General features: G+C 70.2%; 57 protein-coding genes, 2 tRNA genes and 1 riboswitch (2 of these 60 running past the window's edge). Of the genes, 31 read left to right on the top strand and 28 right to left on the bottom strand.

What is annotated here, in order from left to right; translation table 11 throughout:
- Together DMB42_RS33995 and DMB42_RS33990 are read right to left on the bottom strand one after the other, a co-directional pair.
- A protein-coding gene (locus DMB42_RS33995; RefSeq protein WP_125641105.1) for an ABC transporter permease crosses the window boundary here: on the bottom strand, positions 1–457 show its 5' portion. Its footprint begins 380 nt before the window's first position; the window shows 457 of its 837 coding nt (coding positions 1–457); it begins with the start codon at positions 455–457; the stop codon falls past the left edge of the window.
- Positions 454–1,479, bottom strand: coding sequence for an ATP-binding cassette domain-containing protein (locus DMB42_RS33990; RefSeq protein ID WP_125641102.1), 1,026 nt, complete (start codon positions 1,477–1,479; stop codon positions 454–456). The genes DMB42_RS33995 and DMB42_RS33990 overlap by 4 nt, the downstream gene beginning before the upstream one ends.
- Before the next feature lie 75 nt (positions 1,480–1,554).
- On the opposite strand from DMB42_RS33990, the gene DMB42_RS33985 reads away from it, so the two are divergent.
- Positions 1,555–2,145 carry a shikimate kinase gene (locus DMB42_RS33985; RefSeq protein WP_125641099.1) on the top strand — a complete coding sequence of 197 codons (591 nt, stop codon included), beginning with the start codon at positions 1,555–1,557 and terminating at the stop codon, positions 2,143–2,145.
- Here the strand turns inward: DMB42_RS33985 and DMB42_RS33980 are convergent.
- A complete protein-coding gene (locus tag DMB42_RS33980; protein ID WP_125641096.1) occupies positions 2,129–2,566 on the bottom strand; it encodes a GNAT family N-acetyltransferase in 438 nt (145 codons plus the stop codon). The genes DMB42_RS33985 and DMB42_RS33980 overlap by 17 nt on opposite strands.
- A gap of 275 nt (positions 2,567–2,841) precedes the next feature.
- Here DMB42_RS33980 and DMB42_RS33975 point away from each other — a divergent pair, with 275 nt between their 5' ends.
- Together DMB42_RS33975 and DMB42_RS33970 are read left to right on the top strand one after the other, a co-directional pair.
- On the top strand, positions 2,842–3,540 hold the full coding sequence (locus DMB42_RS33975; RefSeq protein WP_125641093.1) for a PAS domain S-box protein: 699 nt from the start codon (positions 2,842–2,844) through the stop codon (positions 3,538–3,540).
- Positions 3,524–3,982 carry a hypothetical protein gene (locus DMB42_RS33970; RefSeq protein WP_125641090.1) on the top strand — a complete coding sequence of 153 codons (459 nt, stop codon included), beginning with the start codon at positions 3,524–3,526 and terminating at the stop codon, positions 3,980–3,982. Before DMB42_RS33975 ends, DMB42_RS33970 begins: the two co-directional genes overlap by 17 nt.
- A 10-nt stretch (positions 3,983–3,992) precedes the next feature.
- Here DMB42_RS33970 and DMB42_RS33965 read toward each other — a convergent pair whose 3' ends face one another.
- From DMB42_RS33965 to DMB42_RS33955, 3 genes are all read right to left on the bottom strand, one after another.
- Complete coding sequence (locus tag DMB42_RS33965; RefSeq protein WP_125641087.1) at positions 3,993–4,973, bottom strand: LLM class flavin-dependent oxidoreductase; 981 nt, start codon at positions 4,971–4,973, stop codon at positions 3,993–3,995.
- A gap of 120 nt (positions 4,974–5,093) precedes the next feature.
- Positions 5,094–6,440: a glycoside hydrolase family 6 protein gene (locus DMB42_RS33960; RefSeq protein ID WP_125641085.1), complete on the bottom strand. Its 1,347-nt coding sequence runs from the start codon at positions 6,438–6,440 to the stop codon at positions 5,094–5,096.
- A gap of 144 nt (positions 6,441–6,584) precedes the next feature.
- The gene (locus DMB42_RS33955) at positions 6,585–7,145 is read right to left on the bottom strand and encodes a TetR/AcrR family transcriptional regulator (protein WP_125641081.1); all 561 of its coding nucleotides are present in this window, start codon (positions 7,143–7,145) and stop codon (positions 6,585–6,587) included.
- Between the two features lie 99 nt (positions 7,146–7,244).
- On the opposite strand from DMB42_RS33955, the gene DMB42_RS33950 reads away from it, so the two are divergent.
- The 7 genes from DMB42_RS33950 (at position 7,245) to DMB42_RS33920 (ending at position 11,997) form a co-directional block, all read left to right on the top strand.
- Positions 7,245–9,044, top strand: a complete 1,800-nt coding sequence (locus DMB42_RS33950; protein WP_125641079.1) for an MDR family MFS transporter — start codon at positions 7,245–7,247, stop codon at positions 9,042–9,044.
- Positions 9,041–9,460 carry a hypothetical protein gene (locus DMB42_RS33945; RefSeq protein ID WP_125641076.1) on the top strand — a complete coding sequence of 140 codons (420 nt, stop codon included), beginning with the start codon at positions 9,041–9,043 and terminating at the stop codon, positions 9,458–9,460. Before DMB42_RS33950 ends, DMB42_RS33945 begins: the two co-directional genes overlap by 4 nt.
- Entirely contained in the window at positions 9,457–9,693 is a 237-nt protein-coding gene (locus DMB42_RS33940) for a hypothetical protein (RefSeq protein ID WP_125641073.1), read from the top strand. The genes DMB42_RS33945 and DMB42_RS33940 overlap by 4 nt, the downstream gene beginning before the upstream one ends.
- A 13-nt stretch (positions 9,694–9,706) precedes the next feature.
- Entirely contained in the window at positions 9,707–10,192 is a 486-nt protein-coding gene (locus DMB42_RS33935; RefSeq protein WP_125641071.1) for a universal stress protein, read from the top strand.
- Between the two features lie 29 nt (positions 10,193–10,221).
- The gene (locus DMB42_RS33930) at positions 10,222–10,956 is read left to right on the top strand and encodes a M15 family metallopeptidase (protein WP_260478110.1); all 735 of its coding nucleotides are present in this window, start codon (positions 10,222–10,224) and stop codon (positions 10,954–10,956) included.
- Between the two features lie 12 nt (positions 10,957–10,968).
- Positions 10,969–11,814 (top strand): NUDIX domain-containing protein, encoded by an 846-nt coding sequence (locus tag DMB42_RS33925; protein WP_125641068.1) that lies wholly within the window; start codon positions 10,969–10,971, stop codon positions 11,812–11,814.
- 96 nt (positions 11,815–11,910) lie between these two features.
- A tRNA-Ser gene (locus DMB42_RS33920) sits at positions 11,911–11,997 on the top strand.
- A gap of 1 nt (position 11,998) precedes the next feature.
- Here DMB42_RS33920 and DMB42_RS33915 read toward each other — a convergent pair.
- On the bottom strand, positions 11,999–14,062 hold the full coding sequence (locus DMB42_RS33915) for a MinD/ParA family protein (protein ID WP_260478109.1): 2,064 nt from the start codon (positions 14,060–14,062) through the stop codon (positions 11,999–12,001).
- A 114-nt stretch (positions 14,063–14,176) separates the two neighbouring features.
- Here DMB42_RS33915 and DMB42_RS33910 point away from each other — a divergent pair, with 114 nt between their 5' ends.
- Entirely contained in the window at positions 14,177–15,133 is a 957-nt protein-coding gene (locus DMB42_RS33910; protein WP_125641065.1) for an NAD(P)H-quinone oxidoreductase, read from the top strand.
- A 5-nt stretch (positions 15,134–15,138) separates the two neighbouring features.
- Positions 15,139–15,654, top strand: coding sequence for a bacterial proteasome activator family protein (locus DMB42_RS33905; RefSeq protein ID WP_125641062.1), 516 nt, complete (start codon positions 15,139–15,141; stop codon positions 15,652–15,654).
- Here the strand turns inward: DMB42_RS33905 and DMB42_RS33900 are convergent.
- Positions 15,645–16,424, bottom strand: coding sequence for an HAD family hydrolase (locus DMB42_RS33900; RefSeq protein ID WP_312024777.1), 780 nt, complete (start codon positions 16,422–16,424; stop codon positions 15,645–15,647). The two genes, DMB42_RS33905 and DMB42_RS33900, sit on opposite strands and share 10 nt — an antisense overlap.
- A gap of 250 nt (positions 16,425–16,674) precedes the next feature.
- Between DMB42_RS33900 and DMB42_RS33895 the strand changes: the two genes are divergently transcribed.
- Positions 16,675–16,878, top strand: coding sequence for a cold-shock protein (locus tag DMB42_RS33895; protein WP_080043977.1), 204 nt, complete (start codon positions 16,675–16,677; stop codon positions 16,876–16,878).
- An 88-nt stretch (positions 16,879–16,966) separates the two neighbouring features.
- Here the strand turns inward: DMB42_RS33895 and DMB42_RS33890 are convergent, their stop codons facing one another.
- Entirely contained in the window at positions 16,967–18,424 is a 1,458-nt protein-coding gene (locus DMB42_RS33890; protein WP_125641056.1) for a ketol-acid reductoisomerase, read from the bottom strand.
- An 84-nt stretch (positions 18,425–18,508) separates the two neighbouring features.
- Between DMB42_RS33890 and DMB42_RS33885 the strand changes: the two genes are divergently transcribed.
- Positions 18,509–19,351 (top strand): LysR substrate-binding domain-containing protein, encoded by an 843-nt coding sequence (locus tag DMB42_RS33885; RefSeq protein ID WP_125641053.1) that lies wholly within the window; start codon positions 18,509–18,511, stop codon positions 19,349–19,351.
- A 111-nt stretch (positions 19,352–19,462) separates the two neighbouring features.
- Positions 19,463–20,848, top strand: coding sequence for a hypothetical protein (locus DMB42_RS33880; RefSeq protein ID WP_185844995.1), 1,386 nt, complete (start codon positions 19,463–19,465; stop codon positions 20,846–20,848).
- On the opposite strand, the gene serS is transcribed toward DMB42_RS33880, so the two are convergent.
- The 4 genes from serS to DMB42_RS33860 all read right to left on the bottom strand — a co-directional run bounded on the left by serS (position 20,812) and on the right by DMB42_RS33860 (position 24,904).
- On the bottom strand, positions 20,812–22,074 hold the full coding sequence (serS, locus tag DMB42_RS33875) for a serine--tRNA ligase (protein WP_125641049.1): 1,263 nt from the start codon (positions 22,072–22,074) through the stop codon (positions 20,812–20,814). The genes DMB42_RS33880 and serS overlap by 37 nt on opposite strands.
- A gap of 179 nt (positions 22,075–22,253) precedes the next feature.
- Positions 22,254–23,174, bottom strand: a complete 921-nt coding sequence (gene pheA / locus DMB42_RS33870) for a prephenate dehydratase (protein WP_125641046.1) — start codon at positions 23,172–23,174, stop codon at positions 22,254–22,256.
- Between the two features lie 100 nt (positions 23,175–23,274).
- On the bottom strand, positions 23,275–23,691 hold the full coding sequence (locus tag DMB42_RS33865) for a DUF4446 family protein (RefSeq protein ID WP_260478108.1): 417 nt from the start codon (positions 23,689–23,691) through the stop codon (positions 23,275–23,277).
- 22 nt (positions 23,692–23,713) lie between these two features.
- The gene (locus DMB42_RS33860) at positions 23,714–24,904 is read right to left on the bottom strand and encodes a glycosyltransferase 87 family protein (protein WP_260478107.1); all 1,191 of its coding nucleotides are present in this window, start codon (positions 24,902–24,904) and stop codon (positions 23,714–23,716) included.
- A gap of 57 nt (positions 24,905–24,961) precedes the next feature.
- Here DMB42_RS33860 and DMB42_RS55345 point away from each other — a divergent pair, with 57 nt between their 5' ends.
- Positions 24,962–27,481 carry a hypothetical protein gene (locus DMB42_RS55345; protein WP_260478106.1) on the top strand — a complete coding sequence of 840 codons (2,520 nt, stop codon included), beginning with the start codon at positions 24,962–24,964 and terminating at the stop codon, positions 27,479–27,481.
- Here DMB42_RS55345 and mptB read toward each other — a convergent pair.
- From mptB to DMB42_RS33840, 3 genes are all read right to left on the bottom strand, one after another.
- The gene (gene mptB, locus DMB42_RS33850) at positions 27,366–28,931 is read right to left on the bottom strand and encodes a polyprenol phosphomannose-dependent alpha 1,6 mannosyltransferase MptB (RefSeq protein WP_260478105.1); all 1,566 of its coding nucleotides are present in this window, start codon (positions 28,929–28,931) and stop codon (positions 27,366–27,368) included. The two genes, DMB42_RS55345 and mptB, sit on opposite strands and share 116 nt — an antisense overlap.
- A gap of 74 nt (positions 28,932–29,005) precedes the next feature.
- Positions 29,006–29,737, bottom strand: coding sequence for a glycosyltransferase (locus tag DMB42_RS33845; RefSeq protein ID WP_125641044.1), 732 nt, complete (start codon positions 29,735–29,737; stop codon positions 29,006–29,008).
- Positions 29,734–30,081 (bottom strand): STAS domain-containing protein, encoded by a 348-nt coding sequence (locus tag DMB42_RS33840; RefSeq protein ID WP_125641041.1) that lies wholly within the window; start codon positions 30,079–30,081, stop codon positions 29,734–29,736. The genes DMB42_RS33845 and DMB42_RS33840 overlap by 4 nt, the downstream gene beginning before the upstream one ends.
- A 118-nt stretch (positions 30,082–30,199) precedes the next feature.
- On the opposite strand from DMB42_RS33840, the gene DMB42_RS33835 reads away from it, so the two are divergent.
- Positions 30,200–30,667: a hypothetical protein gene (locus tag DMB42_RS33835; RefSeq protein WP_260478104.1), complete on the top strand. Its 468-nt coding sequence runs from the start codon at positions 30,200–30,202 to the stop codon at positions 30,665–30,667.
- Between the two features lie 124 nt (positions 30,668–30,791).
- On the opposite strand, the gene DMB42_RS33830 is transcribed toward DMB42_RS33835, so the two are convergent.
- Positions 30,792–31,943, bottom strand: a complete 1,152-nt coding sequence (locus DMB42_RS33830; protein ID WP_260478103.1) for a sensor histidine kinase KdpD — start codon at positions 31,941–31,943, stop codon at positions 30,792–30,794.
- On the bottom strand, positions 31,940–32,638 hold the full coding sequence (locus tag DMB42_RS33825) for a response regulator transcription factor (RefSeq protein ID WP_125641039.1): 699 nt from the start codon (positions 32,636–32,638) through the stop codon (positions 31,940–31,942). The genes DMB42_RS33830 and DMB42_RS33825 overlap by 4 nt, the downstream gene beginning before the upstream one ends.
- Before the next feature lie 94 nt (positions 32,639–32,732).
- Here DMB42_RS33825 and DMB42_RS53550 point away from each other — a divergent pair, with 94 nt between their 5' ends.
- From DMB42_RS53550 to DMB42_RS33815, 3 genes are all read left to right on the top strand, one after another.
- A complete protein-coding gene (locus DMB42_RS53550) occupies positions 32,733–32,906 on the top strand; it encodes a hypothetical protein (protein WP_185844998.1) in 174 nt (57 codons plus the stop codon).
- Positions 32,903–33,103: a DUF6412 domain-containing protein gene (locus DMB42_RS33820; RefSeq protein WP_125641036.1), complete on the top strand. Its 201-nt coding sequence runs from the start codon at positions 32,903–32,905 to the stop codon at positions 33,101–33,103. The genes DMB42_RS53550 and DMB42_RS33820 overlap by 4 nt, the downstream gene beginning before the upstream one ends.
- Positions 33,104–33,186: 83 nt before the next feature.
- Positions 33,187–33,828: a YidC/Oxa1 family membrane protein insertase gene (locus DMB42_RS33815; protein ID WP_125641033.1), complete on the top strand. Its 642-nt coding sequence runs from the start codon at positions 33,187–33,189 to the stop codon at positions 33,826–33,828.
- On the opposite strand, the gene DMB42_RS33810 is transcribed toward DMB42_RS33815, so the two are convergent.
- Together DMB42_RS33810 and DMB42_RS33805 are read right to left on the bottom strand one after the other, a co-directional pair.
- Positions 33,825–34,259, bottom strand: a complete 435-nt coding sequence (locus tag DMB42_RS33810; protein ID WP_312024776.1) for an ATP-binding protein — start codon at positions 34,257–34,259, stop codon at positions 33,825–33,827. The genes DMB42_RS33815 and DMB42_RS33810 overlap by 4 nt on opposite strands.
- Positions 34,260–34,401: 142 nt before the next feature.
- Positions 34,402–36,270, bottom strand: a complete 1,869-nt coding sequence (locus DMB42_RS33805) for a PAS domain-containing sensor histidine kinase (RefSeq protein ID WP_125641027.1) — start codon at positions 36,268–36,270, stop codon at positions 34,402–34,404.
- A gap of 95 nt (positions 36,271–36,365) precedes the next feature.
- On the opposite strand from DMB42_RS33805, the gene DMB42_RS33800 reads away from it, so the two are divergent.
- A complete protein-coding gene (locus tag DMB42_RS33800; RefSeq protein ID WP_125641024.1) occupies positions 36,366–36,938 on the top strand; it encodes a methylated-DNA--[protein]-cysteine S-methyltransferase in 573 nt (190 codons plus the stop codon).
- Here the strand turns inward: DMB42_RS33800 and DMB42_RS33795 are convergent.
- The 4 genes from DMB42_RS33795 to DMB42_RS33780 form a co-directional block, all read right to left on the bottom strand.
- Positions 36,924–38,267 carry a cytosine permease gene (locus DMB42_RS33795; RefSeq protein WP_125641021.1) on the bottom strand — a complete coding sequence of 448 codons (1,344 nt, stop codon included), beginning with the start codon at positions 38,265–38,267 and terminating at the stop codon, positions 36,924–36,926. The two genes, DMB42_RS33800 and DMB42_RS33795, sit on opposite strands and share 15 nt — an antisense overlap.
- Positions 38,258–38,371: riboswitch (TPP riboswitch) on the bottom strand. Its footprint overlaps the gene before it by 10 nt.
- Positions 38,372–38,422: 51 nt before the next feature.
- Positions 38,423–38,746, bottom strand: a complete 324-nt coding sequence (locus DMB42_RS33790) for a rhodanese-like domain-containing protein (protein WP_125641018.1) — start codon at positions 38,744–38,746, stop codon at positions 38,423–38,425.
- Positions 38,747–38,772: 26 nt separating this feature from the next.
- Complete coding sequence (locus tag DMB42_RS33785; RefSeq protein WP_125641015.1) at positions 38,773–39,651, bottom strand: Fpg/Nei family DNA glycosylase; 879 nt, start codon at positions 39,649–39,651, stop codon at positions 38,773–38,775.
- A gap of 37 nt (positions 39,652–39,688) precedes the next feature.
- A complete protein-coding gene (locus DMB42_RS33780; protein WP_125641012.1) occupies positions 39,689–40,294 on the bottom strand; it encodes a TenA family protein in 606 nt (201 codons plus the stop codon).
- A gap of 22 nt (positions 40,295–40,316) precedes the next feature.
- Here DMB42_RS33780 and DMB42_RS33775 point away from each other — a divergent pair, with 22 nt between their 5' ends.
- Positions 40,317–40,964: a GPP34 family phosphoprotein gene (locus DMB42_RS33775; protein ID WP_125641009.1), complete on the top strand. Its 648-nt coding sequence runs from the start codon at positions 40,317–40,319 to the stop codon at positions 40,962–40,964.
- 60 nt (positions 40,965–41,024) lie between these two features.
- Here the strand turns inward: DMB42_RS33775 and DMB42_RS33770 are convergent, their stop codons facing one another.
- A complete protein-coding gene (locus DMB42_RS33770) occupies positions 41,025–42,299 on the bottom strand; it encodes an LCP family protein (protein WP_260478102.1) in 1,275 nt (424 codons plus the stop codon).
- Between the two features lie 244 nt (positions 42,300–42,543).
- On the opposite strand from DMB42_RS33770, the gene DMB42_RS33765 reads away from it, so the two are divergent.
- A complete protein-coding gene (locus DMB42_RS33765; protein ID WP_125641006.1) occupies positions 42,544–43,890 on the top strand; it encodes a hemolysin family protein in 1,347 nt (448 codons plus the stop codon).
- Positions 43,887–44,933, top strand: coding sequence for a hemolysin family protein (locus DMB42_RS33760; RefSeq protein ID WP_125641003.1), 1,047 nt, complete (start codon positions 43,887–43,889; stop codon positions 44,931–44,933). Before DMB42_RS33765 ends, DMB42_RS33760 begins: the two co-directional genes overlap by 4 nt.
- Here DMB42_RS33760 and pdhA read toward each other — a convergent pair.
- Entirely contained in the window at positions 44,903–45,982 is a 1,080-nt protein-coding gene (pdhA, locus tag DMB42_RS33755) for a pyruvate dehydrogenase (acetyl-transferring) E1 component subunit alpha (RefSeq protein ID WP_125641000.1), read from the bottom strand. The genes DMB42_RS33760 and pdhA overlap by 31 nt on opposite strands.
- Positions 45,983–46,363: 381 nt before the next feature.
- Positions 46,364–46,446 (bottom strand) — tRNA-Leu (locus DMB42_RS33750).
- 198 nt (positions 46,447–46,644) lie between these two features.
- Between DMB42_RS33750 and DMB42_RS33745 the strand changes: the two genes are divergently transcribed.
- The 7 genes from DMB42_RS33745 to pknB all read left to right on the top strand — a co-directional run bounded on the left by DMB42_RS33745 (position 46,645) and on the right by pknB (position 55,355).
- A complete protein-coding gene (locus DMB42_RS33745; protein WP_125640997.1) occupies positions 46,645–47,385 on the top strand; it encodes a DUF3662 and FHA domain-containing protein in 741 nt (246 codons plus the stop codon).
- Positions 47,386–47,402: 17 nt separating this feature from the next.
- Positions 47,403–47,873 carry an FHA domain-containing protein gene (locus tag DMB42_RS33740; protein ID WP_125640993.1) on the top strand — a complete coding sequence of 157 codons (471 nt, stop codon included), beginning with the start codon at positions 47,403–47,405 and terminating at the stop codon, positions 47,871–47,873.
- Positions 47,870–49,156 carry a Stp1/IreP family PP2C-type Ser/Thr phosphatase gene (locus tag DMB42_RS33735; protein WP_125640991.1) on the top strand — a complete coding sequence of 429 codons (1,287 nt, stop codon included), beginning with the start codon at positions 47,870–47,872 and terminating at the stop codon, positions 49,154–49,156. Before DMB42_RS33740 ends, DMB42_RS33735 begins: the two co-directional genes overlap by 4 nt.
- 48 nt (positions 49,157–49,204) lie before the next feature.
- Positions 49,205–50,575 carry an FtsW/RodA/SpoVE family cell cycle protein gene (locus tag DMB42_RS33730; protein ID WP_260478101.1) on the top strand — a complete coding sequence of 457 codons (1,371 nt, stop codon included), beginning with the start codon at positions 49,205–49,207 and terminating at the stop codon, positions 50,573–50,575.
- Entirely contained in the window at positions 50,572–52,032 is a 1,461-nt protein-coding gene (locus DMB42_RS33725) for a penicillin-binding protein 2 (protein WP_125640985.1), read from the top strand. Before DMB42_RS33730 ends, DMB42_RS33725 begins: the two co-directional genes overlap by 4 nt.
- 21 nt (positions 52,033–52,053) lie before the next feature.
- On the top strand, positions 52,054–53,424 hold the full coding sequence (locus DMB42_RS33720) for a serine/threonine-protein kinase (RefSeq protein ID WP_125640982.1): 1,371 nt from the start codon (positions 52,054–52,056) through the stop codon (positions 53,422–53,424).
- Positions 53,425–53,507: 83 nt separating this feature from the next.
- Positions 53,508–55,355: a Stk1 family PASTA domain-containing Ser/Thr kinase gene (gene pknB, locus DMB42_RS33715; RefSeq protein ID WP_125640979.1), complete on the top strand. Its 1,848-nt coding sequence runs from the start codon at positions 53,508–53,510 to the stop codon at positions 55,353–55,355.
- A 126-nt stretch (positions 55,356–55,481) separates the two neighbouring features.
- Here pknB and DMB42_RS33710 read toward each other — a convergent pair whose 3' ends face one another.
- Positions 55,482–55,941: the 3' portion of an aminodeoxychorismate/anthranilate synthase component II gene (locus tag DMB42_RS33710; protein WP_125640976.1), read on the bottom strand. It continues 113 nt past the right edge of the window; 460 of the gene's 573 nt are visible here — the last part of the coding sequence; its start codon lies off the right edge, out of view; its stop codon occupies positions 55,482–55,484.

Raw genomic sequence — 55,941 nt, 5'->3', positions numbered from 1 at the left:
TCACCAGGCCCATGCCGAAGGTCAGGGTGGCCGCGATCGTGTAACGCAGCAGGTCGGCCACCATCGGTCCGGCGAGCGGCGCGATCCGGGCGATCGGCAGCGACTTGAACCGGTCGAAGACGCCCTTCTCCATGTCCTCGCGCAGTTGCGTGCCCGTGGCCATGCACGTCGTCAGCACGGTCTGGGCGAGGATGCCGGGAATCATCAGCGGGAGGTAGCTCTGCACGTCACCGGCGATCGCGCCGCCGAAGACGAAGGCGAACATCGCGGTGAACAGGATGGGCTGGAACGCCACGTCGAAGAACTGCTCCGGGTTGCGGCGCATCTTCTTCAGCGCCCGCCAGGCCATCGACAGGGTCTGGCCGACGGTCTCCCCCATGGACACGCGCCGCCGGGCGGCCTCCACGCGGTCGGCGGCCCGGACCCTCTCGCGGGTGGGTGCGATCATGGTGCTCATCGGTTCTCCTCCGTGCCGGTCGCGTCGTCCGCGTCCGTCCCGTGGCCGGTCAGTACGAGGAACACCTCGTCCAGGCTGGGCTTGGCCACGCTCACCGAGGAGATCGACACCCCGGCGGTACGCAGCGCGATCAGTACGTCGGCGGCCAGGTCGGCCTGGTCGAGGGCGACATTGAGCCGGCCCTGCTCCGGGCTGAGCACCGGGTCGGAGCCGAGCACCCGCCGTACGATCTCCACGGCGGCCGGCACCTCGTCCGGCTCGGCGAGCAGCAGTTGCAGGGTCGAGTTGCCCACGGCGCTCTTCAGCTCGTCGGGGGTGCCCTCGGCGACCTTGCGGCCGTGGTCGATGACGGCGACGCGGTCGGCGAGCTGGTCGGCCTCGTCCAGGTATTGGGTGGTCAGCAGCAGTGTGCAGCCGTCGGCGACCAGGTCGCGGATGGCGTCCCACATCTGGCCGCGGGTGCGCGGGTCGAGGCCCGTGGTCGGCTCGTCCAGGAAGATCAGCGGTGGCCTGGTGATCAGGCTGACCGCCAGGTCGAGGCGGCGGCGCATGCCACCGGAGAACTGCGCGATCGGCTTGTCGGCCGCGTCCTCCAGGCCGAACTGGCCCAGCAGTTCCGTGCCGATGCGCCGGGCGCGCGGCTTGGCGATGCCCTGGAGACGGCTGAAGAGCCAGAGGTTCTCGCGGGCGGTCAGGTTCTCGTCCACGGAGGCGTACTGGCCGGTGACGCCGACGAGCTGGCGGATCACGTGGGGGTTGCCGGCCACGTCGACCCCGAAGATCTCGGCCCGTCCGGCGTCGATCTTCAGCAGGGTGGCCAGCATGCGGAGTGTGGTGGTCTTGCCGGCGCCGTTCGGGCCGAGCACGCCGAAGATCTCGCCGGCGCGTACGTCCAGGTCGATGCCGTCGACGGCCCGATGCGAGCCGAACGTCTTCACCAGCCCTTCCGCGCGCACGGCCAGCTCGGTGTCCCCGACCGGGGCCGGACGGCCTTCGGTGCGTCCGAGTTCTGTGATGCTCATGCCCCAACTGTCGCGGACCCCGGTTTCACGCCACCCTCGACCAGGTTTCACCGAATTGCCGAGCAGGATGGACGCATGCGCAGACCACCATGGATGATCCTCATCGGCCCCGCCGCGGCGGGCAAGACCACCTTGGGCGACGGGCTGGCCACCGCGACCGGCAGAGCCTTCGTGGACATCGACGCGCTCGGCGAGAGCTACTACGCCGAGGTGGGGTGGACCATGGACCGGCTACGCGCCCGGATCCGGGAGGTGGGCAGGGTCGCGGCCGAGCGGGAATGGGAACCGGCACGCGCCCATGCCGTGGAACGCGTGGTGGCCGACCACCCGGACGCGATCGTCTCGTTCGGGGCGGGCCACAGCCACTACACGCGCTCCGACCTGTTCGACCGCGTCCGGGCCGCCCTTCGCCCCGTCGATCACGTGGTGCTCGTGCTGCCCTCCCCTGACGAGGAGCGCTCGGTCGAGGTCCTGCGGCGACGCAGCCTCGCCGCGAAGGGCACCGACTGGATCAGCGCGGACGGGCACGACTTCCTCGCCGAGTGGGTGCGCGCCCCGGGGAATCACACCCTGGCGACGATCGTCCTGCACACCGGGGAAGAGGATCCGGAGCAGACCATCAGGCGTCTGTCGGTCAGGTGTGAGGGCGTTAGCGGTCGCCGGTGAAGCGGTAGACCGTCGAGTTTCTGGTTCGGAAGCCGAGGCGTTCGTACAGGCGGTTCGCGGCCGCGCGGTCGGGGCGGGAGGTGAGGTCGACCGTACGCGCCTCCGCCTGCCCGGCCAGGCGCAGCGCGTGCCGGGTCAGCTCGGCGGCGATCCCGCGTCCTCTGGCGGCGGCGTCGACCACCACGTCCTCGATGCGGGCCCGCATGCCGGTCGCCACCGGGAACACCACCAGGGTCAGCGTCCCGACGATCCGGCCGTCCAGGCGGGCGGTCAGCATGGTGATCGCCTCGTTCCGTACGACCCGGTCGAGCGCCGCGTGGTCCAGCGGCCCGGCGGACGCGGAAAGCTGGGGCAACAACACCTCGAAGGCGTCCACCAGCTCCTGATCGACCTCACGCACGATCTCCACCTCAACACCCATGCCCCGGAGCCTACCGACCCGGCCTCCAGGGGAGATCTCGGACAGGCACCGACAGGCGCCCAACAATTCGCACCGTTTCTGTACCGTTTCTGGCCACCGAGCCACGCCGGAGCGGCCCACGAGCACGTTAGTCTCATCGAAGGCTAACTAAATGCATTAATCTGGCCACTGTGAGTAATGGACACGTTGTCGGTACGCCCCGGCTTCGCCGTACCATCACCCGGGTCCTCCGCCGCGTCGGGAGGCGGGGCGCCTCCCTGACCTTCGTCGGCCTGGTGAGCCTGGCCATCGCCGCCTCGCTGGCGTTCGTGCCCGACGGCCAGCGCGCCACCCCCGGCTACGCCTCGCTGGCCGTCGTCGCGCCGCTGTCCGCCTGGGCCGTGGTCTGGTGCGCGCTCGGCATGCTCTGCCTGACGCAGGCGTTCATGCGTTCCGACCGGGTGGCCTTCGCCGCCGCGACCGCGCTGCTCCTGTCGTACGGGCTGATCTATTTGATCTCGACCTTCACCGGCGACAACCCGCGCGGCTGGGTCGGCGGGGCGGTCTGGCTGGCCTTCGGCGGCTGGATCGCGCTGATCGCCACCTGGCCCGAGGCCGTCGTGCTCGACCGCCTGCCGGGCAGCCGCAGACCGGCGTCCACGGCCGTCATCGTGGCCGACGCCTCGGGCACGATCCAGTCGTGGAACCCCCAGGCCGAGGCCATGTTCGGCTGGGACACCGACGAGGCGGTCGGCAGGTCGCTGACGATCCTGATGCCGCCGCGCTTCCGCACCCGCCATGCCGACGGGCTGGCCCGGGTGCTCTCCAGCGGCCGTTCCGAGTTGTCCGGCCGCATCATCCCGCTGGTCGGCCTCCATCGCGACGGCAGCGAGTTCGCGATCGGCCTGACCGTCAACGTCTGGCACAGCGACGACGGCGTCACCTACACAGGGGTGATCCGCCCGTTGGGAGGCCCTCATGTCCGGCCTGAGTGACATCCTGGTCCAGCTCGGCGTCGGCATCGTGCCGCTCGGCGTGGCCTATCTGGCCTTCCGGTCGGCGACCGACGCCAGCAAGAAGTCCCAGCAGAGCGCCCTGCTCCAGGTCGAGCACCAGGCCGAGGTCGAACGCTCCAAGGTCGACGCCGAAGCCTTCATCCGCGCCAAGACGATCTACGAGGACGCCCTGGCGCAGATGGAGAAGCAGATGAGCAGGATGCAGGGCCAGGCCAGCCAGCTCGGGGCCGAGCTGGTCACCGAGCAGTCCAGCTCGGTCGCCATGCGCGACCAGATCCGCCGGTTGCAGGCCCAGATCCGCGCCCTCGAACGCACGGTGCTCGTGCTGCGTTCGCAGCTCGTGGACGCGGGCCTGTCGCCGGCGCCGCCGTCCGACCTGACCGGGCCCCACCGGCTGGGGCCGCAGCGCTCGGCCGACTAGGGCCGGCCGGTCACAGGCCGTGGACGGCGGCCAGCAGCTCGATGGAGCGCAGCCACGCCTTCCTGTCGGGCGCGGAGGAGACCACGATCAGCTCGTCGGCGTGCGCGTGCCCGGCGAAGCGGGTGAGGTAGTCCTCCACCTCGGCCGGCGTGCCGACCGCCGAGTAGCGCATCATCTGCAGGATCTGCTGCCCGGCCGGCGATTCGAGCACCGTGTCGGCCTCCTCCGGCGTGAACGTGCGCCCGCGTCCGAGGAACCGGCTCACCCGGTAGCGCTTGGCCGTCAGCAACTGCTCCTGCGCCTCCTCGCTCGTGTCGGCGGCGATCACGTTCACCCCGGCGATCACGTACGGCTCGGCGAGCTGCGCCGACGGCCTGAACTCGCGCCGGTAGAGCGCGACCGCCTGCTCCAGCGCGTCGGGCGCGAAGTGCGAGGCGAACGCGTACGGAAGCCCGAGCGCGGCGGCGAGCTGGGCGCCGAACAGCGACGAGCCGAGGATGTAGAGCGGCACGTTCGTGCCCTTGCCGGGCGTGGCGTCGACGCCGGGGATGCGGGACTCGCCGGCCAGGTAGCCCTGCAGTTCGAGGACGTCCTCGGGGAAGGAGTCGGCGGCGCCGGGGGTGCGCCGCAGGGCGCGCATGGTCTGCTGGTCGCTGCCGGGGGCGCGGCCGAGGCCGAGGTCGATGCGTCCGGGGTGGAGGGTCTCCAGGGTGCCGAACTGCTCGGCGATGGTCAGCGGGGAGTGGTTGGGCAGCATGATGCCGCCCGCTCCGAGGCGGATCGTCCGGGTGTGGGCGGCCACATGGGCGATGAGCACGCTGGTGGCCGAGGAGGCGATGCTCGGCATGTTGTGGTGCTCGGCGTACCAGATGCGGTGGTATCCCAGCTCTTCGGCCCGCTGGGCCAGGCCCACGCTGGCGGCCAGGCTCTCGCTCGCCGTCTCTCCCTCGCCGATGTGCGCCAGGTCAAGGATGGAGAGTGGAAAAGTCATGGGGAACGAGCCCTTTCGCCTGGACGGTGGCCATCGGGCAGTGCAACCGTAGCGGGGCTCCGCTTATTTCCCCGGACGCCCCCGCGCGGGCACGCGGGGGCGAGGGATACGTGGGCGGCGTCAGGACGCGGTGCAGGCCAGCGCGGACGGGGTGCTGGTCGCGGCGTTGCCGTTGGCGAGGAAGCCGAACGTGGTCGTCGCGCCGCCGGCCAGGGCGCCGTTCCAGCTCAGGTTCGTCACGGTGGCGTTGCCGGACAGGTTGCCGTTCCAGAGCTGGGTGATCGTCTGGCCGGAGGGGAACGTCCACTGGACCTTCCAGCCTGCGGTCGGCGCCGAGCCGGTGTTCTTCACCGTGATCTCGCCCTGGAAGCCGCCCTGCCACTGGCTGGTCACCTTGTAGGCGGCCGAGCAGCCCGCGGGTCCCGTGGTCGGGGTCACCGTCGGGGTCACTGTGGGCGTGACGGTCGGGCTCACCGTCGGGGTGACGGTCGGGGTGGCGGTGGGTGAGGGCGCGGCCATGGCCAGGTCGTACGCCCGCTGCGGCACGAACTGCCCCGCCCCCGCGATGCACCCGTCGGCCTCGCCCGGCGGCTTGACCCACAGGTAGGCGTCGATCGCCGCGTCACCCGTGTTCGTGGTGCTCCAGATGCCGGTGGCCCGGCCGGCGGGGTCGCACCACTCACTGCCCGCGGGGCCGTTGCCGTTGCGGCTGGTGTCGATGACCGCCTTCAGCCCGGAGACGCCGGTCGCCGCGATGATGCTCTTGGCGTACGACACCAGGCCCGGGGTGGCGCGGTAGTTGGAGGTGTTGAGCGCGATGCCGTCGGCGCTGCCCCCGACGTCGGCGCCGTTCAGCCTGGACGCGGCCTCCGAGGCCGACAGCCAAGCGTCGTGACCGATGTCGAAGTACACCTTGACCTGCGACGACGTCGCCTTGAACTTCTTGCCCGCGTACGCCATGGACGCCTTCACCTCGGCCTGCTGGGCGGCGTTCATGCAGTTGGTCATGATGGCCAGCCCGTCGGGTTCGAGGACGACGGTCGCCGGACGTCCGCCGAGCCCGGCCGCGATCTGGTCGATCCAGGCCCGGTAGGAGGCGTGGTCGGGCGCGCCGCCCGCGCTCGCGCCGCCGCAGTCGCGGTTGGGCATGTCGTACACGACGACGATCGGGATCTTGCCGGCCGCCGCGGCGGCCCCGACGTAGGAGTCCACCTGGCCGCGCACGGTCGCGGGGTTGTAGCTGGCGAACCACCGGCCCTGCGGCACGGCGGCGATCCGGTCCCTGATCACCGGCGTACGGCTGTCGCCCGGGTTGGCGGCGACCCATTTGGCGGCGTTCGTCGTGGGGTCCACGTAGAACGCGGAGTCGGCGGCCTGGGCGGTGGACGAGGCGAGGACGACCGCCCCCGCCGCGGCCATGGCGGTGGCGGCGAGGAGCACCGCGAGCGCGGGCCTTCTGCGAGACATGAGGTTACTCCGTCCGTAGGGTGGGAGTGGGAGCGCTCCCACGGCTGTCTTGGATCGTAGGTAGCCCCTGTCCCTCACTGAAAGGCGGCCGATCGGGGGCCACGGGCTTTGCCCAGGCCACAGCCGGTCACGGGGATGAAAGTTTCACTCCGCCAGGCACGCCTCGAACACCGCCGTCAGCCGTTCGACGTCGGCGGCCGTGGGCCGCTCCGGGCCGAGGCGGCGGCGCATGGCGCCGATGCCCAGGAACACGGCCGTCGCCATCCTGGCCCGCGCCTGGACGTGTGGGCCGTCGAGCTGGGCGGCCAGCGGGTCGAGCACGGCCACGCGGAGGCGTTCGCGTACGACGTCCTGGATCTCGGGGTGGCCGGCCGAACGTTCGAGGGTGCGCAGGATCGGGCTCTCGGGGTCGTCTTGCATGCGCTCGGCCGCGTACTCGGCCAGCCGGCGCGGCAGGGTCGCGCGGTCGCCGGCGAGCATGGCCACGAACGTCGGCTCGCCTTCGAGCACCGCGCCGAAAAGCCCGGCCTTGGACCCGAAATAGCGACCGACCAGGGCGATGTTGGCCTCCGCGGCCGCGGCGATCATCCGTACGGTGACCTGCTCGTATCCGTGCTCGCCGAACAGCACGCGGGCGGCGTCGAGGATGCGTTTGCGGGTGGCCTCGCGTCCGCGCGGCCGGGCGTCCGTCGTCGGGGCGTCCATGTCCCGAACTCTACTCAGGAATAAAGCCACTTGCCGCGCGGCTAGTAAACATGCGTATACTCAACTTTGGATAAGTGCGTACGAAGGGGATGTGGTGTCTTGGTAGCCCAGGCACAGGCCGCACCTCCCGCGCGAAGGCAGTACACCCACCGCGAAATCCTCGAAGTCATGTCCGGGCTCATGCTCGCCATGCTGACGTCGATGATTTCCACGTCCGTGGTGGGTACGGCGTTGCCGACGATCGTGGGGGAACTGGGCGGCCAGGACCAGTACTCATGGGTGGCCAGCGCCACCATGCTGACGATGACGGTCTCGACACCGTTGTGGGGCAAACTGTCCGACCTGTTCGGCCGGAAACTGCTTTTCCAGACCGCTCTCGGTCTGTTCGTGGCGGCCTCACTGGTGGCCGGACTGTCCCAGAACATGGGACAGCTCATCGCGGCACGTGCCGTACAGGGCCTGGGTGTGGGTGGTTTGTCAGCCCTCGCGCAGGTGATCCTGGGCGACATCGTCTCGCCGCGTGAGCGCGGCCGGTACTCCGGTTACATGGGGGCCGTCTTCGGCATCTCCACGGTCGCCGGACCGCTGCTCGGCGGGTTCATCGTGGACACCGACTGGCTCGGCTGGCGCTGGTGCTTCTACGTCGTGGTGCCGTTCGCCATTGTCGCGTTCGCGGTGGTGCAGAAGGTGCTGCGGCTGCCCAAGGTCAAGCGGAACACCTCGATCGACATCTGGGGCGCGACGACCATCACGGCCAGCGCGGCCTCGCTGATGTTGCTGCTGACGCTGGGCGGCAACGAGTTCGAGTGGAACTCGTTCTGGACGTACTTCCTGGGCGCGTTCGCCGTGCTCATGCTGGCCCTGGCGGTGCTCGCCGAGCGTACGGCCCGCAACCCGATCCTGCCCCCGCGCTTGTTCAGGAACCGCACGTTCGTGCTCACCAGCGCGGCCTCGCTGTTCGTCGGCATGGCCATGTTCGGCGCGATGATCTACCTGCCCCAGTACCTGCAGATCGTCAAGGGCCTGAGCCCGACGAACTCCGGCCTGATGACGCTGCCCATGGTGGTGGCGCTGTTCCTCTCGGGCGTGGTCTCCGGCAAGATCGTCACGAACACCGGCAAGTGGAAGATCTTCCCGGTCATGGGCCTCCTGATCGTGGCCGTCGGCCTGTTCCTGCTGTCCAGGCTGCACGTCGACTCCGGCGAATGGCTCATCGGGTTCGACGTGGCCGTACTGGGCATCGGGCTCGGCCTGTCCATGCAGATGCTCATCCTGGCCGCCCAGAACGGCTCCGAGCTGCGCGACATGGCCTCGACCACGGCCGGCGTCTCGTTCTTCCGCTCACTCGGCGGCGCCATGGGCGTCGCGGGCTTCGGCGCGATCCTGACCAACCGGCAGGCCAGTGAGATGGCCGACCTGGTCGCCAAGGCCCACATCCACCTGCCGAGCACCGGCCAGAAGCTGGGCAGCCCCGCGGCGATCCAGCACCTGCCCGAGCCCATCAAGGGCATCATCCTGGAGTCCTTCACCCGGGCTCTGGAGACGGTGTTCCTGGTCGGCGTGCCGATCGCCCTGCTCGGGTTCATCGCGGCACTGTTCCTGAAGGAGCTCCCGCTGCGCGGCACGACGATGCCCGCCGGACCCAAGCCCCTGGGCAAGGACGACCTCGTCCTGGCCGGGCTGCTCCTGGAACTCATCGCCCAGCGCGTCGAGCGGTCGAACGGCCAGCCCTCCGCGCTGCTCTCCGCGGTCGCCAGGATGGCGCCGCCCGACGGCCGCCCCGAGCGCGAACGCGCCTGGACGGTCGCACAGAACGTGCTCCGGCCCACCTCGCGCGCCCTGATCGCGCAGGCCACGCCGGCGCAGCAAGACCTCGTATCCGGAGGAGTCTCACAATGATTCGCAAGTTCGTGGGCGCCGTAGCGGCGGCCCTCGCGGTCATGGCCGGCCTGTGGCTGATGATCGCCCCCTTCGCCCTCGGCACGCAGCCCGAGAACGCCGACTGGACCGGCCCCACCACGTCCGAGTTCTTCTCGGGCCTCGGCGTGACCGTCTTCGGTCTCGTGGGCGTCATCGGCTTCGTCCTGGCCATCCACGAGGAGCTCGTGGTCCGTGGCCTGGTGGCCGTCAAGCAGCGCGTGGAGCCGGAGCCCGAGCCCGTGCCCGCCGCGCCGCAGGCCTCCTCCGCCGAGCTCGCGAGCCTGCTCGCCCCGCTCGTGGAGGCACTGCGTGAGGACATGAACAACCCGAGCCGCGGCGGTGAGCACCGCCAGAACGGCAAGGCCACCCTGGTGGGTCTGGAGGAGTCACGATGAAGGCCAAGCTGGGCGTCTCCGCCCTCGTCCTGCTGTTCCTGAGCGGACTGTGGCTGGTCGCCGCGCCGTTCGCGGTCGGCTACCAGTCCCGGGGCGCCTCGTACGTGGACGCGACGGTCAACGACCTGTGGGTCGGTGGCGGGCTCGCCGCCGTCTCGTTCGTCGCCCTGATGATCTACGCCGCCGACTCCCTGCGCGAGCTGGCCCGCCGCGGCAAGCACGCAGACCTCTGACGCGAGTCATGCCGTGTTCAGCGGTAGCACAGACCCCGGCCGGGAGCCACTGGAGGGCCGGCTCCCGGCGGGGCAGTTCGAGATCGGCAAGGACGGCGCCGGGCTGCTGGTGGTCGGCTTCGACGGGTCGGCCCCCAGCCGCAACGCGCTCGCGTACGCGGCCGGGCTGGCCCGGCGGGACGGCGCCACACTGCTCGTCGCCTTCGTCGAGCCGATCAACAGCACCACCCTGTGGTTCTTCGCCGGCTCCCCGATCATCCCCGACTCCGCGGCCGACCTCACGGACGACCTCCGGGACGAGCTGAAGGGCGCCGGCGTGCCCTGGCAGTTCGTGAGCGTCCGCGGGGACACCGCACGCGAGCTGGAGACACTCGCCAGCTCGTACCGCGCCGACGCCATCGTGGTCGGCAGGTCGCGCTCCTCCTGGCACGCCCTGACCGGCTCGGTGGCCGTCGGCCTGGCGAAACGGGCTCGCCGTACCGTGCTGATAGTCCCCTGACCTGGCACGACGTCGCATATGGTGGCCAGATGAAACGTACAGCCGCCATGGCGTTCGTGGTGCTCGCGTCCGTTTCGTGCGCAGGGCAGAAGCCTGTCGCCTCGTCCGGCGCCACGCCCACGTCCGCGCCGTCATCCGAGGCGTCGTCCGAGGCGGCCACGCCCGAGACCTCGGCGACGCCGAGCCCGACGGCTCCGCCGCCGTTCACGGCGAAGGTCACGAAGGTGACGCGCGAGCAGTTGCCGTACTCGTGGCGGCCCGGTTGCCCGGTCTCGTACCAGGACCTCAGGCTGATCACGATGTCGTACTGGGGTTTCGACGACAAACCGCACACCGGCGAGCTGGTCGTCCGCAAGACGGTCACCGACGACATCCAGACCGTCTTCCGGAAACTGTACGACTGGCGCTGGCCCATCCGGCAGATGAAGCTCGTGGACGTCTTCAAAGGCGACGACTACGCCTCCATCGACGCCGACAACACCTCGGCATTCAACTGCCGCCGCGCGACCGGGTCGAGCAATTGGTCGAACCATGCGTACGGCCAAGCGATTGACATCAATCCACGCGAGAACCCATATGTCACCGCAAGCGGTGGGACAGCGCACCAAAATGCCAAGAGGTACACGAAGCGTCCAATGCAGGGTAAAGGTGTGGTAAACCCTGGAGACAAGGTCGTCAAGGCCTTCGCCCAAGTGGGCTGGGAGTGGGGCGGCTACTGGGCCGGCACCAAGGACCTGCAACATTTCAGTAAGGGCGGAGGCTGAGAGAATCCCCTCATGGCGGCTAAGGACGGCGACGGCTGGGCCGAATGCGGGCTCGGACACAGACATTGGGGCATCCACGGAGCATCGGGCCTGCTCCTCGTCCACCACGACCCCCTCGGCGTGCCCCACGTGCTCATGCAGAAGCGTGCGCTGTGGAGCCACCACGGCGGCACCTGGGGCCTGCCCGGCGGCGCCCGCGACAGCCACGAGGACGCCGTCGCGAGCGCGCTGCGCGAGGCCCACGAGGAGGCCACGCTCGGCGGCGACCGGTTCCGCGTACAGGGCGTCTACCTCGACGACCACGGCGGCTGGTCCTTCGAGACGGTGATCGCCGAGTCGGCCGAGCTGATGCCGGCCGAGCCCGCCAACAGCGAGAGCACCGAGCTGCGCTGGCTGCCGCTGCCCGAGGTGACCGGCCAGAAGCTGCATCCCGGGTTCGCCGCCACGTGGGAGCAGGTGCAGGGCGCCATCCGTCCCGAGACGATCGTGCTCGACGTCGCCAACATCATCGGCGCGCGTGCCGAGCACGGCTGGTGGAACGACCGGGTGGGCGCGGCCACGCGCCTGCTCACCGAGGTGGCCGAGCTCAGGCTCAGGCACCCGGTGTTGTCGCAGTGGTTCCCGCGGGTGGTCGCGGTCGTGGAGGGCGCGGCCAGGAGCACCCCCGAGATCACCGGGCTGCAGGTGGTGGCGGCCACGGGCAGCGGCGACGACGCCATCGTCGACGTCGTACGCCGGGCGAAGCCGTGGGAGCGCGTGCTCGTGGTCACGGCCGACCGGCGGCTCAGGGAACGGGTCGCCGAGCTGGGGGCCGAGACCGAGGGCCCCCGCTGGCTGCTGTCACAGCTCGACCGCTGACCCGCGGCCCAACCGTGCCCCGGAGGCGTGTGTCGAGATCCGTCGCCGCCTGAACGTGCCCCCTGTCACCACAGCCGCTATCGTGGTTTCCGCACAGGAGGGTTCGCATAGTGGACGAGTGCAGCCGCCTTGAAAGCGGCCAGGTCAGCGATGGCCTCGTGGGTTCGAATCCCACACCCTCCGCTCACTCGCGCACCCCCGCGAACCCGTCGCCCACGCTGGCGGCGAGCTGCAGGTAGGACTCCCTGGTCGCCTCCTGGAGGCGGTCGAGGTCGATCTCCGCGCCCTCCTCCAGGTGCGGGTCGTACGGCACCCGGATCACCGCGCGGCACCTGGCGGCGAAATGGGCCTCCAGCTTTCTGATGTCCACCGCCGACTTCGACCGCGGCCGGACGCTGCACAACACCACGGTCGCGTTCTTCACCAGGTCGGCGTAGTGGTGGGCCTCCAGCCAGTCGAGGGTGGCCGAGGCCGCCCTGGCGCCGTCCACGGAGGGGCTGCTGACCAGCACGATCTGGTCGGCGAGCCCGAGCACGCCGCCCATGGCGGAGTGGAGCAGGCCGGTGCCGCAGTCGGTGATGCAGATGGAGTAGAAGTTCTCCAGCACCTGCGAGACGGCCTGGTAGTCGGAGCCGCTGAACGCCTCGGAGACCGACGGGTCGCGGTCGGAGGCCAGCACCTCCAGCCGCGAGGGCGCCTGCGAGGTGAACGCCCTGATGTCCACGTACCTCTTGACCTGGTCGCGCTCGTTGAGCAGGTCGCGGACGGTGGCCGAGGTCTCCAGCACCAGTTTGTCGGACAGCGTGCCCCTGTCGGGGTTGGCGTCCACGGCGATGACGCGGTCGCCGCGCATCTGCGCGAGCGTCGCGCCGAGGCCGACCGTGGTCGTGGTCTTGCCCACGCCGCCCTTCAGACTCAGTACGGCCACGCGGTGGTGCCCGGTGGTCACGGGGGTGCGCGCCCTGGTCACCAGCTCGCGGCGGCGGCGTACCTCCGGGGCCTCGCCCGGCTTGATCCAGCCACCGGACGCCTTGTAGACCAGCCGCCGCCAGCCCTTGGCGGGCGCGTTGCGCCTGCCTCGCAGCAGCGACTCGGGGTCGAGGCTGTCAGCGGTCGGCCTGCCGGTGAGCGGCGGCCTCGGGGGCGCGGTGAACACGGGGATCGGCGCCGGACGGCGATGCCGCTCGCGCGGGGGCGGGATCTCGCGCTCGGCCGGCCGCCACTCCTGGCGGTCGCTCCACTGCGGACGCTCGTCCCGCGCGGCCTCCCCGGGCGCGGGGCCGGTCTGGAAGGGAGGGGCGATCCTCGGAGCGGTGTCGGCCTGGAAGGCGAAGTCGATCCTGGGCCCGGACTCGGGCTTGGGGTCGGACGGCAGTACGGGATCGGACGGCAGTGCGAGGTCGGACGGCGGTGCGGGCTCGGACGGCGGCGCGGGGTCGGTGTGCACGGGGTCGGGCCACTGGGGGCGGCCCCCCCGGAAGGAGCTTTCCGACCATTGCGGCCGTTCGTCCCAGCGCGGACGCTCGTCGGCCGTCTCCTCCTCCACCGTCGCCCGCTCATCCGGCTCGGGGTCCGGTTCGGTACGGGCCGGCTCGCCGAACGCCTTGGGCAGCTCGGTGATCATCGGCAACGTCTCGCCGGACGGCTGCTCGGTGGGCCGCGACCAATCGGCGAGGGACGGCCAGCCGGGCTCCTCGGCCTCCTCGGCGTCCTCCGCACTCTTCGTCGCGTCCTTCTCCGTGCCCCTCTCCGTGCCCTTCGCCGCGCTCTCGGCCGGCTCGGGCGACGTCGTGAACGGCTGCTCCGGCGGCGTGAACGACAACGAGTAGCTGTCGGTGTCGTCAGGGCGTGGCAGCGGCTTGAGCGGCGCCAGGAAGGGATCGTCGGAACGTCCCAGGCTCGCGGGCGGCACGGCGGGCTCGCCCGCGGCGCTCTCCTGCCCCGTACCGCTATCCTGCGTGCCGACCCGGTCCAGCCACTCCCCGGCCTCGCTCTCCTCCGCGGGCAGCTCCTCGGCCGCTGCGGAGCCGTACACGGAGTCGACGGCGGCGCGGAACAGCGGCGGGGTCGGTGTGTCGTGCTGGGCCGGGACGAGCGACCAGGGGTCCTTGGGGTACGGCGAGGCGACCGGCTCGTCCGCGGCCGCGATCGGGGCTCCGACGGAGACGGGGGTCTCCTCCGTCTCCTTGATCGCGTCCAGCCAGGCCAGCTGTTCCTCGAGAGATTCTTCTCGATCGTGTCTTGCCACCGTGTTCCCCCTCGGGTGGGTCTAAAGGGGCAGCAAATACTTTGCAGATTAACGCCACGCGTTCCTGCGCAGCTCGGCAACCCACAACTTCTTTGCCCCGCTACCGTGGATCGCATGCGAGCCATTGAGATCACCGCCCCAGGCGGACCCGAGGTCCTGGAGTGGCACGAGGTGCCCGATCCGTCCGTCGGGCCGGGGGACGTGCTCATCGACGTGGCCGCCTCGGCGGTGAACCGCGCCGACGTCCACCAGCGGATGGGCTTCTACGACCCGCCTCCCGGCGCGCCCCTGTACCCGGGGCTGGAGGTGTCGGGCGTGGTGGCCGCGGTGGGGGCGGACGTCGAGCAGTTCAAGGCCGGTGACGAGGTGTGCGCGCTGCTCGCGGGCGGCGGTTACGCCGAGCGCGTGGCGGTCCCCTGGCAGCAGGTCATGCCGGCGCCCGAGGGGCTGCCGCTGGCCGAGACCGCCGGGCTGCCCGAGGTGGCCTGCACGGTGTGGTCGAACGTGTTCATGATCGGCCGGCTGCGCCGCGGCGAGACGCTACTGGTGCACGGCGGGGCCAGCGGCATCGGCACGTTCGCGGTGCAGCTCGCCAAGGCGCTCGGCTCGCGGGTGGCGGCCACGGTCGGCTCGGAGGCGAAGGCCGAGCAGGTCAGGAAGCTGGGCGCGGACGAGGTCGTCAACTACCGCGAGGAGGACTTCGCCGACAGGGTGGAGGCCGACGTGATCCTCGACATCATGGGCGCCAAATACCTGGCGGACAACGTCCGGGCGCTGCGGACCGGCGGCCGGCTGGTGATCATCGGCCTCCAGGGCGGCAGGAAGGCCGAGCTCGACCTCGGTGCGCTGCTGACCAAGCGCGCGACCGTCCACGGCACCACGCTGCGCTCGCGTCCGGTCGACGAGAAGGGCGTCATCGTCCGCAGCGTCGTGGACAACGTGTGGCCGCTGGTCGAGGCGGGCGCCGTACGTCCCGTTGTGTACGCGAAGGTGCCCATGTCCCAGGCGGCCGATGCACACCGAATGTTGGATTCGGGAGAGCACGTCGGCAAGATCCTGCTAGTACGGTGAGTGTTATGAATGCTGAGGACAACAACACCCCTCACATCGTGGTGGTGGGCCCCGACTTCCAAGGTCAGGGCGATAGCGGTGACGAAGAGCGCTCGGTGACCAACCTGGTCGAGCAGCCTGCCAAGGTGATGCGGATCGGCAGCATGATCAGGCAGCTTCTTGAGGAGGTCCGCGCGGCCCCGCTCGACGAGGCCAGCCGCAAGCGTTTGAAGGAGATCCACGAGTCCTCCATCAAGGAGCTTGAGGACGGTTTGGCGCCCGAGCTGGTCGACGAGCTGGAGCGACTGTCGCTCCCGTTCACCGACGACAACGGCACCCCGCCCAGCGAGGCCGAGCTGCGCATCGCGCATGCCCAGCTCGTGGGCTGGCTGGAGGGTTTGTTCCACGGTATCCAGACCACCCTGTTCGCCCAGCAGATGGCCGCACGGGCGCAGCTGGAGCAGATGCGCAGGGCGCTGCCCGGCGTGCCGCAGGGTGACGAGGGCCATCGGCCGCCGAGCGGGTCGGGCCCCTACCTGTAAAGCCGTTCCAACACCTGAGCGACGCCGTCCTCGTCGTTGGACGCGGTCACGTGATCGACCGCCGCCAGCACGTCGGGATGGGCGTTCGCGACGGCGTACGACGTGCCTGCCCAGCTCAGCATGGGCAGGTCGTTCGGCATGTCCCCGAAGGCGATCACTTCGGTGGACTTGACCTCGTGCCTGCCGGCCAGCGTGGCCAGCGCCGTGGCCTTCGTCACGCCCTGGGCGCTCATCTCGACCAGTCCGCCATGGCTGGAATGGGTCGCGGTCACCAGATGCCCCACCAGGTCGTGCACGGTCGCGTGCAGTTCGTCGGCGTCCATGTCCGGATGCAGGGCCAGCAACTTGGCGCAGGGTCGGTCAGTCAGTGCGTCCCGGTCAATCCGGACGACTCCGGTTGCCTTGCGATCCAGCCCGCCCAGCCGGAAATCGGACTCATGCGCAAAACCACCTTCATACTCGACCGAAAATGCGAGATCGGACACGTTCGCTCGTAGCTGAGCGACGACTTCCGCGAGTACGTCGACGTCGATCAGGTGAGATTCAACTATCCGTTCGGTATGGAGATCGTAGACCAGAGCGCCGTTGGCGCAGATGGCCAGGCCACGGTGCCGTACGGCCCCCGCCACCCCGCCCATCCACCGGGGCGGACGTCCGGTCACGAAGATGAGCACGGCCCCGGATTCCTCGACTTTCGCGAAGGCCGCAGCCGTCCGGGGAGACACGGTTCCGTCGGCGCGCAGGGCGGTGCCGTCGAGGTCGGTGGCCACAAGACGCGGCGAAGGAAGGCTCTGCATAACAGGTTCCAGTTTGCCCGGTGATGCCGCCTGACAGAAATCTTCGTAGGGACGGGAACACCAACGCGCCAGAATGGTGTTAGATGTGATGGCGTTGTATTAGCTGATCCCGTAGTGAAAACCAGCATGACTTTGTCTGAGCCACCCCGGGTGCTTGCTGTACGACACACCGGGATCCACGAGGTGTGGATCCCATAGATTCACATCCTGAGGGAGAGCTTTTATGGCTCAGGGAACCGTCAAGTGGTTCAACGCCGAGAAGGGCTTCGGCTTCATCGCCCCGGACGGCGGTGCGCCGGACGTGTTCGTGCACTTCTCCGAGATCGTCGGCAACGGCTACCGCAGCCTTGAAGACGGCCAGCGGGTCGAGTTCGAGATCACGCAGGGACAGAAGGGGCCGCAGGCCTCCCAGGTCCGTGCCCTCTGACCTGTAGTTCGTAGTTCGCAAGAAGACCGGGGTCCGCATTCCAGCGGACTCCGGTCTTTTGCTTGTCAGGCATACCCGCGCGGGCTTGTCAGGCCACGTGGATGTCCACCGATGGGCGCAGGCGGGCCGCCGCCGCCAGAGCCTCGTGCACGGGGTGATCGGTGAATCCGTTCACCTCCTGGCCCGCCGGCTTGGCGGGGAAGGCGAGCTGCTCGTAGGCCGCCTGGAAACGCGGCCCCCACCGCCGCGCCCCCAGCCGCGCCGTACGCGAGCAGTTGTCCACCATGTACGCCACGTCCCGCGCGTGCATGTACGGCAGCAGCGAGTCCACGGCCTCGATCACCGACTCGTTGACGATCTCCGACCACGGGTGCCCGCGCTCGGCGAACTCGTCCACCTGCGCCATCATCGTGGCCACGAACATCCCGGCGGTGAAGGGATCGACGGGCAGCGTGCGCTCGCCGCGCCTGGCCCGGACCGCGTCCCCGGCCGCCCACATGGGCGAGCCGCCGATCCCGCTCATCGGGCGCGCGGCCAGCCGCCGTTCGGCGAGGATGACGCTGCGCAGCTCGGTTCCGTCGGCGACCTCGTCGTAGATCTCGGCGACCAGGTCGCGGGCCGGGCCGTACGCGGCGTTGTAGGCGCGGTCGAAGGTGTCGCGCCCGTCCGGGTCGAGGCGTTCGCGGACCGCGCGCAGGCCGTCGGCCGAGATGGTACGCGCGATGGGCCCGGTGATGTTCTCGCACGATCGCTCGTACGCGGTGACGGGGTCGTCCCCTTCGAGCCTGTAATGGCCGTACAGGGCCTCCACAAGGCCGTGTACGGCCCCCAGCAGGATCGCCCGCTCTCCCACGATGTCCGACATGTACTCGCGCTCCAGGGACGTCTGGAACGTGTACGGCGAGCCGAGCGCCACCGACCAGGCGAGGGCGCGGTCCACCGCCCGGCCGTCCGGGTCGGCGTGTACGGCGAAGCTGCTGTTGATGCCCGCGCCGTTGACCTCGGCGCCCTGCTCGTAGAGGCGGCGGACGGAGTCGCCCATGCCCTTGGGGCAGACCGCGATGACGCCGTGCCCGTCGGGGAACGTGCCGCCGGTGGCGCGCAGGTGGCCGAGCAGGAAGCCGTGCGACAGGCCGATCGTGGCGCCGGGCCGCAGGGCGGCGAAGATCTCCTCGTGGTGCGCGGCCAGGGCGGCGTCCGCGATGAGCAGGATGACCAGGTCGCTCTCCGCCACGACGTCGAGCCAGTCGCCGAGGGTGCCGTCCTGCTCGGTGAAGCCGTGGGCACGCGCGTCGGCGGCCGAGGCCGAGCCGGGACGCAGCCCCACGCTGACCCGGATGCCGGTGCCGGCCAGCGAGTCGCGCAGGTTGCGGCTCTGGGCGCGGGCCTGCGGCCCCCAGCCGATCACCCCGATCCTGCGCACGCCCCCGAAGGCTTCGGGCAGCAGCGGGAACAGGTGCCGGCCGCCACGCAGGATCGTCTCCGTGCCGCCGGGGACGTCCATCGTCTCGGTCTCGAACACCGCGGAGGTGAAGGAATTGCTCATAGCAGGAGTTGTAGGCTGAGCTGTGATGTTGCGGCAAGCGCAACATTCGCATCGGAGCGTTGCAAAGAATGAAAGGTGCTGGTCGTGGCCGATGATCGCGAGTTGCGGATCTTCCTCCACCTGGCCCGCACGCTGAACTTCGGCCGTACGAGCCTGGACTGCCACGTCAGCCCCGCCACGCTCACCCGCATGGTCCAGCGACTTGAGTCGCGGGTGGGCCACCGGCTGCTCGACCGCGGGCCGGGCGGGGTTTCGCTCACGGCCGAGGGACACCGCTTCCGCGAGTACGCCCTCTCCGCTCTCGGCCTGTGGGACGCCTACCGGCGCGCCGATCCCGACCCGGTGGAGCTCACGGGCCGGCTGACCGTGTTCGCCACCGTGACGGCCTGTCACGCGCTGCTGCCCGACCTGCTGGCGCCGTTCCGCCGGGCCCATCCGCAGGTCCGCGTCGACCTGCGTACGGGCGACGCCGAGGCCGCGCTGGCCAGGGTCGACGAGGGCGAGGCCGACGCCGCCGTGGCGGTCGTCCCGGCGCGGCTGCCGGAATCCCTGGCCAGCCGGACCGTGACGAGCACCGACCTGGTCTTCGTGACCGCGCGCGACCGCCGCGACGACGGGCTCGCCGGGCCGTTCGTCCTGCCCCGGCGCGGGCTGGTGCGGGAGGCCGCGGACCGGTGGTTCCGGCGGCGGGGGCCGTACGGGCTGGCGGCCGAGGCCGACGGGCACGAGGCGTTGCTGACGCTGGTCGCGCTGGGATACGGCACAGGAATCGTGCCGCGCATCGTGCTGGACGCGGGGGCCGTACGCGATCGGCTGGCGATCGTGCCCGCCGATCCGCCGCCGGCGTCCTTGTCCATCGGCCTGTGCGTGCGCCGGGCCGACCTTCGCCGGCCGCTGGTGGCCGCGCTGTGGAGTCTCACGAATTAGTGCTGTGGAGTCTCACGAATTAGTCACGGACCGTGCCGCCGTCCGAACTTCCCTCCGTTCCGCGCCGTCCACCCGTTCATGAGGTATGCGTGGTTATGTCACCCCGTGACCATGGCCGGGGTCATCGTGCTCTTGCTCAACGACCACCTGTTCAAACAGCTCTGGCCCGGCTTCCTCACCGGCAAGCTCAGTGACGTCGCCGGGCTCGTCGTGGCCCCCGCGCTGGTGGCGCTGCTCTTCCGGCGCCGCGCCGACCTGGCGGCCATCGTCCTGACCGGGCTGCTGTTCACGCTCGTGAAGACCACGGAGACGGGCGCAGAGCTCGCCTCCCAAGCCTGGGGGCTCGTGGCCGGGCCCTCGCGCGTCCTGGCCGACCCCACGGACCTGATCGCCCTGCCCGCCCTCGCCCTGGCCTGGTGGGTACGCCGGCGCAGCGCCACGACGGACTCGCGGAGGTGGCGGATCATGGTCACCGTGCCGCTCGCCGTCCTGGCGGTGACCGCCACGTCCGCGGCCGCCGAACCGCGGGCCGCCGTATCCGTCGAGGTGACCGGCACGGGAAAGATCGTCGTACACACGGCCGGCGACGGATCGGCCTCGCGCGTCTCCGACGACGGCGGTACGACCTGGACCGACGGGACGTTCACGTACTCGGGCGCGACGTCGATGGGCGCCCAGTGCGTGCCCGGACAGGCGACCCGCTGCTACCGCGTACGGCCGGACCGGCTGGGCGTGGAACAGTCCGACGACGGCGGCCGGGCCTGGCGACCGGCGTGGCCCCCGTCACCCGACGCCCACGAGCGGCTGACCAGGACGTACGACGAGAACGAGGTGGGCAGGCTGCGGTCGTACGACCTGGCGGTCCAGGCGCGGCCGGGCGGGCACGTCGTGATCGTCGCCAACGGCGTGGACGGCATCCTGATCCGGGACGTCTCGGGCGGGTGGCGCCGGCTCGGCTGGTCCGACACGCTCGGCACCGCGCCCGCCGCCGATCCCGCCGCCGCTTCCGACCAGGTGGACCTGAGCCCCGAGCACGGCATCGCGCTCTTCCTGGCCGCGTGCATGCTGCTGGGCGCCGTCGGGGCCGGGATGCGCAAGTACCAGGGCGTCTACCTGGCGTCGGCGGCGGTCGGCTCGCTGGCCATGTACGCCGCGCTGGACAGCGGATCCCGGACGGTCGCGCTCGTCGACCTCACCGCCTTCTTCGGCTGGATCGTGGCGCTGGTGGCGGGCATCGTGTGCCTGGTGCTGGCCTGCGACGCCAAGGCGAAGCCGGTGAGCGCGGCGACCGGCGTGGTCGCCGCGCCCCTGGTCTACGCGACCGTCTACACGCCCTTCTACGGCTGGTCGCTCGGCACACCGGCGACCTACGGGACCGCCGTCGTGCTCGCGATCGTGTTGACGAGCGTGATCGTGCTCGCGGGCGTCACCGTCATCGCGGTCGACGCCCGCCGCCATGCCTACTTGGCCGGCTCCAGCACGTCGAGCCCCACGTAGGGACGCAGCGCCTTGGGAACCACCACCGAGCCGTCGGCCTGCTGGTGGTTCTCCAGGATCGCCACGATCCACCGGGTGGTGGCCAGGGTGCCGTTGAGCGTGGCCAGATGCTGCGGCTTGCCGTCCTTGTCCCGAAAACGGACGGCGAGCCTGCGGGACTGGAACTGGGTGCAGTTGGAGGTCGAGGTCAGCTCGCGGTAGCGCCCCTGGGTGGGGATCCACGCCTCGCAGTCGAACTTGCGCGCCGCCGACATGCCGAGGTCGCCCGCTGCCGTGTCGATGATCCGGTAGGGGACCTCGATCTTGGACAGCATCTCCTTCTCCCAGGCCAGCAGCCGCTGGTGCTCCTCGTGCGCGTCCTCGGGACGGACGTAGGAGAACATCTCCACCTTGTCGAACTGGTGGACCCTGATGATGCCCCGGGTGTCCTTGCCGTACGAGCCGGCCTCGCGGCGGAAGCACGACGACCAGCCCGCGTAGCGCAGCGGCAGCTCGTCGGCGCTCACGATCTCGTTGGCGTGGTAGCCGGCCAGCGCCACCTCGGAGGTGCCGACCAGGTAGAGGTCGTCCTCGGGCAGGCGGTAGATCTCCTTGTCGTGGGCCACGTGGAAACCCGTGCCCTGCATGGTCTCCGGCTTGACCAGCACCGGCGTGATCATCGGCGTGAACCCGGCCTCGATCGCCTGCTGCATCGCCATGTTGAGCAGGCCGAGCTGAAGCCGGGCGCCGACGCCCTTGAGGAAGAAGAACCGCGAGCCCGACACCTTGGCGCCGCGCTCCATGTCGATCGCGCCGAGCGCCTCGCCCAGCTCCAGGTGGTCCTTCGGCTCGAAGTCGAACGCGCGCGGCTCGCCGAACGTCTCCAGCACGACGTAGTCGTCCTCGCCGCCCGCAGGGGCGCCTTCCTCGACGAGGTTGGGCACCGTCTGCATGAGCTCGTCGAGCTCGGCGGCCAGCTTCTCCGCCTCGGACTCGGCGGCCTTGACCTGGCTCGCGAGGTCCTTGGCCCGCTGGAGCAGCGCGGCCTTCTCCTCGCCCTGCGCCTTGGAGACCGACTTGCCCATGCTCTTTTGCTCAGCGCGCATCGACTCGAACGAGGTCAGCGCGGATCGGTGGCGCTCGTCGAGGTCGAGCAGCGTGTCGACGACGGAGTCGTCCTCACCGCGGGCACGCTGCGACGCCCGTAGCCGGTCGGGATCCTCACGAAGGGTACGCAGGTCAATCACAAGGAAAAGGCTACCGGCGCCCGCCCCCACCCCGCCCCCCGTATTCCTCCCGCCCCTCCGATTCCTGGGCCGTCGCAGGCGGGCACAGCCGCAACCGGGGCACTCTCACCCGCCGGTAGCGTGCGATTCCCGGGCGCGTCACAGACGCGCCCGCGCTGCCCCGGTGTCGCGTAGGTGGGTCAGACCTTGCCGGCTCTGACGCGGGCCAGCCAGTCGGCGGCATCGGCGAACTCCGTGTCGGCCGTGCCCCTCTTGAGCTGCGGCGCGACCCCGTCAGCCCGCGGATAGCTGCCGAGGAAGCGCACTTCACCGCAGATCCGGTGAAGCCCGGCGATGGCCTCGCCGACCCGCGCGTCGGCGACATGCCCCTCGAAGTCGAAGTGGAAGAAGTAGCGCCCGATCCCGTCACCCGTGGGGCGCGACTCGATGCGCGTCAGGTTGACCCCGCGCACGGAGAACTCGGTCAGCATCTCCAGAAGCGCACCCGGATGGTCATCGGCGAGGAAGACGACCAGCGTGGTGCGGTCGGACCCGGTCGCCTCCGGCAGCGGCCCCGGACGGCTCACCTTGATGAACCTGGTCACCGTGTCGGACCGGTCACCGATGTCGTCGGCCAGCCCGACCAGCCCGTAGTGCTCACCGGCGATGCGCGCGGCGATGGCCGCGTCGTACGGCGCCCCGGGCAGCGAGACCTCCTGGGCCGCGGCCGCCGTCGAAGGCGCGGCGACCACCACGGCGTCGGGCAGCTCGCGGGCGATGAAGGCGCGGCACTGCGTGATGGCCGCGGGATGCGTGTAGACCCGCTTGATGTGCACGATCTCGGTGTCGGGCCTGGCCAGCAGCGAGAACTGGACCGGGAGCAGCAGCTCGGCCGTGATCATCAACGGCTCGCCCCAGGCGAACTCGTCGAGCGTCGTGGTGATCGCGCCCTCGATGGAGTTCTCCAGCGGCACGACGGCGCCGTCGGCGTCACCGGAACGGGCGGCGTTGAGCGCCGCGCTGACCGTGGCGCAGGGCAGGCGCTCGGCGATCGGGTCGAGGAGCCTCAGGGCCTCTTCGGTGAAGGTCCCTTCCGGTCCGAGATAGGCGAGTCTGGGCATGCTTCCAGAGTATCCGCAGGTGGGCGCATCACGCCGCCTTTTCACCGACCGCGTACCGCGACCGTCCGACCACACTCCGAAGTCGCGCCAAGACCTGCGGCTATCCCTTCAGAACCCGCGACGGAACCAGCGGCCCGAGGCCCAGCCGGGCCGCCCGTACCGCCTGCTCCTCCTCCGGCGAGAGCGGCTGCTGCCCCTTGCCGCCCACCACCGGCCGCACGTACGTGCGGGTCTCACTCGTCCCGTTGATCGAGGTCAGTACGATGCCGTCGCCCAACCCGTTGATCATGGCGACCGAGAACGAGAGCCTGCCGGTCATCTCGGCGAGCGCGTCGTAGCGGCACACGGCCACGTCCCTGATGGCCTTCAGGTCACCGCCGCCCTCGCCCGCCTGCCTGGCCAGCCGCCGCAGGCAGTCGTCGACGGCGTTCCTGGCCTGCCTGAGGCCCATGTAGCCGATGAGCACGCCGCTCGCCCCGGCCACCACACCCACGACAACCCAAGCGGTAATGAACACAACACAGAGCGTAATGCCTCGGTCAGGCCAGTTGCCGCCGTTTTGGCAACCACGAGACGAGCAACCAGACCAGAACCAGCGCCCCCAGCCCGAAACCGTTCTGGACGATCTTCCCCAGCACCAGGCTCACCCCCGGGATCTGGGCGGCGATCAGCGAAACCCCCCACCAGGGGACGGGAACCACGTAGAACAGCCAAACCCCCGCGGCCACCCGCAACCTGACTGGATCGCGCCCGTCACCGACGATCGCCCCGAGCACCACGACCACCCAGGCCAGATGGTGGATCCAGGCGACGGGCGAGAGCAGCACCGCCATGAGCCCCGTGAGCGCGACCGCCGTGAGCTGGTCCTTCGCCTGGTACGCCGCCCGCGCCCCCCGGAACCCGTACCAGGCCACGGCCGCCACGACCACGGCCCAGATCACGAACGTCAGCGACTCCGGCATGTACAGCCGCAGCAGCATGCCCCGGATCGACTGGTTCGTCGTGGCCCTGTTCGCCCCCAGCCGTTCCGGATCGAGCAGCGCCGAGAACCAGAAGTCGGACGCGTCCTGCGGGATCACCACGAACGGCAGCAACGTCAGCGCCGCCGCCACGAAGGACGCCATGAAGAACGTCCGCCACTGCTTGGTGATCAGCAGATAGATCAGGAAGACGCCCGGCGTCAGCTTCACCGCCGTGGCCAGTCCGATCATGAATCCGCGTGGCCACCAGGGCCGCCGCGCCACGCAGTCCACCAGGCACAGGGTGACCAGCAGGATGTCCACCTGCCCGAACCGCACCTGGTCGCGGATCGGCATCAGGTACGTGCAGGCCACCATGAGCAGCGCGAACACCCACGGCACGTACGACCGCAACGCCTGGCGGAAGGAGAACCAGACCGTGACGGCCAGAGCCACGAAGATCCCGGCCGTCCACACCCATTGGGCGGTGCCCCAGGACATCTCGGCCAGCAGCACGGCCAGCATCGCCGCGATGGGCGGGTAGGTGAAGGGCAACAATTGGGGCGCGGGCGTGAAGAACTCGTACACCGGGCGCCCGTCGAGCAACATCTGCCCGCCGGTACGGTAGACGTCGAGGTCGACGAGCCGCTGATCGTCCGGGTTGGTCAGCCATGTGTGCACCAGGGGCGCCGCCGCCGCCGCGACGACGAGCGCCACGACCACCCACGCCCACCACTGCCGCCGGATCACCTGCACCTCGCCTCTTGTCACGATGTGGCACGTTACCGTGGCTGTTGATCGAGGGCGCAGACACTGGGGGTTCCGTACATGCCATCCGCCACGCTCGGGGCCGAGCACCGAGAGCATCACGCCCGCCCCGCGTACGCGCCCGCAACCCCCCGTCCTGGAGCCGCAGCACGCCGAGCACGTCGCCCGCACGTCACCCTGCTCCTCACCCTGCTCCTCACCCTGCTCCTCGGTCTCCTCCTCGCGACCGCCCTTCTCCCCGCCACGCCCGCCGCCGCCACGCCCGCAGCCACACCCGCCGCCACACCGGGCACGGCGTCCCGCGGCCCGGCGGGCCGGGTGGCTCTCGTCGGCGTCCCCGGTCTCCAGTGGAGCGACTTCAGCGAGTCAGGCACCCCCACCCTGTGGAAACTCGTCACCCAGGGCGGCTCCGCCTCGCTGTCCACCCGCGCCGTACCGCCCCCTGACCGTGGCATCACCTGCCCCATGGCCGGTTGGCTGACCATCTCCGCAGGCCAGCGCGCCGGAACCCCCGGCCGAGGCTGCCCCCTCCCGCAGAGCCCCCGACCGGCCGGAGAGGGCGCCACCGTCCCCGGCTGGCAGGACCTGGTGGCCTTCCAGTCCGACACCGGTTACGCCGCCCAACTGGGCACGCTCGGCCAGCTGGTGACCGACAGCGGGGGCAAGGTGGCGGCGATCGGCCCCGGCGCCGCCCTCGCCGCCGCCGACAAGACCGGAAAAGTCGCCAAATACGCCCCCACCCTCGACACCCTGAACGACCTGACCCCCTACAACCTGATCGTCTTCGAAGCCGCCGACCTCGCCACCGCCTGGGCCCGCACCCCCCTCGACGAGTACGGCATCCCGACCTCCCTCCCGGCCCCCGAACGCCAGGCCGCCGCGACCCGCGCGGACCAGCAGATCGCCGCCCTGGTCGGCGAGCTGCCGCCGAGCACCACCCTCCTGCTCGCCGGCATCTCCGACATCAGCCCCAACGCCCACCTCCACGCCGCCATCGCCACGGGCCCGTCCCCGGACGGGCAGCCGTACCCGCACGGCTACCTCACCGCCTCCTCCACCCGCCAGGACGGCCTGGTCACCATCACCGACCTCACCGCCACCGCCATCCAGGTCCTGGGCCTGACCGCCCCCCAGGGTGTCGTCGGCCGCCCCTGGCAGCCCGACGGCAACGCCCCCGCGTCGGCCGCCGGCACGGTGACGCGGCTCGCCGACGGCGACCTGGCCAGCCAGGTGCTCAAAGACGTACGCGGCCCCTTCTTCACCGTCTTGGTGAGCGTCCAGCTCCTCTTCTACGCCTTCGCCGCCCTGGCACTCCGCCGCCGCTCGGCCCGCGTCCCGGAAACCCCGTCCACCGGCGACGACACCCCCAGCACGCCCTCCTCCGAGGACGACCACCCCGGTACGCCCGCCACCGCCTCCCCGGCCGGGGAAACCCCGCCGGACGACCGCACCCCCACACCGCCCCCGGCCTCGCCCTCGATCCCGCCCCCGAGCGGCGCGCCGGCGGGCGCCTCAAGGCTGCTGGTGGCGGTTCAGGTGGTGGCGACCGTCAGCGGCGCCATCGCCGTCTCCACCTTCCTGGCCCAGCTCGTGCCCTGGTGGAGCCTGCCGATGCCGATGGTGTCGGTGATCGTGACGATCCTGGCCATAGCCGCCCTGATCACCGCCCTCGCCTTCGCCGGTCCGTGGCGCTCGCACGTGCTCGGCCCGCTCACCGTGGTCGCCTCCATCACCTCGCTCGCCCTCCTCATCGACGTGATGACCGGCTCGGCACTCCAGGTGAACGCCGTCACCGGCTACGAACCCGTGACCGGAGGACGTTTCTACGGCTTCAGCAACATCGCCTTCGCCGTCTACGCCACCGGCACGATTCTCGGCCTGGCCGGAGTGGCACAGTGGCTGCTCGGCAGAGGCGTCTCCAGGACCGTGGTCGTGACGCTGTGCGCCCTGTACGCGGCGTTCGCCGTCTTCGCGGATGGTTCGCCCTCGTGGGGGGCCGACTTCGGCGGTGTTCCGGCGTTCGTCATCGGTGCGGCGGTCTTCCTCATCCTGCTGTCGGGCAAGCGCGTGTCGGTGCTGAAACTGCTCCTGGTGGGAGTGGTCGCGGTCGTGCTGATCGCCGGCATCTCGGTCTTCGACTGGATGCGTCCCGCCGACAGGCGAACCCACCTGGGCACCTTCGTGCAGCAGGTCATCGACGGCCAGGCGTGGACCGTCGTCGGGCGCAAGCTGACGGCCATGATCGGCGTAACCGTGGGCAACTGGTCACTGACCCTCCTCTCGCTGGTCGCGCTGGCCTTCCTGTTCCTGGTGCTGGCCCGGCCCTCGCGGTGGGGCGCCTCGGCGCTCGGTCAGGCGTACGCGCTGGCCCCGCCGCTCAGGGCCGGCCTGTTCGGGACGCTGACGTGCGCCTTCATCGGCTTCCTCATGAACGACTCGGGCATCGCCATCCCGGCCATGGCGCTCACGGTGGCGGTGCCGCTGACGCTGGCGGCCTGCGTACGCGCCCTCCAGCTCGCCACGCCCACACCGTCAGAGCAACGGTCAACGCCAGCAGCGCCCACGCGATCTGAGGCCTGACCACGCCACTGAGCCATTCGAGCCCCTGCGGCTGCCCGTCCACCCGGGCGGGCAGGTACGCCAGGGACAGGACCAGCAGGTGTACGACCATGAACCCGTCCACGGCGGAGGCCCCCACCAGGACGAGCATCCCGAACGCCAGCCCGTCGTACCAGGGCAGGATGTACGGCGTGGCGAACAGGTAGGCCACGACGAGCGCCGCCGCCACGACCGGCGCCTCCAGCCCCCCGGACGCGGCCTGGCCCGCCGCGGCACGCCTGGCGGCCAGCCGCAGCAGCGACCACGCGACGAGGCCCAGCACCACGAGGGCACCGACCTGGATCTCCCCCCGGTACGCGCTCCCCGTCCCCACCAGGGCCCAGAGCCACCCCTGCACCAGCTTCCAGAACGACACGTGTGAGATCGCCTTGCTGGTCGTGGTCACCGGCGTGATCGCCTCGGGGCCGACGATCGCGTAACCGGCGATCACCACGGCGAGCGCGGCGGCCGCCATGACGGCGAGCCGCCCCGGACGCCGGCGCAGCTCCCACGCCGGCCCCAGCGCCACCAGGCCCGCGTTGAGCTTCGTCGCCACCCCCAGCCCGAGCAGCAGGCCCGATGCCAGGGGACGTGCCCTGGCCAGCAGCGCGGCCACCATGCAGGCGATGGCGAGGGTGTCGGCGTGCATGCCCGCGACCAGGTGGTAGAGCAGGAGCGGGTTGGCCGCCCACAACAGGGCCGCCCGCCGGCGCCGGACCGGGTCGTGCCTGGTGAAGCGGTCGACGAGCAGGGCCGTGACGATGAAGGCGGCGGCGTTGAACACCGCCAGCACGAAGATGGCCAGCCGGAGCGAGTCGCCGCCGATCCAGCTCGCCAGCGCCTGGAGGGCCGTGGCCACAGGGCCGTAGACGCTGGGCTCCTCGCGCCACGGCCGCTCGACCGCGTCGGCGATGGGATCTCCCGGCAGGTCGTCGGCGCCGTGCGTGTACGGGTTCAGCCCCAGCGTGACCATGCGCCCATAGGCGGCGTAGTTGAGATGGTCGCCGGACCCCGAGGGCGGCAGGAACGCGAGCACCCCCGCGGCGAGGCACCCGAACAGCACCAGAAGACGCGGATCCGGCCGGAGCCGATCACGCGGGACGGCCGCCAGCGCCGCCAGCAACCCCAGCCCCCCGACCACGATCGCGGCGGCGGCCAGCACGATCACCAGGTACGGATCAGGACGGGCGTCGAACGAGTACGACGGCTGCCACGCGGGCCCGCCCAGCGCCGGAACCATGGGCGAAGGCCCGAGCAACCCGATCGTGATCGTCAGCAGCACCGAGACCGCGATCATCACCAGCCCCGGGACCGCGAGCCGCCCCAGCACCCCGCCGACCAGCCGCTCGTCGGCGGCCGACCTCGGAAGACATGGCGATCCCGCCCTGAAGGGCAGGTCTTGGGCCTGTTTGCGGCGCCTCTCCGAAGTCACCCGCAAATTCCAGCACACTCACCACAACCCCAGCCCCGGATCACCCACCCCTGTGGATAACCCGCAGCCCAAAATCACCGCTTAGGGCGGAGTTTGCCAAGATTTTCAACCACCACCGGCTCCCGAGTCGCCAGAGCCAGCGCCACGTCCCGGAGCTGCCGAGCCCGATGCAACTGGGCCCGCCAGTCGTTGCCCGTGGCCCGGTGGGACATCTCCACCTCGACCTCGGTGACCCTGAACCCCTTGCGCAACAGGTCGATCGTCAGCGCCATCTCCACACCGAACCCGTGCGCCAGCGGCCGGGCGGCCTCGAAGGCGGCCCTGGTCAGGCAGCGCTGGCCGTTGAGCGGCTGGGTGGCCTCGAAGCCGGTGGCGCGGCGGATGCCGTCCTTGGACACGCGCACGACTAAGCCGTGGCCGCCGAGCTTCACCCGCGTGCCGAAGACCGCGATCGTCATGTCGGCCGCACCGGCGCGTACGGGCTCCATCAGCGGCGCCGCGGCGCCCGCCGTGTCACCCAGGTCGGCGTCGAGGAAGAGCAGGTGGCGAGGGGTACGGTCCTCGTCGAGGAGGCGTACGGCCTCCGCACCCGTCTCCATGGCCGCGGCCTTGCCCCGGTTGCGGCTGTGCCGGACCACCCGCGCACCCGCCGCCCGCGCCACCCTGCCGGTCTGGTCCGTCGAGCCGTCGTCGACGACCACGACGAGATCGACACCGGGCAGGCCGGCCGCGGCGGCGACGGTGGCGGCGATGCGGTCGCCCTCGTTCGCCGCGGGGATGACGACCGCCGTGTCCCCTTGCGTCATGATCCCTCGGTGATGAGGAACTCCTGCGGCACCTCGTCATGCACGGTGAACACCGAGACGAGCCCCGTCACCTGCAGGATCTTCCGGACGGCAGGACGCGGCGCGGCCACTTCCAGCACGCCTCCCCGCTCTTTCATGCGCTTGAGCGCCGAGAGCAGCACGTTCATCCCCGTGGAGTCGCAGAAATCCACGGCGGACATGTCGATGACCACCCGGCTGGGCCCGTCCTGCAGCAGCCGAGTGAACTCGGCCTGCAGGTGAGGCGCCGTATAGAGGTCGATTTCTCCGGTGATGGCAACGAGTGCGCACCCGGCATGTGATCGAGTCGAGACCTTGAGCTCCACATGGGCAGGCTAGCGGCGCGGAGGCTTCCGGTCACGTTGTCACGCCGAGAGGGGAACGACAGGTTTTTGTCCTCCGTTTGGGCTCCATCAAAACGGAGAGTACGCGAAGCTTGACAGCGTGACACCGGAACCGGCACCGCTTCATGGAGAAGGAGGGGCTGAGGCCCGCCGTTCGGGCCTCGTATCGATGAATGCAGAGAAACCTGAAGATCCACAGCGCCAGGGTCTCCGAGAACGTCTGGAGACCATCCTCATACGTACAGAAAAGGCGGCTTCATGGCATGACGAGGCAGCGCGGCTGCGCAGTCTGCTGAACCACGAGGGCTACGTCCCGATCCGCACCAGGCTCGCCAGCGAGGACCTCGACTTCCTGGCCGGCGCCCGCGCCGACCTGCTCAGGTTCTCCGAGCTCGGGCTGCGGCTGCTCGACCTGCACCAGCCGCGCGACGCGGGGGGCATCACGAGCGACACCGCCAACCCGATCCTGCGATGCCGGAGCTGCATGTGGCGCTGGCCCTGCCCGACGTTTCGGGCGATGTCGGAGTCGTTCGGTCAACGTGACGCCGCGCTCCCCGAAACCGCCTGAACCAGGCGGCCCACCCAAGGCGCCCTCCGAAGCGGCCGAGCCAAGGCGGGCAAGGCACACCGAGGCAGCACACCAGGCTGCGTGACCAGAGCGGTGAATCGAGGCAGGACACAGTGCGGGAACGTCAGCTTCCGGGCACCAGGGGCAACCGGATCTCGAACCGGCACCCCGGCCCTTCGTTGACCACCCCGATCATCCCATCATGCGCCTCGACGATCCCCTGGGCGATCGCCAGCCCGAGCCCGGCGCCGCCGTCGGCGGTGGGCGTACGCGCGGCCTCCCCCCGGAACGCCACCTCGAACACCCGAGGCAGATCCTCCTCGGGAATCCCCCCGCAACCATCGGCCACCGACAGACAGGCCATCCCCGCCTCGTCCACACCGGCCCGCAGCACCACGGCCCGGTCCGAAGGCGTGTGCCGGACGGCGTTGACGACCAGGTTCCGCAGGGCCCGGCCCAGCGCGGCCGCGTCGGCCTCCACGGGCACGGCCCCCGCCGCCTCCGCCGTGAGCACCACCCCCTTGGCCCTGGCCAGCGGCTCGACCCCGGCCAGCGTGTCCGCGACCAGGTTGGCGAGCCCGATCCTGGCCCGTGAGAGCCGCAGCGCGCCCGCGTGGATCCGCGACAACTCGAACAGGTCGTCCACCATGGCCGAGAGCCGTTCGACCTCCAGCTTGATCTGCCCGTGATAGCGCCCGACCGTCGCCGGGTCGGCCACCACCCGGTCCTCCAGGGCCTCTGCCATGGCCCTCAGGCCCGCGAGCGGCGTGCGCAGGTCGTGGCTCACCCAGGCGACCAGTTCCCGCCGCGCGCCTTCGAGCGCGCGTTCCCGCGCGTACGCCTCCTCAAGGGTGCTCGCGATCTCCTGCAGCTCGGCCGGCAGCCCCAGGGGCGCCCTGAACGGCACGTCGCGTACGGCCGCCACCAGCCGCCTGCTCTCGCCCACCACCCGCTTCGCCAGCACGAACGCGACCCCGAGCCCCACCAGCCCGCCCACGGCGACCACGCTGAGCACGAAGTCCTTGACCGCCCCCTCGATGATCATCCTCATCGTGATGGCGACCACGCCCGCCAGCGTCGCCGCGACGGCGACCACCACGACGACGGCCAGCATCACCCCGATCGACCTGGTCCGCAGCCGTCCCATCACCCACAGGCCCGCGGCCGCGACCAGCAGCCCCAGCCCGGCCGAGACGGCCACGACCACGGGCAGCTCGCTCACGGACACCATGACCTCCGGGCACGTCTCCCCCAGGCAGGGCGACGGAGTGATCACCCCGCCCCCTCCAGCGGCTCGTAGCGGTATCCCACGCCCCAGACCGTGACGATCCGCCGCGGCTCGGTCGGGTCCGCCTCGACCTTCTCGCGCAGCCGCCGCACGTGCACGGTCACCGTCGAGGAGTCGCCGAACGACCACCCCCACACCTGGTCGAGCAGCGCCGACCGGCTGAACGCCTGCCGCGGGTTGCGCATGAGGTAGGCCAGCAGGTCGAACTCCCTGGCCGTCAGCATCACCTGGTCGCCGCCCAGCCGTACGTCGTGGGCCCCGACGTCGACGACGAGGTCGCCGTCGCGCAGCACGCCGGTCCCGGCAGTGACGGACGCCCCCCGGGCCCTGCGCAGGACCGACTGGACGCGCAACGCCAGCTCCCGGGGACTGAACGGCTTGGTCACGTAGTCGTCGGCCCCGGTCTCCAGACCCACCACCCGGTCGATCTCCTCGCCGAGCGCGGTCAGCATGATCACCGGGACCGGCCAGCGCTCCCTGAGCTTCCTGCACACCTGGAGCCCGTCGATCCTGGGCAACATCAGGTCGAGCACCATGAGGTCGGGCGGATCGGCCAGCGCCCTGCGCAACGCCTCGGCGCCGTCGCCCACGCACTCGACCTCGTGCCCGTCGCGCTCCAGATAACGCGCCACGACCTCCGAGACGGTCGGATCGTCGTCCACCACAAGGATGCGCGTGTTCACCGTCTCACCGTACGGCTGAGCCCCACGTGGGCGACATGTACGTCATGAGTTCGTAAGCCTCGCGGATCACCCACCGAGGACGTACGGTGGCCTCATGAGTAGAGTCGTCATGCTCGTTTTAGGGGCCGTTCTCGGCCTCTTCGTGCTGTTCACCTTCCTCCTGCCCCTGCTGGCGGGTCTGTTCAAGATCGCTCTGATCATCGGGGTCGTGGCTCTGATCGTCTTCGTCGCGGTCACCCTCGTCGGTAAGTCCCGTTCGTCACAGTGACGCTGTTCCTGTTCGACCCGTGGCTGGTGGGGATCACCATGGTGGCGATCCTCCTCCTGGCCACGTGGGCGGCCACGTTGCTGCCCACCGTCGGCGGCGAGCCTCCGGGCTCCCCGCTGACCTACGCGCGCCGCACGGCCTTCCAGCGGCTGCGCGATCCCGACGCGGCCGGACGCCCGCGTCCACGAGCGCCTTAGCCGAGCCCCGCTTCCCGTCAAGCGGGGCTCGTCATCACGTATGAGCCCTGGTCCACCCTCATGTCCGAAGGTCTGAAGGGCTCATGATCGATTCACTTGTCACGTTCGTCATCGGTTTGTCCGGGGGCGACGCCGCGCTCGCCATCGTGCTGTTCACCCTCGCCGTACGCCTGATCCTGCTGCCGCTCAACGTCCGCCAGGCCCGTACGAACAAGGTCAGGCAGCGGCTCGCGCCGAAGCTGCGGGAGCTGCAGAAGCGCCACGGGCGCGATCCCGAGCGGTTGTCCAAGGAACTGACCGCGCTCTACGCCAAGGAAGGCACGTCGCCGTTCGCGGGGATCTTGCCGATGCTGGCGCAATTGCCGTTCATGTGGCTGATGTTCAGGGTGGCCACGCATCCGACCGCGCTGGCCGGTCACACCCTTTTCGGGGCGCCGCTGGGGCAGCAGTTCGCGGGTGTCGTCACCCATTTCGGTCTGATCAGTTGGCCGGTTTCGGTCTTCGTGATCCTGATCGCGGGATTGGTGCTGCTGGCATGGTTGTCGGCACGTTCGATCAAGGTCTCGGAGGAGCAGCCGGAGTTGCTGCGGAAGATCACGCCGCTGCTGCCGTACGGCTCCGTGCTGGCCGCGTTCGTGCTCCCCCTGGCGGCCGGCCTGTACCTCCTGGTCTCGACGGCGTGGGCCGTCACCGAACGGGCCGCGCTGGCGGCCCGGACCGCCTAACCGGCCTCCTTCAGGGCCGCGACCTGCCCGTTCACCGACGCGCCGTTGGGAGCGGGCAGGATGGCCCACACGGTCGTCGTGTCACCGTCGTGACGAACCCCCCAGCTCTCGGCCACGTATTCGACGATTCCCAGCCCCCGGCCCCCGAGCGAGGACAGGGTCGGGCGGCCCGCCCGCGGCTCCGTCGCCGCACCCCCGTCGCTCACAGCCACCTCGATGTGATCGTCGCTGCGCAGCCAGGCGACCCTAACCATGCCTGAAGGCAGCGGATGCGCGTGCCGCAGCGCGTTGCTCAGCAACTCGCTCACCACCAGCACCGCATCGTCGATCGCGGCGGTGTAGACCCCACTGTCCTGCAGGTCAGTGCTCAGACGCTGGCGGGCGACGGCGACGCTGGACGGCGCGTACGGCAGCAGCACCACGCTTGACACACCCACCTCCCCGTTCCCTGTGCCCCCCGCGGGAACACTCCCCGGTACGACCGAAATGCCCCGTTAGCCAATCCCAGAAACCGCATCTCGATCACAGCTTGTACACATTGGACGATAGATCAGCTCAACTGTGACCACCTCGTTACCGCATCGGTGTGTCGGATCCGATAGGGGAAGCACGTCTCAGAACCAGCCTCATGCGGGTACCCCCTCCTGGCCTCGCATGAGCACTCACATCTCCCCCTTGTGCCCTGGCCAGACTGCGCACGATGTAGAGCCCGAGCCCCACTCCACCAAAGCGCCTCCGGTCCCCACTGTCCACCTGGACGAAGCGCTCAAAGATCCGTTCCCGGTCAGGCGGCGCGATTCCGACCCCCTCGTCATCCACGACCACGACCACGCTGTCGTCTTCGGGCCACGCCTCAACACAGATCAATCCACCCATTGGCGAGTATTTAAACGCATTCTCCAGCAATTGCCCCAAAACTATGTCGGTTGCCAGGGCATCTCCCAGCACCGGCGGCAATCCTTCGGGGATGACCACCTCGACGCGATGCCGGTCGGACAACACCGGGAGGCCGAGCGTGGCCGCGTGGATCCGGGCCCCGAGGTCGAACGCCTCGATCCGCACCGCCAGCTCCTCCGCGCCCGCCCTGGCCCCGAGCAGCAGGTGGTCCATGAGCTGCCCCAGCGACCCGGCCCGTTCGGCGATCGTGTGCACGGCCGAACGCCGCTCGGCGTCGCTCAGCTTGTCCCAGCGGGCGTCCAGCGTGCCGGCGAAGCCCCGCACGATCGTGATCGGGGTACGCAGTTCGTGGCTGGTCGTGGCCAGGAAGAGGTCTTTGGCCTCCTCCAGCTCCTTGGCCCTGGTGACGTCGCGGAAGTCGATCACGACCTCGCCGGTCTCCTCGATCTTCGCGCTCACCACGTCGAGCCAGCGCCCGTTCTCCATCTGGAACGTGAGCTTCTCCCCCGGGCTGGGCAGCGGGAACGGCGGCGGCCCGCCGATCACCACGTCGGCGGGGAAGGCGGTCAGCTCGGCCGCGGCGGGGTTCCAGCGCACGACCTGCCCGGCGTCGTCCAGCACGGCGATGCCGTCGGCGCTGGCGTCGAACACGGCCCGCTCGTGCGCCCGCTGGCGGACCGCCTCCTGGTAGGCGACCGCGTTGCCGACCGCGATGCCGGCGTGCCCGGCCAGCAGTTCGAGCAGCTCCAGCTCCAAAGGGCCCGGGATGCGGCGGGCGAACAGCGCGTAGAGGGCGCCGTAGGGCCTGCCGCCGACGGCGGCCAGGCCGAGCGCGATCGTGTGCAGCCCGTTGAGCTGCGCCCACACGAGGTCGCCGAGCCCCTGGGACTCCAGCATCACGGTCTTGCCCGTACGTAAGAGCTTGTCCACCAGGCTCGTACGCAGGTCGGTGGTGGTGCCCCTGAGCGTCTCCGGCAGCAGGTACGTGCTGACCAGCCGCAGCCGTTCCCCCTCGATCAGCACGAACCCGCCCGCGTCCGCGCCCGTCAGCTCGGTGAGGCTGGCCGAGATCCGGTCGAGCACGGCCGGCAGCTCCCGCTCGGAGTTGATGTCGCCCACCACGTCCGTGAGCCGGCGCACCAGCCTGGCCCGGCGTTCCATGCGCAGCCCGGCCATCTCGTCGGCCTGGGCGGGATGGTGGGCGCAGACGTAACCGACCACGGAGTTGCCCAGGCGCAGGGCGTTGATGTCCACCCGCAGGTCGAGGGCCCGGCCGTCCTTGTGGACGCGCTTGGTGCGGACCGACACCTGCACCCCGGTGCGTACGCGCTCCAGCACCGCGTTGTGCTCGGCGGTCAGCTCGTCGGGCACGATCGGGGCCCGGCGTCCCAGCATCTCCTCGGCAGTCCAGCCGAAGAGCTGCTCGGCCGCCGCGTTCCAGACCAGCACGCTCTGGTCGCGGTCGAGCGCCACGACGGCGTTGGGGGAGCCGGCCAGCACGGCGCGTGCGATCTCCTCATCACTGCCTGCCCATGCGTCCCCCACACCTCCATAGTGCACGTGGCGTGATGGGTCCGTCGGGCGATCCGTCCGATACGCTGCGCTCACGAAGATTCCGGTGGCTGAAACAGGTGAGAGGCATGTCGAGCAGTGACCTCGATGCCCTGCTGAGAGTGACCTCCAGCACTTACAAGGGTGAGGGCCCGCCCGACGTCGCGTTCGGCACCTACGACGGCGCCGTCGGCAGGCTGATACTCGCGGTGACCGCCAAGGGCATCGCGGCCTGCAGTTTCGAGGCCGAGAACACCGTGTACGAGCGGGTCGCGAAGGAGGTCGGCACGTTCATCGGGCCCGACGCGCGCCGGCTCGACCCGGTGCGCCGGGAGCTCGACGCGTACTTCTCCGGCCGCCTGCGCACGTTCACCACGCCGGTCGACCTCGCGCTGGCCACGTCGTTCGCCCGTACCGTGTTGCAGAAGACCATGGCCGTCCCGTACGGCACGACCACGACGTACGAGGCGATCGGCGCGAGCATCGGCCGACCGCGCGCGTTGCGGGCGGTCGGCAACGCGGTCGGCGCCAACCCCGTGTGCGTGATCGTGCCCTGTCATCGGGTGGTCCGCGAGGACGGCGACCTCGGCGACTACGCCGGAGGCGTGGCCGCCAAGCAGCACCTGCTCAACGTCGAACGCCGCGTCTCAGCGGGCCGCTGAGCGGCGCCGGGCGCCGGTGAGGGCGCCGATGAGCAGCGTCACCAGCGCGGCGACCAGCGCGCCGCCGAGCGCGCCGTTCATCCACGTCTCCCGGGTGAAGCCGACCGCGTCGCGGGCCCCGGCCCAGAACGCGTCCCATCCGGCGACCGTGGGCGTCGAGGTGGTGAACCAGTACGCGGCGAAGCCGAGCGCCCACGGCACCAGCATCAGCCAGCGCGAGGGCGCGTCCTCGTCGGTGTTCCAGCGGGCGGCGCCGCCGAGCACGAAGTAGTCGACGGCCAGCACCGCGAACATCGGCACGAACACCGCGCCGATCACGCCGAGGAAGGCGCCGTAGGACGTGACGTCCACGACCAGGGCGATCGCCGTGGTGAGCACGCCGATCGCGGTCGAGACGACCCGCCGGTCCACCTTCGGCCACAGGTTCTGCAGCGAGACCGTGGTGGAGTAGACGTTGGCGAAGGACTGGTCGGTCTCGCGCAGCACGAGGATGCCGAAGAACAGCGCGCCCAGCGGCGCCGCGACGAACGGCTGGAACACGGCCATGCCGTCGGCCGTGACCGCCTGCGTGCCGGCGATGGCCACCGCGTACACGCCGAGGGCCAGGCAGGCGACCTGTGCGACGGTGTAGCCGCCGACGACGCCGGTGAAGGCGGCCCGGCTGGAACGCGAGTGCCTGGCGAAGTCGGCGGCCATCGGCACCCATGACACCGACAGGGCGATCACGTAGTCGACGGCCGGGGCGAAGGCCGTCCAGGACCCGCCCGTGTACGTCGGCGCCTCGCCGAGGAACGACACGGTGAACCAGATCAGCGACACGATCACGCCCGCGGTCACGTACCGGCGCAGGAGCCTGATCGACCCGAGCGGCCAGACGGCGAGCGCGGTGGTCAGCACTCCCGCCGCCACCACCCACACCTGGTACGGGACGTCCCCGAAGATCGCGGTAGCGGCCTTGGCGATCACCCAGAGCTCGAAGGCGCCCCAGCCGAGCATCTGCACGATGTTCAGCACGGACGGGACGTACGACATCTTGGCCCCGAACAGCCCGCGCAGCAGCACCATCGCCGGCCGCCCGGTCTGCGTGCCGGGGATGGCCGACAGGCCCACCATGGCGGTGCCGATGAGGCTGCCGACCACGGCGGCGGCGAGCGCGGCCACCAGGCTGAGCGGCGCGCCGCCCAAGGGGTCGATCAGGATGAGCGCGCCGGAGAAGCCGAGGAGGCTGACACCGAGGTTGGCCCAGAGGGCGCCCTGGTCGAGCACACCCAGGGTCTTGGGGGGCGCGCCGTCAAGGGTCAGCGGAACTTCGTCGACGACATGCGTCATCGCACACTCCCTACGCCGGCATTATCCGGACAGGTTCAGGCGGTCGGCAGCGGCTGTGTTGCTGCCCTCTCAGCCCGGCACCCCGAGCTCCCGCGACTATGCAGTTGGCGCCCTCATCATGCCTCAATGGCGGCAGAACCGCCACAGTGGGACATTCAGGCCACGAACGGTTGCTGCCCGGTCTCGCTGACCATCGGACGGTGCGCGGACTCCCACGACTGCATGCCGCCGCCCACGTTGACGGCGTCGCGCCCGAGCTGGTTGAGCCACGCCGTGACCTGCATCGACCGGCCGCCCACCCGGCACACGACGTAGACCGTGCGGTCGGCGGGCACCTCCTCGACCCGGCCCTGGATCTGCGACATGGGGATGTGCACGGCCTCGGGGGCGTGGCCGGCGAGCCATTCGTCCTGCTCGCGGACGTCGAGCAGATAGGCGTCGTCGGGAACGGCGTTGGCCTCGATCTCAGGAACGGTCATGCCTCCATCATCTCGTGCCCCTGCCCCTACTTGAGCAGGCGCGACATGCGCCGGTCGGCCAGCGGCTTGCCGCCCGTCTGGCAGGTCGGGCAGTACTGGAGGGCGGAGTCGGCGAACGACACCTCGCGGATCGTGTCGCCGCACACGTCGCACGGCTGGCCCGCCCGGTTGTGCACGCGCAGCCCGGACTTCTTCTCCGCCTTGAGGTCCTTGGCCGCCAGGCCGTGCGCCCGCTCAACGGCGTCGCGCAACGTCGTCACGATGGCCTCGTGCAGGTCGGCGATCTGCGCGTCGGTCAGCGACGACGCGATCTTGAACGGCGACATCTTCGCGACGTGCAGCACCTCGTCGGAGTAGGCGTTCCCGATCCCGGCGATCACCTTCTGGTCGCGCAGCAGGCCCTTGATCTGGGTACGGTTGCCGCCCACGATCCGCTTGAGCGCCTCGACGGTGAAGGCGTCGTCGAGCGGGTCGGGGCCGAGCGCGGCGATGCCGGGGACGTCCTCCGGCCGGTCGGTGACGTAGACGGCCAGGCGCTTCTGCGTGCCGGCCTCCGTCAGCTCGAAGCCGGGGGCCAGGCCGTCGTCGTCGGGCGCCAGCCGTACGCGGGCGGCCAGCGGGCCCTTGCCGGGACGCACCGGCCGCGCGCCGGTCAGGTCGTCACGCCAGCGCAGCCAGCCGGCGCGGGCCAGATGGATGATCAGATGCAGGCCGTCGCAGTCGAGGTCGAGGAACTTGCCGTGCCTCGACACGCCAGTGACGGTGAGCCCGCCGAGCGCGGTGACCGGCGGGTCGAACGTCTTGAGCGCCTGGAAGGCGACGACGTCCACGCCCGCGATCGAACGACCGACCGCCCGCTCGCGCAGGAAGTCGGTGAGCGACTCCACTTCGGGAAGTTCCGGCATGCCACCAGGGTATGGCGCACGCCGGACTGTCACACGACTACGGCACGTCCCAGAAGGCGAGCTCGTGCGCCATGCCCTCGGTGAACATCGCCTCCGCCCGTACGGGGTCGGGGTCGGCCTCGTCGATCATCTGCCCGATCCGTACGGTCAGCGCCGCGAACCCCGGATCGGCGTACGTGTCCACCCACGCCCGGTACCGCGGCGCGGCGGGCGGGTTCTCCGCAAGCAGCTTCCCAAGACTCGAATATCCCCACATGCAGGGATAAAGCGCCGCCAAGCCTTCTCCATAGGACCCCGCCGACTCCAACAGGAACGCCGTGTACGCCGCGCAGGCCGGCCCCTTCACCGCCCCGTCGAGATCGGCCCCGAACTCGGCCGACAACGACCTGTGCAGGCTCAACTCGTCGTGATAGGTGGTGTGCGCCAAGTCGACCAGGTCCCCCAGATGCGCGGCCGGCGCCTGCCAGGCCAGCTTGGCGAACACCCGCACGTAGTCGTGCAGGAACAGGTAGTCCTGCTCCAGCCAGGACCTGAAGACCGGCTCCGCCAGGTCGCCGCGCGCGATCCCGGCCACCGTGGGGTGGTCGAGCTGCGCCTGGAGCAGCGGGCGGCCGATCGCGTGAAGTTTTTCCGAGATGGTCATGCTGGGAGGTTAGTGTCGGGACATGACCGTGACGATCGCCGAAGAACTCCTCCTCCTCGCCTACAGCGAGGACGAAGGCAAGCAGCTCATCGGGGTGACGCAGCTCGATCCCGCGCTCGGCGGCGCGATCCTCGCCGAGCTGGCCGCCGCCGGTCGCGTGGAGCTGGCCGACGACAAGGTGACGGTCAAGGACCGTACCCCGCTGGGCGACGAGGAGCTCGACGCCACCCTCGCCCGCATGGCCGAGGACGGCAAGGCCAGGAAGCCCGCCTGGTGGGTGCAGCGGGTGCAGTCGGCCAAACTGCGCAAGCGCCTGCTGACCCGGCTCGCCGGGGCGGGCGTGCTGACCGAGGAGCACGGCAAGGTCCTGGGCATCTTCCCGACCACCCGCTGGCCGGAGGCCGACCCCAGCGTGGAGGCCGACGTACGGGAGCGCGTGACAGCCGCTCTCGCGGGCGCCGAGCCCGACGTCAGGACGGCCATGCTGATCGCGATCATGCACGCGGCGAAGCTCGACCGCAAGGCGTTCCCCGGTGCCGACCGCGCGCGGGTCAAGGAGATCGCCGAGGGGGAATGGGCGGGCGCGGCGGTCGCCAAGACGATCGCCGCCATCAACGCGGCCATCGCCGTCACCGCCTCCACCGCCGCGGTCGTCGCCGCCACAAGCTGAGGCACCCATCGAATGCCGCGAGGCGCGCCCAGGCGGCGCGCCTCGCGGAAGCGGAACGGGTCAGCCGGCGTCCACGACGTCCTTCGGCACGGGCTTGTCGGCCTTCAGAGCGTCGAAGAGGGCCAGGGCCTTGACCCGGTCCCACTTGACCGCCGCGCCACCGCCTGCGACGACCTCGTTCCCGCCGAACGGCACCACCGTCGTGACCGGGCTGTCGCCCATCGCCAGCCCCAGCGAGAGCATGTCGAACGCGCCGGTACTGGAGTCGACCTCGACGGCGTCCGTGGCGCTCATGGCCAGCGGGATCGACGTGAACGGGTTGATCAGCACCCCGGGGCTGGCGGCCTTCTTCACCACCGCGCCGAGGAACTGCCGCTGCCGCTTGGTGCGCTCGAAGTCCGGCAGCGCGCCGCCCTTGCGGGTGCGTACGTAACCGAGGGCCTGGGCGCCGTTGAGCACCTGCTTGCCCTTCTTCAGCTTGAGCCCGGCCTTGGGGTCGTCGACGTCGGCGCGTACGTTGATCTCGACGCCGCCGACCGCGTCCACGATGTCCACGAAACCGGCGAAGCCGATCTCCATGTAGTTGTCGACGTGCAGGCCGGTGACGGTCTCGACCGTACGGACCAGCAGCTTCGGCCCGCCGGACGCGTACGCCGCGTTGAGCTTGTCGCGCCCCCGGCCCGGGATGGTCACGGCCGAGTCGCGCGGGAGGCTGACCAGAGTGGGCTTGTCGCCGTTGTCGGAGATGTGCAGCAGCATCATCGAGTCGGTGCGCTGCCCGACCGCGCGCCCGGTGGCCAGCTTCTTGCGGTCGGCCGCAGACAGGCCCTTGCGGCTGTCGGAGCCGACCAGCAGCCAATTGGTTCCCGGGGTGTCCGCGGGCCGGCCCTCGTACTCGTCGAGCACGCCGTCGATGCCCGCCAGCCGGGAGTCGATCCAGAAGAACAGGCCCACGGCGGCCACCAGGAGCAGCGCGACCACGCCCGCGATGATCTTGAGTACCGTCTTGCCGCGCATCCGCGGCCCTCTGGGCCCGCGCGGGCCGCGCGGCTCGCGCGGCTCCTTCGGCGCGGACTCGCCGGCCGACCTGAGTGGTTTGACCGGGCTGTTCCCGGCCCGCTCCCGCCCGTAGACCTTCCCCGACTTGGGCGGCGGAGGAGGCGGCGGCTGCTCGTCGGAGTAGGCGGGCAACTTGTGTGTAGGCGCGTTCGGCACGCCCGGCGGTACCCGGTGGGCGGGTGCGCCGCCTGAGCGCGGACCGTCCCCGGGCCTTGGTGGCAGCGGGCGGCCGTCGCCCGGCGAGCGCATGGCCCGCGTCCGGTCGTCCTCAGACACTTCGCCTTCTTCCCTTCGGTATGCCATAGACGCTACGTCCAACCCCCTGTCAGTGAAGACATCTCACCAAGTTTCTCCCACGGAGAAGTACGCACAACTGGCTGAGAGTCACTCCGGAAACATAGACGCGGCCTGCGTCGTTAGCGTTATGGACGACCTCTATCGAAGGGATGATCGTGTCCGCTCCGGACTCGTGGAGTCTTCGCCCGTGCTCAGGCACGGGTTCCTCTGAAGGCTCACTCTGGTGAGCGCCTATCTCGGCCTGCTGGCCCTTTTCCTCCTCACCGCCGCCACTGGATACTTCGTCGCCCAGGAGTTCGCCTTCGTCGCCGCCGACCGGGGCCTCCTGCGCGAGCAGGCCGCCGCCGGTGACGCCGCGGCCGAAAAGGCGCTCAGGGTGACCTCGCGGCTGTCCTTCATGCTCTCGGGCGCGCAGCTCGGCATCACCGTCACGGCACTGCTCGTCGACTTCCTGGCCGAGCCCGCCATCGCCGTCCTCGTACGGCCCTGGCTCGACACCACGGGCCTGCCCGACGCCGCGATCACGGGAGTCTCCGTGGCCGCCGGTGTGTTCGTGGCGACCGTGGTGCAGATGGTGCTCGGCGAGCTGGCGCCGAAGAACCTCGGCATCGCCAGGCCCGAAGTGGTGGCCAAGTTCCTCGCCGGGTCCACGCTGGTGTACCTGGCAGTCGTGGGACCGGTGGTCAAGCTGTTCGACTCGGCCGCCACCGGACTGCTCCGGCGGGTCGGCATCGAGCCAATCGAGGAGGTCGAGCACGGCGCCACCCCTGAGGAGCTCTCCCGGATCATCGAGGAGTCGACCCAGGCCGGCGAACTGCCTCCCAGACTCTCGGAGCTGCTGGAACGCGCCCTTGAGTTCGGCGACCACAGCGCCGAGGAGATCATGGTGCCGCGCCCGCGCGTGGTGGCCCTGCGCGACTCGCAGCCCATCTCCGACCTGCTGGAGGTCATGCGCGAACGCGGCCACTCCCGCTACCCGGTGCTCGCCAACGACGGCGACGTCGTGGGCGTGACCGGCGTACGCGAGCTGCTGGAGTCCGGCCTGGACGAGGGCCTGATCGGCAGCATCACGCGCCCCGCGCTGCTGGTGCCCGACTCGGTGCCGCTGCCCGCCGTCCTCGACCGGATGCGCGCGGCCAAGGACGACATCGTCTGCGTCATCGACGAGTACGGCGGCCTGGCCGGCGTACTGACCGTCGAGGACCTGGCCGAGGAGCTGGTCGGCGAGCTCGTCGACGAGAACGACCCCGAACCCGCGGGCGCCGTCGAACGGCCCGACGGCGTCTGGGAGGTGCCCGGCTGGCTCAGGCTCGACGAGGTCGAGCGCGCCACCGGCGTCGCCCTGCCGGAGAGCGACGACTACGACACGCTGGCCGGCCTGGTGCTGGCCAGGCTGGGCCGGATGCCCGACCCCGGCGACGTGGTGACCGTGCCGATCGAGGGCGACTCCGACCCGTTCGCCGACGACGCGGCCGAGCACCTGGCCGAGCTGACCGTCATGTCGCTCAACCGCCGGGTGCCCGAATGGGTGCGGCTCGCGCCCGTGCAGCACGCGGAGGCGTCCCGATGACGATGATCCTCGTCAGCCTCGCGCTGCTGTTCTTCAACGCGTTGTTCGTGGCCGCCGAGTTCGCGTTCGTCTCCGCCAGGCGGCACCGCCTTGAGGAGATGGCCTCGGGCGGCAACCGCCTGGTCAGGATCGCCGCCAAGTCGGCCGTGGGCGGCGGGCGGCAGCTCTCGCTCATGCTGGCCGGCGCGCAGCTCGGCATCACGCTGTGCACGCTGGGCCTGGGCCAGGTCACCGAGCCGGCCATCGAGCACTTCCTGGAGCCGGTCTTCGCCGCCGTCGGCGTGCCGGAGTCGCTGCGCATGCCGATCGCGCTGACGATCGCGCTGGCGCTGGTGACGTTCCTGCACATGGTGGTGGGCGAGATGGCGCCCAAGTCGTGGGCGCTGACGCACCCCGAGCGGGCCGCGCTGGTGCTGACGCTGCCGTTCCGCGGGTTCACGCAGCTCATGCGCCCGCTGCTGTCGTCGCTGAACGCGCTGACCAACTTCATACTGAGGCTGTTCGGCGTGCAGCCGCGCGACGAGCTGGCCACCACCAGGACGCCGCGCCAGCTCGCGATGCTGGTGGGCGAGTCGGGCCGGATGGGCCTGCTCGACCGCGAGGAGCACGACCTGCTCACCCGCGCGCTGCGGCTGCAGGCCGAGGGCATCGAACGCCTGATGGTGCCGATCGACCAGGCCGTGAAGGTGCCGCCGACCGCCGGGGCGGCCCAGATCAGGGCCAGGGCGGCCGGGAGCGGCCATCTGCGGCTGCTGGTGGGCGGCCCCGGAGGGATCGAGGGCGTCCTGCACGCCCGCGACGCCCTCCTGCAGCCCACGCGTACGGCCGGCGAGCTGTCCAGGCCGCTGCCCAGGCTCGCGTGCGTCACGCAGGTCCCCGAGGCCGTGACGGCCCTTCAGGAGGCCCGCGCGCACCTGGCTCTGGTCACCGGCCAGGGCGGTGCGGTCATCGGCATGGTGAGCCTCACGGACCTCCTGGGCGAGCTCCTGGACACCAAGGCCGCCTCGCGCGCCTACTCCCCTGCGGCGAACCCGTCGAGGTAGGCGGCGTGCTGGGCCCGCTCGGCCTCGATCAGCGAGTGGGGCTCGGCGTAGACGTGTTCGAACATCGCCGAGGGAACGGGGTCGGGCAGTTCGAGGCAGCGCCTCCGCAGCTCGGCCCCGATCTTGGCGGCATCGGCCTCGACCTCCTGGAAGAAGTCATCGCCGGTGCCCGCCGCGCTCAGGTACGCCTTGACCCGCTCGATGGGGTCGCGCCGCCGCCACGCCTCCACGTCGTCCTTGGCCCGGTAACGGGTGGGGTCGTCGGAGGTGGTGTGCGCCCCCATCCGGTACGTGAACGCCTCGACGAGCGTGGGCCCCTGCCCTGACCTGGCGTCCGCCAGCGCCTTGCGGGTGACCGCGAGGCAGGCGAGCACGTCGTTGCCGTCGACCCGTACGCCGGGGAACCCGAAGCCCTCCGCCCTGCGGTACAGCGGGATCCGCGACTGACGTTCCTGCGGCTCGGAGATGGCCCATTGGTTGTTCTGGCAGAAGAAGACGATCGGCGCGTGGCAGGCCCCCGCGAAGACGAACGCCTCGTTCACGTCGCCCTGGGAGGTCGCGCCGTCGCCGAAGTAGGCGATGGTCGCCCCGGCCTTGTCGGTGCCGATGACGCCGTCGCGCTGCATCCCCATCGCGTATCCGGTGGCGTGCAGCGCCTGCGTGCCGATCACGATCGTGTAGAGGAAGAAGTTGTGCTCGGCCGGGTCCCAGCCGCCATGGTTGACGCCCCGCCACATGGCGACGACGTCGAGCGGGTCCATCCCGCGGCAGTAGGCGACCCCGTGCTCGCGGTAGGAGGGGAAGACGGCGTCCAGGTCGCCGACGGCGCGCCCGGAGCCGACCTGGGCGGCCTCCTGGCCGAGCAGGGACGTCCAGAGCCCCAGCTCCCCCTGCCGCGCGAGCGCGACAGCCTCGGAATCGATCCGCCGGACGACCACGAGATCCCGATACAAATCCCGAATCTCATCATCCGAGACGACAAGCGGATATTCCGGATGCTCCACGCGCTCCCCGGCGGGTGTGAGCAGTTGAACCATCGACTCATCCATGAGCGGCAACTCCCCTGAACAGAACCCAGCGGCCACAGTTTGCCGTAGCCCTAAGAATCACCCGAACCCGCCCCAGGAACCAATGTGACCTAAATCACGCAAGCCACCAGAAAGCCCTCTGCAAGCGCCACGTTCTAGAGTCCGAGAGGCGCGAGGCGGTGTCACAAAGAAAATCGGTGGACTCTTGCGAAGCAAGGCGACGTACGCAACTGTGGGCCAGACCCGCGAAACGAGTAACCACCGTAATGGGGGTCCGGGGGAGAATCCCCCGGAACGCTTGTCCCCCTGGGGGTCCGGGGGTCATCCCCCGGGCAGATATGACGAAGGGACCCGAGGGAGCCGGCCTTAAGGCCAGCGACCAAGGATCCCCTAGTCACAGAGTGGGCGAGGAGGGATTTGAACCCTCACGTCCTTTCGGACACACGGACCTGAACCGTGCGCGTCTGCCGTTCCGCCACCCGCCCGTTTGTGGGTGCGGAGAAACAGTAGCACGGAACAGCCACTGGTACTGAACCCGGATACGATCGCATAAGACACGGGAGCGGAGGAGCTGGGCGCGACTGGCAACGAGCGCCACGAGACCGCCACGTGGGACGAGCGGAAACCGGGCGCCGGAAGCGTCTGGGGCCGCGATCATATGCAGGGAAGAAGGGAGGTACCCGGTGGGAGTCCTTCAGCGCTTCGAGCGAAGGCTCGAAGGCTTGGTTGAGGGGGCCTTTGCGCGGGCGTTCAAATCTGACCTTCAGCCGGTCGAGGTCGCCAGCGCGGTTCAGCGGGAGATGGATGAGCGGGCGGCGATCGTCGCGCAGGGCCGCACGCTCGTGCCCAACGACTTCGTGGTGGAGCTGTCCACGACCGACAGCGAGAGGCTTGAGGTCTACGCCGACAGCATCAGCCACGAGCTGGCCAACCTCGCCAGGGAGTACGCCAAGGAACAGGGCTACTCCTTCGTGGGACCGGTCCGGGTGCGCTTCGAGACCGCCGGAGACCTGGCTGTGGGCCTGTTCCGCATCCGGTCCGGCGTCATCCGGGGCGCGACGGTCGAGCAGGACGAGATCCGCCAGCCGGCGAGCGACCTGCCCCCGTCCAGGCCCGGGGCCTTCAACGGGCGGCCCAGGCTGCTCGTCTCCACTCAGGACGACCCGCAGGGCGACCGCTCCTACGAGCTCACCACTCCGGTGACCTTGCTAGGCAGGGGCACCGACTGCGATCTTCGTCTCGTCGATCCGGGAGTCTCGCGGCACCACGCGGAACTCCGCGTCGAGGGCCAGCTCGTGGCCCTCGTCGATCTCGGTTCGACGAACGGCACCTTCGTCAACGGCCAGCCGGTACGCAGAATCGAGCTCCAGAACGGCACGCGAGTGACCCTGGGGCGTACGACTCTGGTGTTCCGGCGCGATTAGGGGTAGACAGACGGTCCATGTCCGAGCTCACGCTGCTGCTGATCCGGCTCGCCTTCCTGGCGGTGCTGTGGTTTTTCGTCATTGCCGCAGTCGGCGTGATCCGGACTGACTTGTTCGGTTCACGCACGGCTCCCGCGGGCCCACGTAAAGCCGTGAAGCCCGCCAAACCGGTGGCCAAGCCCAAGAGCAAGAAGGGCGAGCCACGCCAGCTCATCGTTACCGGTGGCCCGTTGCAGGGCACCACCATTAACCTCACGGAGACGCCCATCACCATTGGCCGGGCGAACGACGCCACGCTGGTAGTCACCGACGACTACGCATCCAGCCGGCATGCCCGGCTCTTCCCTCAGGACGGTCAGTGGATCGTGGAAGATCTCGGTTCGACCAACGGCACGTATCTCGACCGCTTGAAAGTCACCCGTCCGACCCCGGTGCCGCTCGGTGTTCCGATCCGCGTCGGCAAGACAGTCATTGAATTGCGCAAATGACCATCGCACTCCGCTACGCCGCCCGCTCGGACGTCGGCCTCCTCCGCGAAGGGAACGAGGACTCGGCGTACGCTAGCGGCCGCCTGCTGGCCGTCGCCGACGGCATGGGCGGGCACGCACACGGCGAGGTGGCGAGTTCCGTCGCCATCGCCGCCATGGCCTCGCTGGAAGAGGCCCAACAGGGGGGTGACCTGCTCAACGCCATCGAGGCAGCGGTACGCGACGCCAACCGCAGGCTGCACGAGATGGTCGGGCGGGATCCCAGCCTCAAAGGCATGGGCACGACGCTCACCGCCATGCTCTGGAACGGCACCCAGGTCGCCCTGGTGCACGTGGGCGACTCGCGCGCCTATCTCCTGAGACGCGGCGAGCTCTACCAGATCACCCATGACCACACACTGGTGCAACAACTCGTCGACGACGGGCGCATCACGCCCGAAGAGGCGGCCACGCACCCGCAACGCTCGATCCTGCTGCGCGCGCTCGACGGCAGCGGCGAGGTCGATCCAGACCTCACGCTGCGCGAGGCACAGGTCGGCGATCGTTACCTGCTCTGTTCCGACGGCCTGTCGGGCGTGGTGAGCGCGGAGACACTGCACGCCACGCTCACCAACATCGACGATCCCGAAGAGGTCGTCCGCCAGCTCATCGACCTGGCCAACCGGGGCGGTGGGCCCGACAACATCACGTGCGTGCTCGCCGACGTGGTGGAGCTCGCCGAGGGCCAGCAGGTGCCGGTGGAGGCCGCGGTGGTCGGCGCCGCGGGCATGACCAGGCTGCGAGGAGGCGACCAGGAGACCTCGCCGGGGCGAGTGAGCGCGGTGACCGCACCCCAGCCGGCGATCACCGGTGACGACTTCGACGAGCCGGTCGCGCAGGCGGCCCGGCGTCCGGGGAAGCGTCGTCGTGTGTGGCCCGTGCTGGTCACCGTGCTCGGGATCGGCGCCGTCGCCGTGGGCGCCGGCGGTTACCTTGGATATCAGTGGACCCAGGACCAGTTCTTCGTCGGTGCTAGGGGCGACGAGGTGGTCATCTTCCAGGGGATCAAGCAGGAGGTCGGGCCGTTCCAGTTCTTCCATGTGGAGAAGAGCACGGGCCGTCCGCTCTCCAAGCTGTCCCCGGCGGACCAGGCCCTGATCAAGAGCGGCATCCCCGTCACCGACGTCGACGAAGGCGTGACGAAGATAAACGGACTGAAGTTCTCCCAGGACGACACGGGCGACGCGACCTCCACGTCGGACACGTCTCCCACTCCCACCGCCACCAAGACGAAATCGCGATAAATGGCAGAAATGCTCGCGACCCCCGCCCCGATGCCTGCCAAACGGCGGATGGCCCAGCTGGTCCTGCTCGCCATGGCGGTGCTGATCATCATGGGCGCCTACGCCAACGTGGGGCTGGCCGTCGACGGCAAGGTGCCCGCCGGCATGCTGGCCTACGGACTGGGCCTCGGCGGCCTGATGCTGGCCGCCTACCTGGTGCTGGCCAAGTTCGCGCCGTGGGCCGACCCGCTGATCCTGCCGCTGGTGACGCTGATCAACGGCCTCGGCCTGGTGATGATCTACCGGCTCGAATCGGCCGGCATGAAGGGCGCCTCCACGGCCAACCAGATCATGTGGACCGGGGTCGGCGTCGTGATGTTCTCGATCACGTTGATCGTGGTGCGCGACCATCGCATGCTGCAACGCCTGACGTACACGGCGGGCGCGGTGGGGCTGGTGCTGCTGGCGATCCCCGCGCTGCTGCCCGGCTCGCTGAGCGAGGTGCAGGGCGCGAAGATCTGGGTCCGCATCGGCGGTTTCTCCATCCAGCCGGGCGAGTTCGCCAAGCTGGCGCTGGTGGTCTTCTTCGCCGGCTATCTGGTGGCCAAACGTGACGTACTGGCGCTGGCCGGGCGGCGGTTGCTCTTCATCGACCTGCCGCGGGCCAGAGACCTCGGCCCGGTCCTCGCCACCTGGGTGCTCAGCCTGCTGGTCCTGGTCTTCGAGAAGGACCTCGGCACCTCGCTGCTGCTGTTCGGCACGTTCATCGCGATGCTCTACGTCGCCACCCAGCGCACCTCGTGGGTGCTCATCGGCATCCTGCTGTTCGTCGGCGGCGCCTTCCTCGCCGGGCAGATCTTCGACCACGTCGGCGCGCGTTTCGCCGCCTGGCTCGACCCGAGCAACCCGGTCTTCTTCGGCACGGCCCCCGTCTGCCTGGAGGACCCGCCGGGCGACCCGATGTGCAGCAAGAGCTACCAGATCATGCAGGGGCTGTTCGGGTTCGGCGCGGGCGGCATCCTCGGCACCGGGCTCGGCCAGGGGCACCCCGACCTGATCCCGCTGAGCTTCTCCGACTTCATCTTCGCCGCGACCGGCGAGGAGCTCGGGCTGACCGGCCTGATGGCGCTGCTCATGCTCTACGCCCTGCTGGTCGAACGCGGCCTGCGCACCTCGCTCGTGGCCCGCGACCCGTTCTCGAAGCTGCTGGCCGGCGGCCTGTCGTTCATCCTCGCCTGGCAGGTGTTCATCATCGTCGGCGGCGTGACGAACCTCATCCCGCTGACCGGCCTGGTCACCCCGTTCATGTCGCAGGGCGGCTCGGCCTTGCTGGCTAACTGGATCCTTATCGCGCTCCTGGTACGCATGTCAGACGCGGCGCGACGGCCCCCGCCCCAGGCGATCCAGAACGAAGGACTCACCCAGGTGTTCCAGCGATGAACAGCACTCTGAAGCGCGCGGCCGTGGCCTGTCTGGTCATGTTCGCGCTTCTGATGATCAACGTGAACATCCTCCAGGCGGTCCGGGCCGACGACTACCGCTCCAACCCGAGCAACCGCCGCAACTACTATGAGCGCTACGCCGTCGAACGCGGCCGGATCACCGCCGGCGGCAAGGTGATCGCCCAGTCGATGGAGACCGACAACAAGAACTTCAGGTTCATCAGGAAGTACACCGACGGGAAGCTCTACGCGCACGTCACGGGCTATTTCTCGCCCGAGAGCGCGAGCGCGATCGAGGGGGCCGAGAACAAGCTGCTCGACGGCTCCAGCGCCGACCTGCTGCTGCGGCGGAGCATCGACCTGTTCACGGGCGAGCCGACCAGGGGCGCGAACGTCGACCTCACGATCAACCCCAAGGCCCAGAAGGCGGCCTACGACGCGCTGCGCGCCAGCGGCAAGCGCGGCGCGCTGGTGGCGCTCGACCCGCGGACGGGCGGGATCCTGGCGATGGTGTCGCTGCCCACCTTCGACCCCGCCGAGCTGTCGGGCACCGACAAGGGCACGGTGTTCTCCCGCTACAACGAGCTGGACAAGGACAAGAACCAGCCGCTGCTCAACCGGGCCATCGCCCAGACGTACCCGCCGGGGTCGACGTTCAAGGTGGTGACGGCGGCGGCGTACCTGGAGGACGACTCCTCGCGCGGCGGCGACACCACGGTCGACGCGCCGCAGCGGCTGCCGCTGCCCAACACGAACATCAGCCTGCCCAACTACGGCGGCGCGGCCTGCGGCGCCGGCCAGGTGCAGCTCGTGTACGCGCTGGAGAAGTCCTGCAACACGCCGTTCGCCAAGATCGGCATGCAGCTGGGCTACGACAAGCTCAACGAGCAGACCGAGAAGTTCGGCATGGGCAAGCAGATCGGCGTGCCGATGTCGGTGGCCCAGAGCGACTTCGGCAGCAAGTACGACGACGCCGCGCTCGCGATGGCCTCGATCGGCCAGCGCGACAACCGGATGACGCCCCTGCAGATGGCCATGATCGCGGCCGGCATCGCCAACGACGGCAAGGTCATGAAGCCGTACCTGGTGAACAAGATCACCGACTCCAAGAACGATGTCATGGAGGAGGCCAAGCCCGAGGAGCTGACCGAGGCGGTCAGCTCCGAGACGGCGAGCAAGCTGCGCGACATGATGGTCAGCGTGGTCAACAACGGCACGGCCAACCTCGCGCAGGTGCCGGGTGTCCAGGTGGGCGGCAAGACCGGCACCGCGGAGACCGCCGACGGCGCGCCGCCGCACGCCTGGTTCATCTCCTTCGCGCCCGCCGAGAACCCGAAGGTGGCGCTGGCGGTCATCGTCGAGTCGGGCGCGGCCAACGTCGGCGCGGAGGCCACGGGCGGCCACACCGCCGCCCCGATCGCAAAGGCTGTGCTGGAGGCGGTGCTGAACAAGTGAGTGACGGTAACGTGCTGGGTCATGCGGCTCCGTAACCGCTATCTTCTGCTCTCCCGCATCGCCACGGGCGGTATGGGAGAGGTGTGGCGCGCCCGTGACGAGCTTCTGGGCCGCGAGGTCGCGGTCAAGATCCTGCGCAGTCACATGCACGCCGACCCCACGTTCCGCGAGCGCTTCCGCAACGAGGCGCGACTCACCGCCGCCCTGGCCGACCCCGGGGTGGCCCAGATCTTCGACTACGGCGAGCAGAGCGACCTGGCCTACCTGGTGATGGAACTCGTCCACGGCGAGCCGCTGTCGGCCATCCTGGGGCGCAACGGCGCTCTCGGGCCCGAGGTGGCGCTCGACGTGGTGCACCAGACCGCCAAGGCGCTGCACGCGGCCCACTCCTCCGGGATCATCCACAGGGACGTCAAGCCGGGCAACCTGCTGGTGACCCGCGAGGGCACGATCAAGGTGACCGACTTCGGCATCGCCCGCGCCCTGGAGGCCGCGCCGGTGACGCAGACCGGCACCGTCCTCGGCACGGCCCAGTACGTCAGCCCCGAGCAGGCCCAGGGTTTCCCGCTCACGCCCGCGACCGACCTCTACTCGCTCGGCGTGGTGGCCTACGAGTGCCTGGCGGGCCACACGCCGTTCCGGGCCGACAGCCAGGTGGCCATCGCGCTGCTGCACCTCAACGAGCAGCCGCCGCCGCTCGGCCCGGACGTTCCCGCCCCGGTGCGCGATCTGGTCATGTCGCTGCTGGCCAAGGAGCCGGGCATGCGTCCCTCCTCTGCGCTGGAGGCGGCCGACCGGGCGTACGTGCTGCGGCAGTCGCTGGCCGAGGGGGTCGAGCAGGGCGCCGACCTGAGCATGTTCACCGATCCCGGTGGTTTCCGGGTGCGCGAGCCGGCCACGGAGGACCAGCGGACGACCGACAGCCTCGACCCGGCGACGACGGTCCAGCACCCGCCCGGCCCGCCGGGCCGCAGCCAGGGCACCGCGCGCACGCTGGCGTTGGTCGCGACGGCCGGCTGCGTGGCCGCGGTGGGCCTGAGCGCCATCACGTTCGCCAACCGCGATGCGGCGCTGCCGCTCCCGCCGGAGATCATCGAGCCCAGCCAGACCCCGCTGGATCCCCCCGAGCTGCTCAAGCCCACGCGGACGAAGAAGCACACGCGCCGACCTCCCGCGCTTCCGGTGAAGTCGACGCGGCCGGTACCCTCGCGGTCGGCTACGGTAAGCAAGTCGGCTACTCCTACGAAGAAGCCGACGCCGAAGCCAACCCCGACCACCCGTACCCCGACTCCCACCCCCACCACCCCAACGCCAAGCAGAACACCGACAACTCCGACACCAACCGCTTCGCCGGACCCGGGTGGCACAAACCCGCCGAAGGAGGAGACGTGATGCGCTACGGGGTCGATGATGGACACCGGCGGCCCCCCGAGCAGGCCGGTACCCAAGATGAACGGTAAGGGACAGTGCAGGAAATGACTCAGCCTCGGCTACTCGGAGGTCGTTACGAGCTCGACGGTGTCGTCGGGCGCGGCGGCATGGCCGAGGTGTATCGCGCCCGAGACATCCGGCTGGACCGCATAGTCGCGATCAAGACCCTCCGCTCCGACCTTGCGCGCGATCACACCTTCCAGGCCCGCTTCCGCCGCGAGGCGCAGTCGGCGGCCTCACTGAACCACCCCGCCGTCGTCGCCGTCTACGACACCGGCGAAGACGTCACCGACGGCACCCCCGTGCCCTACATCGTGATGGAGTACGTCGACGGCAGGACGCTGCGCGACCTGCTGCGCCAGGACCGCCGGCTGCTGCCCGAACGGGCGGCCGAGCTGGTCGACGGCATCCTGCGCGCGCTCGACTACAGCCACCGCGGCGGCATCGTCCACCGTGACATCAAGCCGGCCAACGTGATGATCACGCGCGCCGGCGACGTCAAGGTGATGGACTTCGGCATCGCGCGCGCGATGGCCGACTCGGCCGCCACCATGACCCAGACGGCGCAGGTGATAGGGACCGCCCAATACCTGTCGCCCGAGCAGGCCCGCGGCGAGCGCGTCGACGCCCGCAGCGACATCTACTCCACCGGCTGCGTGCTCTACGAGCTGCTCACCGGCCAGCCGCCGTTCACCGGCGACTCCCCCGTGGCCATCGCCTACCAGCACGTCCGCGAAGAGCCGATCCCGCCCTCGCAGATCGACCGCGAGATCCCGGCGTGGGCCGACGCGATCGTGCTCAAGGCCATGGCCAAGGATCCGGCCCACCGCTACCAGAACTCGGGCGAGATGCGGGCCGACATCCAGCGGGCCATGTCCGGCATGCCGGTCGACGCCCAGACGATGGCGATGACCGGGAACTTCAACCAGGGCACCCGCATGATGACCGCCACCCAGGCGGGCCAGGGTCCGGCCACGCAGCGCACCGGCGCGATCCCGCCGTACGAGTACGGCGACGGCGACGGCGGCACCCGCGTGGGGCGGCGCAGGGCCTCCGGCGGTGGTGGCAACGGGCTCAAGACCGCGTTGTGGATCATCGTCCCGCTGCTGATCATCGGCGCCTTCGTCACGGTCGGCTACCTGGTGTTCGGCACCAAGAGCACGCCTGCCGACGCGGGGATCGTCATCCCCGCCCTGGCCACGCAGAAGCAGGATTCGGCCCAGCGCAAGCTCACCGAGCTGGAGCTGAAGTACGAGGTGGTCCAGGAGCCCAGCGACGAGTTCGACAAGGGCACGGTCATCAGGACCGAGCCCGCGGAGGGCGAGAAGGCCAACAAGGGCGACACGGTCAAGTTGTTCGTCTCCAAGGGCAAGGAGAAGGTCGCCGTTCCTGACGGCCTGATCGGCATGAGCACCGAGGACGCGATGAAGGCCCTCGACGATGCCGGGCTGCGGGGCACGATCAAGACCAAGCAGTCCTCCAAGCCCCAGGGCAAGGTCTTCGAGACCAAGCCGGCGGCCGGCACCGAGATCGAGAAGGGTGGCTCCGTCACCCTCTACGTGCCGTTCGAGCTGACCGAGCTGCCCGACGTGACCGGCTACACCAAGGAGGACGCCACCGCCACGCTCAGGGGCGCCGGCTTCAAGGTGAAGGTCTCGCCGCAGGCCAGCGACCAGGCCGAGGGCACGGTCATCCAGCAGAACCCGCCCGCCGGCCAGAAGCTGCAGCCGAACACGACGATCACGATCGTGGTGTCCACCGGCCCCGACGACACGGCCCCGCCGCCCGCCACCGAGCAGCCGACCGAACAGCCGACCGACGACCAGACGGACTTCCCGTCCGACGAGCCGACCGAGGACAACCCGATCGGCGACGACGGGCTCAACGGCTGACACAGCACGACGGGCCGCTCATCTCCCACAGGGGGATGGGCGGCCCTCGGCATGAAAGAACGCCCCCGCCGCTCGGGGGCAACGGCGGGGGCGCTCACTTGGTAGTCGCTCTGCGCGAGGCGGGTGTTACACGATTCCGCGCAGCCAATTCAGCAAGAGCCGGTGACCGTGCTCGGACAGCACCGACTCGGGGTGGAACTGGATGCCCTCGACGGGCGCCCGGCGGTGCCGCAGCCCCATGATGACCCCGTCGTCGGTACGGGCGGTCACGTCGAGGACCTCCGGGACGGTCTCCGGCAGCACGGCGAGCGAGTGGTAGCGGGTCATCATGACCGGCGACGGCAGGCCCTCGAAGACGCCCTTGCCGTCGTGCAGCACGGCGCTGGTACGGCCGTGGACCAGCTCGGGCGCGCGGGCCACGGTGGCGCCGAAGGCGACCGCGATGGCCTGGTGGCCGAGGCAGACGCCGAGCAGGGGCGTGCCGCGTTCGGCCGCGCGCAGCACCAGGGGCACGCTCACGCCGGCCGCCTCGGGTGTCCCCGGCCCAGGACTGACGAGCACGCCGTCGAAGCCGTCGGCGTCGCGC

The sequence above is a fragment of the Nonomuraea sp. WAC 01424 genome, from assembly GCF_003947315.1.
Taxonomy (GTDB): domain Bacteria; phylum Actinomycetota; class Actinomycetes; order Streptosporangiales; family Streptosporangiaceae; genus Nonomuraea; species Nonomuraea spiralis.
Note: the sequence above shows the minus strand (reverse complement) of the source record. Positions and strands in the feature narration are given on the sequence as shown.

Coding starts and splice junctions, on each gene's coding strand:
- DMB42_RS33990 (WP_125641102.1), bottom strand. CDS start 1,479: ATGAGCATCACAGAACTCGGACGCACCGAAGGCCGTCCGGCCCCGGTC.
- DMB42_RS33985 (WP_125641099.1), top strand. CDS start 1,555: ATGCGCAGACCACCATGGATGATCCTCATCGGCCCCGCCGCGGCGGGC.
- DMB42_RS33980 (WP_125641096.1), bottom strand. CDS start 2,566: ATGGGTGTTGAGGTGGAGATCGTGCGTGAGGTCGATCAGGAGCTGGTG.
- DMB42_RS33970 (WP_125641090.1), top strand. CDS start 3,524: ATGTCCGGCCTGAGTGACATCCTGGTCCAGCTCGGCGTCGGCATCGTG.
- DMB42_RS33965 (WP_125641087.1), bottom strand. CDS start 4,973: ATGACTTTTCCACTCTCCATCCTTGACCTGGCGCACATCGGCGAGGGA.
- DMB42_RS33960 (WP_125641085.1), bottom strand. CDS start 6,440: ATGTCTCGCAGAAGGCCCGCGCTCGCGGTGCTCCTCGCCGCCACCGCC.
- DMB42_RS33955 (WP_125641081.1), bottom strand. CDS start 7,145: ATGGACGCCCCGACGACGGACGCCCGGCCGCGCGGACGCGAGGCCACC.
- DMB42_RS33945 (WP_125641076.1), top strand. CDS start 9,041: ATGATTCGCAAGTTCGTGGGCGCCGTAGCGGCGGCCCTCGCGGTCATG.
- DMB42_RS33940 (WP_125641073.1), top strand. CDS start 9,457: ATGAAGGCCAAGCTGGGCGTCTCCGCCCTCGTCCTGCTGTTCCTGAGC.
- DMB42_RS33930 (WP_260478110.1), top strand. CDS start 10,222: ATGAAACGTACAGCCGCCATGGCGTTCGTGGTGCTCGCGTCCGTTTCG.
- DMB42_RS33925 (WP_125641068.1), top strand. CDS start 10,969: ATGGCGGCTAAGGACGGCGACGGCTGGGCCGAATGCGGGCTCGGACAC.
- DMB42_RS33910 (WP_125641065.1), top strand. CDS start 14,177: ATGCGAGCCATTGAGATCACCGCCCCAGGCGGACCCGAGGTCCTGGAG.
- DMB42_RS33905 (WP_125641062.1), top strand. CDS start 15,139: ATGAATGCTGAGGACAACAACACCCCTCACATCGTGGTGGTGGGCCCC.
- DMB42_RS33895 (WP_080043977.1), top strand. CDS start 16,675: ATGGCTCAGGGAACCGTCAAGTGGTTCAACGCCGAGAAGGGCTTCGGC.
- DMB42_RS33890 (WP_125641056.1), bottom strand. CDS start 18,424: ATGAGCAATTCCTTCACCTCCGCGGTGTTCGAGACCGAGACGATGGAC.
- DMB42_RS33880 (WP_185844995.1), top strand. CDS start 19,463: ATGGCCGGGGTCATCGTGCTCTTGCTCAACGACCACCTGTTCAAACAG.
- pheA (WP_125641046.1), bottom strand. CDS start 23,174: ATGCCCAGACTCGCCTATCTCGGACCGGAAGGGACCTTCACCGAAGAG.
- DMB42_RS55345 (WP_260478106.1), top strand. CDS start 24,962: ATGCCATCCGCCACGCTCGGGGCCGAGCACCGAGAGCATCACGCCCGC.
- DMB42_RS33845 (WP_125641044.1), bottom strand. CDS start 29,737: ATGACGCAAGGGGACACGGCGGTCGTCATCCCCGCGGCGAACGAGGGC.
- DMB42_RS53550 (WP_185844998.1), top strand. CDS start 32,733: ATGAGTAGAGTCGTCATGCTCGTTTTAGGGGCCGTTCTCGGCCTCTTC.
- DMB42_RS33815 (WP_125641033.1), top strand. CDS start 33,187: ATGATCGATTCACTTGTCACGTTCGTCATCGGTTTGTCCGGGGGCGAC.
- DMB42_RS33800 (WP_125641024.1), top strand. CDS start 36,366: ATGTCGAGCAGTGACCTCGATGCCCTGCTGAGAGTGACCTCCAGCACT.
- DMB42_RS33795 (WP_125641021.1), bottom strand. CDS start 38,267: ATGACGCATGTCGTCGACGAAGTTCCGCTGACCCTTGACGGCGCGCCC.
- DMB42_RS33790 (WP_125641018.1), bottom strand. CDS start 38,746: ATGACCGTTCCTGAGATCGAGGCCAACGCCGTTCCCGACGACGCCTAT.
- DMB42_RS33785 (WP_125641015.1), bottom strand. CDS start 39,651: ATGCCGGAACTTCCCGAAGTGGAGTCGCTCACCGACTTCCTGCGCGAG.
- DMB42_RS33780 (WP_125641012.1), bottom strand. CDS start 40,294: ATGACCATCTCGGAAAAACTTCACGCGATCGGCCGCCCGCTGCTCCAG.
- DMB42_RS33775 (WP_125641009.1), top strand. CDS start 40,317: ATGACCGTGACGATCGCCGAAGAACTCCTCCTCCTCGCCTACAGCGAG.
- DMB42_RS33760 (WP_125641003.1), top strand. CDS start 43,887: ATGACGATGATCCTCGTCAGCCTCGCGCTGCTGTTCTTCAACGCGTTG.
- pdhA (WP_125641000.1), bottom strand. CDS start 45,982: ATGGATGAGTCGATGGTTCAACTGCTCACACCCGCCGGGGAGCGCGTG.
- DMB42_RS33740 (WP_125640993.1), top strand. CDS start 47,403: ATGTCCGAGCTCACGCTGCTGCTGATCCGGCTCGCCTTCCTGGCGGTG.
- DMB42_RS33735 (WP_125640991.1), top strand. CDS start 47,870: ATGACCATCGCACTCCGCTACGCCGCCCGCTCGGACGTCGGCCTCCTC.
- DMB42_RS33730 (WP_260478101.1), top strand. CDS start 49,205: ATGGCCCAGCTGGTCCTGCTCGCCATGGCGGTGCTGATCATCATGGGC.
- DMB42_RS33725 (WP_125640985.1), top strand. CDS start 50,572: ATGAACAGCACTCTGAAGCGCGCGGCCGTGGCCTGTCTGGTCATGTTC.
- DMB42_RS33720 (WP_125640982.1), top strand. CDS start 52,054: ATGCGGCTCCGTAACCGCTATCTTCTGCTCTCCCGCATCGCCACGGGC.
- pknB (WP_125640979.1), top strand. CDS start 53,508: ATGACTCAGCCTCGGCTACTCGGAGGTCGTTACGAGCTCGACGGTGTC.